Annotated in this window: 51 protein-coding genes and 1 other RNA gene; 39 read left to right on the top strand and 13 right to left on the bottom strand. The window is 38.5% G+C overall.

The window, feature by feature from the left end; genetic code table 11:
• The first annotated feature begins 299 nt into the window (after positions 1-299).
• Complete coding sequence (locus BLR27_RS12230; protein ID WP_090705278.1) at positions 300-758, top strand: JAB domain-containing protein; 459 nt, start codon at positions 300-302, stop codon at positions 756-758.
• Positions 759-1,421: 663 nt separating this feature from the next.
• On the opposite strand, the gene BLR27_RS18740 is transcribed toward BLR27_RS12230, so the two are convergent.
• The 4 genes from BLR27_RS18740 to BLR27_RS12215 all read right to left on the bottom strand — a co-directional run bounded on the left by BLR27_RS18740 (position 1,422) and on the right by BLR27_RS12215 (position 3,375).
• Entirely contained in the window at positions 1,422-1,694 is a 273-nt protein-coding gene (locus BLR27_RS18740; protein ID WP_245704505.1) for a hypothetical protein, read from the bottom strand.
• Entirely contained in the window at positions 1,691-1,978 is a 288-nt protein-coding gene (locus tag BLR27_RS18735) for a hypothetical protein (protein ID WP_245704504.1), read from the bottom strand. Before BLR27_RS18735 ends, BLR27_RS18740 begins: the two co-directional genes overlap by 4 nt.
• A 205-nt stretch (positions 1,979-2,183) precedes the next feature.
• Positions 2,184-2,393, bottom strand: a complete 210-nt coding sequence (locus BLR27_RS18535; protein WP_176767688.1) for a hypothetical protein — start codon at positions 2,391-2,393, stop codon at positions 2,184-2,186.
• Positions 2,394-2,988: 595 nt separating this feature from the next.
• A complete protein-coding gene (locus tag BLR27_RS12215) occupies positions 2,989-3,375 on the bottom strand; it encodes a winged helix-turn-helix transcriptional regulator (protein WP_090705277.1) in 387 nt (128 codons plus the stop codon).
• Between the two features lie 458 nt (positions 3,376-3,833).
• Here BLR27_RS12215 and BLR27_RS12210 point away from each other — a divergent pair, with 458 nt between their 5' ends.
• Positions 3,834-4,082: a hypothetical protein gene (locus BLR27_RS12210; protein ID WP_143007741.1), complete on the top strand. Its 249-nt coding sequence runs from the start codon at positions 3,834-3,836 to the stop codon at positions 4,080-4,082.
• Between the two features lie 1,563 nt (positions 4,083-5,645).
• Here BLR27_RS12210 and BLR27_RS12200 read toward each other — a convergent pair.
• Complete coding sequence (locus BLR27_RS12200; protein WP_176767689.1) at positions 5,646-6,503, bottom strand: AraC family transcriptional regulator; 858 nt, start codon at positions 6,501-6,503, stop codon at positions 5,646-5,648.
• 417 nt (positions 6,504-6,920) lie between these two features.
• Here BLR27_RS12200 and spt point away from each other — a divergent pair, with 417 nt between their 5' ends.
• From spt to BLR27_RS12130, 14 genes are all read left to right on the top strand, one after another.
• Positions 6,921-8,126 (top strand): serine palmitoyltransferase, encoded by a 1,206-nt coding sequence (gene spt / locus BLR27_RS12195; protein ID WP_090705270.1) that lies wholly within the window; start codon positions 6,921-6,923, stop codon positions 8,124-8,126.
• The gene (locus BLR27_RS12190) at positions 8,123-9,247 is read left to right on the top strand and encodes a hypothetical protein (RefSeq protein WP_090705269.1); all 1,125 of its coding nucleotides are present in this window, start codon (positions 8,123-8,125) and stop codon (positions 9,245-9,247) included. Before spt ends, BLR27_RS12190 begins: the two co-directional genes overlap by 4 nt.
• Before the next feature lie 5 nt (positions 9,248-9,252).
• Positions 9,253-10,242 (top strand): NAD-dependent epimerase/dehydratase family protein, encoded by a 990-nt coding sequence (locus tag BLR27_RS12185; protein ID WP_090705267.1) that lies wholly within the window; start codon positions 9,253-9,255, stop codon positions 10,240-10,242.
• A 28-nt stretch (positions 10,243-10,270) separates the two neighbouring features.
• Entirely contained in the window at positions 10,271-11,593 is a 1,323-nt protein-coding gene (locus tag BLR27_RS12180; protein ID WP_090705266.1) for an inositol-3-phosphate synthase, read from the top strand.
• 5 nt (positions 11,594-11,598) lie between these two features.
• Positions 11,599-12,048, top strand: a complete 450-nt coding sequence (locus BLR27_RS12175) for a phosphatidylglycerophosphatase A family protein (protein ID WP_090705264.1) — start codon at positions 11,599-11,601, stop codon at positions 12,046-12,048.
• 6 nt (positions 12,049-12,054) lie between these two features.
• Positions 12,055-12,432: a GtrA family protein gene (locus BLR27_RS12170; protein WP_090705263.1), complete on the top strand. Its 378-nt coding sequence runs from the start codon at positions 12,055-12,057 to the stop codon at positions 12,430-12,432.
• Complete coding sequence (locus tag BLR27_RS12165; RefSeq protein WP_090705261.1) at positions 12,429-14,993, top strand: DUF5686 and carboxypeptidase-like regulatory domain-containing protein; 2,565 nt, start codon at positions 12,429-12,431, stop codon at positions 14,991-14,993. The genes BLR27_RS12170 and BLR27_RS12165 overlap by 4 nt, the downstream gene beginning before the upstream one ends.
• Positions 14,994-15,081: 88 nt before the next feature.
• Positions 15,082-16,296, top strand: coding sequence for a DUF4833 domain-containing protein (locus BLR27_RS12160; protein WP_245704503.1), 1,215 nt, complete (start codon positions 15,082-15,084; stop codon positions 16,294-16,296).
• A gap of 62 nt (positions 16,297-16,358) precedes the next feature.
• Positions 16,359-16,919: a sterol desaturase family protein gene (locus BLR27_RS12155; RefSeq protein ID WP_245704502.1), complete on the top strand. Its 561-nt coding sequence runs from the start codon at positions 16,359-16,361 to the stop codon at positions 16,917-16,919.
• 229 nt (positions 16,920-17,148) lie between these two features.
• Positions 17,149-17,856: a phosphatase PAP2 family protein gene (locus tag BLR27_RS12150; protein WP_245704501.1), complete on the top strand. Its 708-nt coding sequence runs from the start codon at positions 17,149-17,151 to the stop codon at positions 17,854-17,856.
• A gap of 603 nt (positions 17,857-18,459) precedes the next feature.
• Entirely contained in the window at positions 18,460-18,912 is a 453-nt protein-coding gene (locus BLR27_RS12145; RefSeq protein ID WP_090705253.1) for a MarR family winged helix-turn-helix transcriptional regulator, read from the top strand.
• Between the two features lie 63 nt (positions 18,913-18,975).
• Positions 18,976-20,292, top strand: coding sequence for a TolC family protein (locus tag BLR27_RS12140; RefSeq protein ID WP_090705252.1), 1,317 nt, complete (start codon positions 18,976-18,978; stop codon positions 20,290-20,292).
• 35 nt (positions 20,293-20,327) lie between these two features.
• Positions 20,328-21,473, top strand: coding sequence for an HlyD family secretion protein (locus BLR27_RS12135; protein WP_090705250.1), 1,146 nt, complete (start codon positions 20,328-20,330; stop codon positions 21,471-21,473).
• Between the two features lie 7 nt (positions 21,474-21,480).
• Positions 21,481-23,034: an MFS transporter gene (locus BLR27_RS12130; RefSeq protein WP_090705248.1), complete on the top strand. Its 1,554-nt coding sequence runs from the start codon at positions 21,481-21,483 to the stop codon at positions 23,032-23,034.
• 80 nt (positions 23,035-23,114) lie between these two features.
• Here the strand turns inward: BLR27_RS12130 and BLR27_RS12125 are convergent, their stop codons facing one another.
• Both BLR27_RS12125 and BLR27_RS12120 read right to left on the bottom strand, forming a co-directional pair.
• Positions 23,115-23,621, bottom strand: coding sequence for a hypothetical protein (locus tag BLR27_RS12125; RefSeq protein WP_143007740.1), 507 nt, complete (start codon positions 23,619-23,621; stop codon positions 23,115-23,117).
• Between the two features lie 370 nt (positions 23,622-23,991).
• Positions 23,992-25,770 (bottom strand): sensor histidine kinase, encoded by a 1,779-nt coding sequence (locus tag BLR27_RS12120; protein ID WP_090705245.1) that lies wholly within the window; start codon positions 25,768-25,770, stop codon positions 23,992-23,994.
• A 70-nt stretch (positions 25,771-25,840) separates the two neighbouring features.
• Here BLR27_RS12120 and BLR27_RS12115 point away from each other — a divergent pair, with 70 nt between their 5' ends.
• On the top strand, positions 25,841-26,479 hold the full coding sequence (locus tag BLR27_RS12115; protein WP_090705243.1) for an HAD family hydrolase: 639 nt from the start codon (positions 25,841-25,843) through the stop codon (positions 26,477-26,479).
• A 23-nt stretch (positions 26,480-26,502) separates the two neighbouring features.
• Positions 26,503-26,811 carry a DUF962 domain-containing protein gene (locus tag BLR27_RS12110; protein ID WP_090705241.1) on the top strand — a complete coding sequence of 103 codons (309 nt, stop codon included), beginning with the start codon at positions 26,503-26,505 and terminating at the stop codon, positions 26,809-26,811.
• 12 nt (positions 26,812-26,823) lie between these two features.
• Here the strand turns inward: BLR27_RS12110 and BLR27_RS12105 are convergent, their stop codons facing one another.
• Positions 26,824-28,017 (bottom strand): proline dehydrogenase family protein, encoded by a 1,194-nt coding sequence (locus tag BLR27_RS12105; RefSeq protein WP_090705240.1) that lies wholly within the window; start codon positions 28,015-28,017, stop codon positions 26,824-26,826.
• Between the two features lie 61 nt (positions 28,018-28,078).
• On the opposite strand from BLR27_RS12105, the gene BLR27_RS12100 reads away from it, so the two are divergent.
• From BLR27_RS12100 to aroC, 6 genes are all read left to right on the top strand, one after another.
• Positions 28,079-28,285 (top strand): RNA-binding S4 domain-containing protein, encoded by a 207-nt coding sequence (locus BLR27_RS12100; protein WP_090705238.1) that lies wholly within the window; start codon positions 28,079-28,081, stop codon positions 28,283-28,285.
• Positions 28,282-29,361 (top strand): 3-dehydroquinate synthase, encoded by a 1,080-nt coding sequence (gene aroB, locus BLR27_RS12095; RefSeq protein WP_090705237.1) that lies wholly within the window; start codon positions 28,282-28,284, stop codon positions 29,359-29,361. Before BLR27_RS12100 ends, aroB begins: the two co-directional genes overlap by 4 nt.
• Positions 29,362-29,705: 344 nt before the next feature.
• On the top strand, positions 29,706-30,533 hold the full coding sequence (locus BLR27_RS12090) for a prephenate dehydratase (RefSeq protein ID WP_090705235.1): 828 nt from the start codon (positions 29,706-29,708) through the stop codon (positions 30,531-30,533).
• A gap of 75 nt (positions 30,534-30,608) precedes the next feature.
• Positions 30,609-31,709 (top strand): chorismate mutase, encoded by a 1,101-nt coding sequence (locus tag BLR27_RS12085; protein ID WP_090705233.1) that lies wholly within the window; start codon positions 30,609-30,611, stop codon positions 31,707-31,709.
• Between the two features lie 5 nt (positions 31,710-31,714).
• A complete protein-coding gene (aroA, locus tag BLR27_RS12080; protein WP_090705231.1) occupies positions 31,715-32,971 on the top strand; it encodes a 3-phosphoshikimate 1-carboxyvinyltransferase in 1,257 nt (418 codons plus the stop codon).
• A 130-nt stretch (positions 32,972-33,101) separates the two neighbouring features.
• A complete protein-coding gene (aroC, locus tag BLR27_RS12075) occupies positions 33,102-34,205 on the top strand; it encodes a chorismate synthase (RefSeq protein WP_090705229.1) in 1,104 nt (367 codons plus the stop codon).
• A 354-nt stretch (positions 34,206-34,559) separates the two neighbouring features.
• On the opposite strand, the gene BLR27_RS12070 is transcribed toward aroC, so the two are convergent.
• On the bottom strand, positions 34,560-36,977 hold the full coding sequence (locus BLR27_RS12070; RefSeq protein ID WP_090705227.1) for an alpha-ketoacid dehydrogenase subunit alpha/beta: 2,418 nt from the start codon (positions 36,975-36,977) through the stop codon (positions 34,560-34,562).
• Positions 36,978-37,162: 185 nt separating this feature from the next.
• Here BLR27_RS12070 and BLR27_RS12065 point away from each other — a divergent pair, with 185 nt between their 5' ends.
• The 7 genes from BLR27_RS12065 (at position 37,163) to BLR27_RS12035 (ending at position 43,826) form a co-directional block, all read left to right on the top strand.
• On the top strand, positions 37,163-37,555 hold the full coding sequence (locus BLR27_RS12065; protein ID WP_090705313.1) for a DUF1573 domain-containing protein: 393 nt from the start codon (positions 37,163-37,165) through the stop codon (positions 37,553-37,555).
• Positions 37,556-37,620: 65 nt separating this feature from the next.
• On the top strand, positions 37,621-38,820 hold the full coding sequence (locus BLR27_RS12060; RefSeq protein WP_090705225.1) for a pyridoxal phosphate-dependent aminotransferase: 1,200 nt from the start codon (positions 37,621-37,623) through the stop codon (positions 38,818-38,820).
• Between the two features lie 65 nt (positions 38,821-38,885).
• Positions 38,886-39,254: a transfer-messenger RNA gene (gene ssrA, locus BLR27_RS12055) on the top strand.
• A gap of 171 nt (positions 39,255-39,425) precedes the next feature.
• Positions 39,426-40,352, top strand: coding sequence for a metallophosphoesterase family protein (locus BLR27_RS12050; RefSeq protein ID WP_090705223.1), 927 nt, complete (start codon positions 39,426-39,428; stop codon positions 40,350-40,352).
• Positions 40,353-40,384: 32 nt separating this feature from the next.
• Complete coding sequence (locus BLR27_RS12045) at positions 40,385-40,876, top strand: cupin domain-containing protein (RefSeq protein ID WP_090705221.1); 492 nt, start codon at positions 40,385-40,387, stop codon at positions 40,874-40,876.
• Positions 40,877-40,940: 64 nt separating this feature from the next.
• Entirely contained in the window at positions 40,941-42,386 is a 1,446-nt protein-coding gene (locus BLR27_RS12040) for a sulfatase-like hydrolase/transferase (RefSeq protein ID WP_090705219.1), read from the top strand.
• Between the two features lie 21 nt (positions 42,387-42,407).
• Complete coding sequence (locus tag BLR27_RS12035) at positions 42,408-43,826, top strand: alpha-L-fucosidase (RefSeq protein ID WP_090705217.1); 1,419 nt, start codon at positions 42,408-42,410, stop codon at positions 43,824-43,826.
• A 22-nt stretch (positions 43,827-43,848) separates the two neighbouring features.
• On the opposite strand, the gene BLR27_RS12030 is transcribed toward BLR27_RS12035, so the two are convergent.
• Complete coding sequence (locus BLR27_RS12030) at positions 43,849-46,593, bottom strand: sulfatase-like hydrolase/transferase (RefSeq protein WP_090705215.1); 2,745 nt, start codon at positions 46,591-46,593, stop codon at positions 43,849-43,851.
• A gap of 153 nt (positions 46,594-46,746) precedes the next feature.
• Between BLR27_RS12030 and BLR27_RS12025 the strand changes: the two genes are divergently transcribed.
• Positions 46,747-48,267, top strand: coding sequence for an arylsulfatase (locus tag BLR27_RS12025; RefSeq protein ID WP_090705213.1), 1,521 nt, complete (start codon positions 46,747-46,749; stop codon positions 48,265-48,267).
• 83 nt (positions 48,268-48,350) lie between these two features.
• Positions 48,351-49,097, top strand: a complete 747-nt coding sequence (locus BLR27_RS12020; protein ID WP_090705211.1) for a hypothetical protein — start codon at positions 48,351-48,353, stop codon at positions 49,095-49,097.
• Between the two features lie 37 nt (positions 49,098-49,134).
• Here BLR27_RS12020 and BLR27_RS12015 read toward each other — a convergent pair whose 3' ends face one another.
• Positions 49,135-50,553 (bottom strand): ATP-dependent DNA helicase, encoded by a 1,419-nt coding sequence (locus BLR27_RS12015; protein WP_090705209.1) that lies wholly within the window; start codon positions 50,551-50,553, stop codon positions 49,135-49,137.
• A 122-nt stretch (positions 50,554-50,675) separates the two neighbouring features.
• Between BLR27_RS12015 and BLR27_RS12010 the strand changes: the two genes are divergently transcribed.
• The 3 genes from BLR27_RS12010 (at position 50,676) to coaD (ending at position 52,660) form a co-directional block, all read left to right on the top strand.
• The gene (locus BLR27_RS12010; protein ID WP_090705207.1) at positions 50,676-51,527 is read left to right on the top strand and encodes a DUF3822 family protein; all 852 of its coding nucleotides are present in this window, start codon (positions 50,676-50,678) and stop codon (positions 51,525-51,527) included.
• Complete coding sequence (locus BLR27_RS12005) at positions 51,518-52,060, top strand: RsmD family RNA methyltransferase (protein ID WP_090705205.1); 543 nt, start codon at positions 51,518-51,520, stop codon at positions 52,058-52,060. Before BLR27_RS12010 ends, BLR27_RS12005 begins: the two co-directional genes overlap by 10 nt.
• Positions 52,061-52,198: 138 nt before the next feature.
• Positions 52,199-52,660 carry a pantetheine-phosphate adenylyltransferase gene (coaD, locus tag BLR27_RS12000; protein WP_090705203.1) on the top strand — a complete coding sequence of 154 codons (462 nt, stop codon included), beginning with the start codon at positions 52,199-52,201 and terminating at the stop codon, positions 52,658-52,660.
• Between the two features lie 4 nt (positions 52,661-52,664).
• On the opposite strand, the gene BLR27_RS11995 is transcribed toward coaD, so the two are convergent.
• On the bottom strand, positions 52,665-53,273 hold the full coding sequence (locus BLR27_RS11995) for an NUDIX hydrolase (protein ID WP_245704500.1): 609 nt from the start codon (positions 53,271-53,273) through the stop codon (positions 52,665-52,667).
• Here BLR27_RS11995 and pyrE point away from each other — a divergent pair.
• From pyrE to clpB, 3 genes are all read left to right on the top strand, one after another.
• Positions 53,272-53,925: an orotate phosphoribosyltransferase gene (pyrE, locus tag BLR27_RS11990; protein WP_090705201.1), complete on the top strand. Its 654-nt coding sequence runs from the start codon at positions 53,272-53,274 to the stop codon at positions 53,923-53,925. The genes BLR27_RS11995 and pyrE overlap by 2 nt on opposite strands.
• A gap of 9 nt (positions 53,926-53,934) precedes the next feature.
• Entirely contained in the window at positions 53,935-54,339 is a 405-nt protein-coding gene (locus tag BLR27_RS11985; RefSeq protein WP_090705199.1) for an SRPBCC family protein, read from the top strand.
• Between the two features lie 256 nt (positions 54,340-54,595).
• Positions 54,596-57,202: an ATP-dependent chaperone ClpB gene (gene clpB, locus BLR27_RS11980; protein WP_090705197.1), complete on the top strand. Its 2,607-nt coding sequence runs from the start codon at positions 54,596-54,598 to the stop codon at positions 57,200-57,202.
• Positions 57,203-57,306: 104 nt separating this feature from the next.
• On the opposite strand, the gene BLR27_RS11975 is transcribed toward clpB, so the two are convergent.
• On the bottom strand, positions 57,307-57,495 hold the full coding sequence (locus BLR27_RS11975) for a cold-shock protein (RefSeq protein ID WP_079703939.1): 189 nt from the start codon (positions 57,493-57,495) through the stop codon (positions 57,307-57,309).
• Positions 57,496-57,671 lie beyond the last annotated feature (176 nt).

Here is a 57,671-nt window from a genome sequence, read left to right as displayed (position 1 = left end):
CCATTTAAGTCATTTTTTAACTTAATTCCTTTTACTCACTCACTTAGAGGAGATTTTCTTAAAGTATGATAATAAGTAACGTTTTAAAAAGAAATCTCCCCCTCCGCTCATTACAAAAGTTAGGATGATACTACATATTTTATTATTAATGATTGAGCAAAGTTAGGCTTTGATCTTAACACAGCTTAAGGAATTTCCGACATAAACCCACAGACCACTTCACAATCTATTTATTTCGTTCCTCCTTGCTTTAGTTAATCTCAAAGCCCATGAGAGCTCCATAATTAATTCAAAATATTATGGAAACTAAACAAAATGTAAAAGTAGCAGAGGTTAAATTAACCTACAAAACAACAGTAAAAGCATCTGACAGACCTCAGATCTCCTCATCGACTGACGTTTATAAGGTGCTTCAGAGCAACTGGAACTTCGAAATCATCGAGTTTATTGAAGAGTTTAAGATCATTCTTCTCAATAGAGCTAACAGGGTTTTAGGAATTGTACCAATCTCAGTAGGTGGAACTGCTGGTACGGTAGCAGATCCGAAAGTGATCTTTGTTTCAGCACTTAAATGCAATGCAGCCTCGGTGATTTTGATTCACAACCATCCTTCTGGCAACCTCAGACCAAGTCAGGCTGATATGGAGCTTACGAGGAAATTAAAGAGTGCTGGACAATTCTTAGACTTACCTATAATTGAACATATAATTCTTACGAAAGATGGTTATTTAAGCTTTGCTGATGAGGGAATGATGTGAAGGAATTGTAAATTAGAATATAAACAGAAAGGAGGTATCAACAGAGACAAACGCGAGACAAAAAGTCTAAATTCTTGATTAAATCATAGAATTTGAATCAGAGATTATCAATTAATTTATTAACAGGTCTCTATTGAAAATATAAGGAAAACAGGCATTTAAGCCAGAATAACGGCAAATTGATGATAGAAATGATTTAGCTAAAAAAAGGGAAGGATTTAGAAAATTGCATTATGAGTCTTTTAGCCTAACCGCCCTATTATGAGGCAAAATGTGCTTTTCTGACTTACAGAAGCAATTTACTGACTATTTTTGAAACTGCAAAATTTTGCTCCGTTACGTATTTGTTACGGTTTATTATATTTTTTCATCAATGGTGAAGACATAAGCATTCTAAGAAAATCACTTCAAATCGCACTGTGAAAAAATTTGTAAAGTAGTCAAGAATGAACCGCTTAGTAAAATGCGATAGTAACCTTCACATAGGACAATAAACAGAATTGACGAGCATCTGATTAACAGACAGACGCCGCTCATTTCTAACAATATGTTTATCAATTAGTTACACCCCTTCAAAGAAATCCCGTAATGTATTTGTAACGGTTTTTATTTTGTTAATTAAAGATATAGCTTTTTATTGAGAATAGAACAACAATCCATAGCCTATGTATCTATCGATGCATTAATCTTTAGTTTTGCCCTGAGGTCATGGAAATAACTTTGCGACCATATTTCAAGTACTCTCGGGTCCTTTATAAATCTAGATATATCAACTTTGACAAAGTCGATTTTTACACCTTCGATCTTTTCACTCTGTAGTGTCCTGAACTCCCCGTCGCTGATTGTCTCTTTTTTCCAGTCACCGCTATCAATTGCCCTTAACAGGAAATTTTCGAGATTGAGAGGATATTCTTTTGATGTACCATTCCATATCATACCAGTCCCGCCCCTTTACACTTTTGCCCCAGTTGCGAAAAAGCAGTGCCTGTATCTTTCCGACCTTTTTGCCGGAAAGATACAGGCACTTTACGTAAAACAAAAGGCTTGAGAAATAACTTTTCTTCGGTAGAAGGCCCCAATGGCGGCTCTTTATCGACTTCTATCATGATCTTGATGCTAGTTACTTCCTTAAGTCCGTTCTGTGGGATAACACCCTCCGACACAAGTTCCCTCCAAATGGTTTCCGATTTAATAAAGGCTGAATTGAAGCTGCTCTTCACTGCCTTCTGTTTTTCCGAAATAGATACCTGCATACCAAGGGCTACTTATTCCTTAATGATGGCCTCCTGGTATTTTTCCAGCGAAAAATCCCGATCAACGGCAAGCAACGAAAAATCCAAATCCTACGAAAATCAATCTAGCCAGTAGAATATCCTGAGGGCAGTTCCGCCATAGAATGCCGCCTTCTCAAAAAAACTTGCACGGTTAAGTCCCGCAAGAGCAAGCTACTGCATGATTTCCCTCAATGCATCTTTGGCTTCCTCCCTGTTTGCGGGATGACAACCTTCTAGCCACTCCTTTATCATATTTTTCTATCATTTTGATTGACATTTCAAGGCTCTCCCTTTTGGGTGCATTTTCAAGCCAGCTTGACATCTCATTCGGATCAAACATAGCTAGATCGCCCTCCTCCATTCTCAGGTTTCCAAAAACATAATCCCGTGCAGAACACTGGCTTCTTAAGATTGTGCCTGCGGTTGTAGCGATTTTATCCCATAGTGCTTTTCCGGGATTGCCATTATGGCTTGCTGATCTTTAGACAGGTTTACGGTAGCAAGACCGAATGCATAAAAAGGCGGTGGCAGGTGGTATAGTTATATAGTCTTATGCTGGTCTGAAATTTTCTGGATGCTTTTGTGGTCATTGAAGTTAACGCAATACCTTCTCTGGAATTAACCCGTAATGTGCAAGCGTACTTTCTATTGAAAGGTGCTTGGTCCGAGAATATGGTTGGCGAGCAGTGCGCTTTCAGGTCGTTCGGTGCCGAGAGCCTATCTGATATATAAAGTCCTTTTTTGAACCGTTCGATCGGACCATCTGATTTAAAAGAGAATATCTTGTCATTTGGTCGTTTATAGTCTTTTAAAAGATTTCCCAAGAGCTGGTGAGTCAGTGGTTGGATAGACAGTTCTCTTAGTTGTGCTCTGATATCCATTGTAAAAATTTGATAAGATAAACGATTAATTTTCGTTTATCTTATTTGGTAATTTAATGCTACATTGCGCCGATGCTACCTTGCGCCTTGTTTCAATCGTTCCCGGTGCGCTTTACCCCATTTGATCATTTGCAGGATGATGTCTCCAAACGAATAACAGTATTCCGTTGCCGTGTAGGTGATCAGTACCGGTGTATCGGTTGTAACGGTCCGTTTAACGAGCTGATTGGCTTCCATCTCCTTTAGTTCAAAGGACAACATACGTTTTGTAATTCCCGGAATACTTCTTTCAATATCGCTGAACCGCTGATTGCCATTACATATGGAATTGCTGATCGGGAGTCTCCATTTGCCGCCAAGTACATACAAGGTGTCCTTTAAAGCACGGACTTCTTCCTTTTGATTGCGCGGCTCGGAAACAACCTCCTTTGCAAGTCGTCTTGTTTTATCTGCTGCTTTCATACCTGGTATACTCCATTATACTGGCAGAGTTTTGGCAGTATTTAAATTACTTCAAAAGATAAGAAAAAATGCCCTATTCACTATTTAACTTAGTTTATTAAAAATATTCATTTTATAAAATACAAATTTTAAGCACTTCATCAAAAAAAAAGCTTTTTATAGATAGATTTTGTATTCACAAATAAGCTCTTCCCATACTTATTTAGGTAATCTTTTGGTATTCTAGAATTAATTACGGACCACTGATTTCACTCTTCCCTGGGGTAAAAAAAAGGTTGTATTTCGCTGGTCATCGGGCCAGCCTCCATTATTAGTTTTATATAAAACGGAAGTAATAGCGCCAAAAGCATAATTCCGGACATCCAAAAACGGAGGTCAACGGGCCACTTTCTATGATTTATTATGGTCTGTATCTGAAACACAAAAGCAGATACAGGGCAGGACAACGAATTGATATCATGGAACTTCGCACTTTGATTGCATTAAAGCTAAAGAAATTCAGCAACCGGAAGGTAGTGCACCTATTAAATATTAACCGTAAGACTGTTGATGGGTACATCAAGCGGTTTAAAGAGCTTGAGATTACCTATGGGGAGCTTTCTGAACTTTGTGAATCCGATTTAAATGATCTTTTTACTGAGGAGAGCCAGGCCGAGAAACAGAGTTACGAGAAAAGAATATTTTTGCCAATAACAATTCCCTATTGACGAAAGCGATATATCTGATGACGAACAAATCTAACAACTTAAAAAAGATAATGTACCGCTATTTGATAGCTGGTTATTTTAGTCAAAGCTAACCTCAATAGATATTTAATACCTACCTCAAAACACCCTTAAATGTTATGCTCATATTCAGCTTACCATCTGCAAACTCCTGAATCCCAACTCCACTCTTACTAATTTTGAGCTTGCTAATTTGGGCATCTACTTGGCTTCGATGCAGAGTATCCAACAGCTTTAAAAAAAAGTAATTACCGGTAAAACTGAAATGTTGCTCAACAATTTCTTTTGAATAGTATTGTCACCCGCCATTGCCAATTGTGGCTCAAGTGTAATATCAACCTGCTGAGCGATAGCCATTACTGAAATGGCTTGCTACAAGCGCTACTCACGATCTTCATTTTTTAAAATGATACGCGCTTTTAAGGCTTCTTTGTGAAAGTTATTCTTTCGCTACAGATTGTATAGCCACTCAACATTACTGCTCATCCTGCTTTTCGCTTTGCAATTCCGAATGCAATTCGACGCCATCCGAGTTACGCTTAAAAGCCAGCACATAACACAGGTGAAAAACCAATACCGAAAATAGATAGCTTAAGATTTTTTTATGCCTAGAACTCAACTTTTCCAACATTTCACTAACTAAAGGTTAAACTAATATTCACCTAAAGTCTCGGTTTGTTTATACTTTAGCGGCCGCACCGCTTTAACCCAATTCTTTTCCTTCAACTCAAAAATCCGGTTTTTTATTGTATCAAGGTTGCTCATAGCACCAACGATGTTGATATCCCGCATTTTGTCAACTTGCTGCTATTCTTTAGGATCATCACCGAGGGCCATTGAATTCAACCTGGCAGAATATAACAACAATCCATAGCCTATATCTATCTAAGTATTGTTTTTTAGTTTTAAACTCAGGCCATGGAAATAACTTGGTGATCATATTTCAAGTACCCTCGGGTCCTTTATAAATCTAGATATATCAGCTTTGACATAGTCCATTTTTACACTTTCAATCCTTTCGCTCAACAATTTCCCGAACTCCTCTTCATTGATGGTATCTTTTTTCCAGTCACCAATATCTGTGGCCTTAGCAGAAAATGATTAAGATTACGGGGGTATCTTTTTTATGTACCATTCCATATCATACCAATCCCTTCACTGATGCCTGGGCTATGCCGGGCACCAATATACTTTTTGACCATGTTGCGAGCAAACCCTAGCATCCCATGGGTCCGTTTAGCGCCTGTACCTTGGCAGTACCAATGGACCATCTGTCTTAGATTATTCACTCTGCTGGGCGTATTAGGCATGGTAATCTCAGTTTTAGGTCAGCTAAAAGCTAAGCCAAAACACCGTGCTCAAAAACAGCTCGGCAGAACATCTTCGGCTATTTTCAGAATCATTTTGTAGTGGTTTATCTAACCTAAAATATCTACTTTATTTAACGCAGAAAAAGTACTAGTCGCATTTGTTAATAATTTTTATTGAGCGCAAAGAACAAAGCGCTTTAGAAATAGCCCACGGATTATTTGTATGAAATATTGATTAAAAAGGGGGATGTTTTGCAATGAAGTTCCTTCCTTGGTAGTCAGATGGGGATGTACCTGCATACTTCTTGAAATATTTCCCAAAAAAGGACTGGTCACTAAACTTTAGTTCAGCAGCTATTTGACCAACATTTAGAACATGCGCTGATAGCAACGCCTTTGCCTCATTAATGATCATTTCATGTATAAATGCTCCGGGTGTTTTTCCTGTCACCTTCTTAACTACGTGAGACAGATGCTTAGGGGTAATACACAATAGGTTTGCATAAAAATGTATTCTTTTTTCTTTTCGGAAATGTTCTGCAATCAGCATGAGGAAATCAACAGTCAGCTGTTCTTTGCGGGTGATCTTTACCTCAAAATCAGACCAATATTTGTTATATATTAGAAAAGCCTCAAAAAGCACCGATATGAAACTATGTCTAATAACATCATTTATGTGTGCTGTATACGATGGCAAAAGCATCCTTTTGTTTAGAGAAGACAGGTAGAATATCATACTATGATACTCTTCTTCCGACAGTGGAGATAACTTCTTAGCATGCGCAGAAAACAAATGCATAATTTCTCCACTGTTAAAAAGAACACCTTGCTTTTTTAGATAGTCATATTGAAAAGAGAGTATTAAAAACTCTGTTCCTTCACTAATTGTAGAGATTTCGCACATTGCACCAGGGACAATAAAAAACATATCCTGCTCACCCAATGAGTAAAGAACGAAATTTAAATGAAAATCTAACCTCCCTTTCCTTAGCACGATAATAGAAAAAGACTTAGAACGAAAAGGTTCTTTTAAAGTGCAATATGAAAGTAAATCCAGATGAGAACTAACCATCATACCGCCTTTCTCATTCAAAAGTTGTTGCATTTTGCTAAGCCATAACATGAATTACCATCGTAAACTACCATATTCAAAATTTTTGTTAAGTAATATACAATAATAAAGAATAATTAGTATAGAAATAAACGGAAAACATAACTAATATACAGTTTAAGATAAAATTACTTTCCCCACACATTATATAACTTACTTATAAACAAGTGATGTTATAAAAGACCTTACTTTCAATCTGCTTATCATCTACAAATTGTCAGAATATATTTCAAATATGATAAATTGACCAAATATTAAGACAAATTAACCTTTTTTAATGAATAAGTATATGTTAAAATTGCATCAATAATTTGTACTCTAAATATTAAGGTAATCATAATAATCATAACACTCTGAGCAAATGACATCAAGTTTAACCAACTCCAAACAGCATTAATCATGCGTAAAAAATTACAGGAAAGGATATCATCATTTAAAGATGCCAACATTATCAAAGAAAAAGGTTTGTACCCTTATTTCCGTTCTATAAACTCTGCCCAAGATACAGAAGTGATGATTGGCAACAAAAAAGTCTTGATGTTCGGATCTAATTCATACCTCGGACTCACCAATCACCCTAAGATCAAAGAAGCCGCAAAAAGCGCTATTGATAAATACGGTACCGGATGCGCCGGATCCAGGTTTCTTAACGGCACATTGGACATTCATTTGCAACTGGAAGATAAACTTGCAAAATATGTAAATAAAGAAGCTGCTGTATTGTTTAGCACGGGTTTTCAGGTTAACCTAGGTGTAATATCATGCCTGTTAGACCGAAATGATTACCTGATATTGGATGAATATGACCACGCCTCTATTATTGATGGCAGTAGGCTATCTTTTGCACGTGTGATCAAATATGCCCACAACGATATGGGCGATCTGCGAAACAAACTGAGCAGACTGCCACAAGATGCTGCAAAACTAATTGTTGCCGATGGCATATTTAGCATGGAAGGCGACTTGGTAAAGCTACCAGAGATTGTTGAGCTTGCCGATGAATTTGGTGCAAATATCATGATGGACGATGCACATAGTCTAGGTATAATTGGCTTTAACGGTTCTGGAACGGCATCGCATTTTGATTTAACAGATAGTGTTGATTTAATCATGGGTACTTTTAGCAAATCATTGGCATCACTGGGCGGTTTTATTGCAGGCAATGCAGCAACAATAGAGTTCATTAAACACAGGGCAAGATCGCTCATGTTTAGCGCAAGCATGACCCCATCGGCAGTTGCCAGCGTAATTGCGGCACTAGATATAATAGAAGCTGAACCAGAACGCATAGACAAATTATGGCAAAACACCAATTATGCCAAAAGCCTATTATCGGTTTCTGGTTTTGATATTGGTATCAGTAATAGTCCTATTATTCCGGTATATATTAGAGATAACGACAAAACATTTCTCATTACCAACATTCTCCAAGAAAATGGAATTTTTGTAAATCCAGTTGTCTCTCCTGCTGTACCTTCTGATGCATCATTGATCAGGTTTTCTTTAATGGCCACGCACACCTTTGAACAGATAGAAACTGCGGTAAAAAAACTAAGTGAGGCATTTGCTCAAGCAGGTAAAATGCTCCAAAAAGTAAATCAATGAAAAGAATTATTCCAGTAGCCAGCAAAAAAGACCTGTCGTTTTTTATAGATTTCCCACATGAACTATATCAAAACGATCCGTTTTATGTGCCAGAACTTTTTACCGCACAGCGTGACATGTTAACCAAGTCTCATCATCCGTTTTACGAACATTCTAAAATTCAGTTGTTTTTAGCTTATAACAATGGTGATGTTGTTGGCAGAATTGCAGCTATCCAGAACAACAATCATAACAAAATCTATAAGGTAACTGAAGGCTTTTTTGGGTTTTTTGATGTTATTAATGATAATGAGACTGCAAAAATGCTTCTTGACACGGCAACAGCATGGCTAAAGGAAAAAAATCTTGATAAAATTATTGGCCCAGTAAATTTCTCTACAAACGATACTTGCGGGCTTTTAATAGAAGGATTTAACGGGCCGCCGGTTGCCATGATGCCTTATAATGCACCCTATTACCTTCCCTTATTGGAGAAAGCTGGATTTAGTAAAAAAGTAGATCTAAGGGCATACCGCTATACCGCTGGCGATTACAATGACAGGGCTGCGGGACTTGTAGAAAAGATTGAAGAAAGGCTACAAAGAAACAACATCGTTATCAGAAAAATTAACCTCAAAAACTTTAAACAAGAAGCTGAAGCCATCAGGAAAGTTTATAATAAGGCATGGGATAAAAATTTAGGCTTTGTGCCGATGACCGATAAGGAATTTGATTATACCGCAAAGGACCTCAAACTTATTCTCGACCCTGATTTTTGTTTGCTTGCAGAGAAAGATGGAGAAATTGTAGGCTTCTCATTAGCCATACCAGACATCAACCAGGTTTTGATCAAGATCAAGAGAGGAAGGCTTTTCCCGACAGGCTTAGTTAAGCTCTTGCTAAACAAAAGAAAAATTAATGGCATTAGAATTTTATTGCTGGGCGTGGTAGATGGCTACCGCAAAATGGGTATCGAAGCCTGTTTATACGGACGGATCATTAAAGCTTTTCAGGCAAAAAAGATGAAATACGCAGAGGCTAGTTGGACCTTAGAACATAACGATATGGTGAATAAACCAATAGAAAACATAGGTGGAAAATTATATCGCAAGTATAGACTTTTAGAGAAATCGATAGCATAGCGAAGATGAAAAAAGTGTTGATAACTGGAGCCAGTGGATTTATAGGCAATCATCTTGTACAAACAGCCCTAGATGAAGGTTTATTGGTTTATGCAGGTGTGCGCCAAGGCAGTGATGTTTCCCTGTTGAATAAACTCAAAGTTAACTTGGTATATATAGATTATACTGATGTAAACCTTATGGTTAATTTCTTGGAAAAAGAACATTGCCATTATATTGTGCATGCCGCAGGAGTTACCAAAACCAAAGACGTAGCCCAGTATGATACCATTAACGCAACCTACACCAAAAACCTTGCCCTCGCAGCATCTATGGTTAACTATGTGTTTGAAAAATTTGTTTTCATAAGTAGCTTGGCATCCCTTGGCCCCTTGAGCAATTTTACCGAACTACTCCAAGACCATAGCCCACCGTTTCCGGTAACAAAATATGGCAATAGCAAGTTACTGGCCGAAATACTACTCAAACAGATAACAAACCTTCCCTTGATTATCCTTAGGCCAACAGCAGTTTATGGACCGGGAGAAAAAGACATTTTTATACTGATTAAAACGATGAATAAAGGGTTGGAACCACATATTGGCCGCACTGCACAGCAACTGAGTTTTGTTTATGTTAAAGATCTTGCCAAAATCACTATCAGCGCTCTAAAAAGTAACGTGAGTGGTAAAAGTTATAACATATCGGATGGAAAAGTCAATTCCAGGTATGATTTTACCAACTCGATCAAAAGGGCACTACAGAAAAACACAATCCGCTTCCATATCCCTGTAGCGCTCGTAAATTCTGCTGCGATGATGTTAGAATGGCTATATCGCAACAGCAAAAAAACACCTGTACTTAACAGTGAAAAAATGAAGGAACTTACAGCCTTAAACTGGGGCTGTAGCATTCAGCATATACAAGCAGACCTGGGGTTTAAGCCAAACTACCAATTAGACCAAGGCCTTAAAGAAACCATAAACTGGTACAAACAGCATAATTGGATAAAATAATTACTCGCATTAAATAAATAAAAATAACATGAAAGAACAAATAAAAGCAGCAAATGGTAAGTTGGGCATACTAATGCCCGGTTTGGGAGCTGTAGCTACCACCATGATTGCAGGTGTAGCCGCAGTTAAAAAAGGCCTATCAAAACCTATTGGATCTTTAACACAAATGGGAAGCCTCCGCATAGGTAAAAGAACAGATAACAATGAACCTAAGATCAAGGATTTTGTGCCTTTGGCAAATCTTGAAGACCTTGTTTTTGGCGGTTGGGATGTTTATCCAGATAATGTTTATGAAGCGGCAATGAATGCAAGGGTACTTGATGCCAATTTATTGAGAGACGTTAGAGATGAATTACAGGCAATCAAGCCAATGAGAGCGGCTTTCGATAAAAATTATGTAAAAAACCTTACCGGAACTTATGTTAAGGAAGGTACTAAACATGAATTGGCACTTCAGCTAATGGACGACATTAAGAACTTTAAAGCCACCAACAACTGCGATCGTGTTGTTTTGGTATGGTGTGGTTCTACAGAAATATACATGGAGCCAAGCGAGATACATGAAACATTGGCCGCATTTGAGCAGGCACTGATAGACGATGATGCCCGTATTGCACCAAGCATGATTTATGCTTACGCATCCTTAAAACTAGGAATTCCATTTGCAAATGGCGCTCCAAATCTTACTGTGGACATTCCTGCTTTATTGGAACTGGCCAAAGAAACCAACACCCCAATTGCCGGAAAAGATTTTAAAACAGGACAAACCTTGATGAAAACCATTTTAGCCCCAGGCTTAAGTGCCCGTTCTTTAGGCGTAAATGGTTGGTTTTCTGACAACATTTTGGGCAACAGAGATGGTTTGGTATTGGATGATCCTGATAACTTCAAAACCAAAGAAGTATCCAAATTAGGCGTGCTGGAAGATATTTTCAAACCAGAGTTAAATCCTGATTTGTACGGAGATATGTACCATAAAATCCGTATCAATTATTATCCGCCACATGGTGATAACAAAGAAAGCTGGGACAACATTGATATTTTCGGCTGGTTAGGTTATAAGATGCAAATCAAGATCAATTTCTTGTGCAGAGATTCTATACTTGCAGCCCCAATCGTTTTAGACTTGGCTCTTTTTATAGATCTAGCGAAACGTGCCAACATGAGCGGCATACAAGAGTGGTTATCTTTCTACCTAAAATCACCTCAAACCTTACCTGGCCTACCTGCAGAGAATGATATATTTAAACAACTAATCAAATTGCAGAATACCTTGCGCCACATGATGGGAGAAGACTTGATTACACACTTAGGATTGGATTACTACCAGGAACCAATAGAAACCACCTAGCGTTTTTGCACAAACTCATATCATCCTGTTTTGGAATAGGCTACATAGGCAAGGGGGCAGGTACCGTGGCGGCAACTGCAACCTGCCTTGTTTGGTACTTTGTATTGCTTTTTGAGCCCGAACATATACTTGCAACCATATTGGTTACAGCACTTCTAACGCTACAAGGCATTAGAAGTGCCAATGTAGTAGAAGCAGACTGGGGCAAAGACCATCAGCGTGTTGTAATAGACGAAGTTGCCGGTATGTGCGTTACCCTCCTATTTGTTCCTGTAGATTTTAGGTACATTTTTGTTGGGCTGGTATTGTTCAGGTTTTTCGACATTGTAAAACCTTTCTACATTAAAAAATTAGAGCATTTACCAGGCGGACTTGGCGTAATGGCAGACGATTTATTGGCAGGAATTTATGCAAATAGCTGTCTGCAATTATTAATCTATTTTGGTTTGTTTTAAAACTCAATGTTAAGTTTTGTTAAGGCGCAACTAAGTTCGCTTATCGCATCTGCAGCAGATTTTGCCACTACTTTAGTTTTGGTAGAATTTATAGCCGCAGGCTACGTTACGGCAAGTGTTGCTGGAACAATATTAGGTGGTTGTGTAAACTTTTACATGGGCCGAAACTGGGTGTTCAATGCAACAAAAAAAAGCATAAAGCTACAAATAGTTAAATACATTCTCGTTTGGACAGGCAATTTGTTGTTGGTAACAGCAAGCGTGTACATGTTAACCCATTTTGGGAAACTCAACTATATGGCATCAAAAATTATTGCTTCTATCTTAATAGGTACTACCTACAATTACCTGATGCAAAAGCAATTTATCTTCATCAATAAATGATAAAAAATTATAAACCCGTAAAATCTATAGGGCTGGCAATTATCCTTTGCCTTGGTTTTGTGCTGCAAACATTTGCACAACAGACCATTATAAAAGGTGTTGTTAAAGATGCGGTTACCAAAGAAACCCTTCCTTACGTTACCATATTTTTTAACGATACCAAAATTGGCACACAAACAGATTTGGATGGCGCATACAACATCGTTACTTCAGCAAACTATAATTCGCTTAAATTTAGTTCTGTTGGTTATCAAGCTATCATCAAACCATTTACCAAAGGCACTAGCCAAACCATAAACGTAGTGCTACAACCAGATGCTCAATCGCTAAGCGAGGTTAGCATTATTGGTGGCAAAAGGGTAAAGTATCGCAACAAAGATAATCCTGCGGTAGAATTAATTAGACAAGTAATTGCCAATAGGGACAAAAACCGTTTAACAAATTACAATACCGTTTCTTACAAAGAATATGAGAAAATGGTTTTCTCCATGAGCAACCTTTCAGAAAAATTCAAGAATAGAAAAATATTCAGAAATTATCAGTTTTTGTTCCAAGAGCAAGATTCTACACTAATTGGCGGTAAAAATCTGTTGCCACTTTATATACAGGAAAAACTTTCTGAACATTACTTCAGTAAATCTCCAGAAAAGAACAAAACTGTTATTTTGGGAGAAAAACAGGTTGATTTCGACAATCGGTACATAGATAATCAAGGCATGAAGGCTTATTTCGGCAGGATGTATCAGAACATCGAGATTTACGACAATAACATCTCTGTAATGAGCAACGAATTTTTAAGCCCTATTGCCAACTCTGCCCCTACTTTTTATAAATACTTTATTACCGACACCATTAAAGACCAAATTCCAAATGTAATTGAGCTTTCTTTTACGCCCCGCAACAAAGCCGATATGCTTTTTGAAGGTCAGATATACATTACAATGGATGGCAATTATGCAGTAAGAAAGGCTTCCTTTGGAGTAAATAAAAATATCAACCTTAATTTTGTGAGGGCACTAAAAATAGACCTAGATTTTGAAGAGAACACAGATAAAAGGTATTATTTGAGTAAAAGCAATTTATTGGCAGATTTTGGGATCAGCAAAAACAAGGGTCTCGGGTTTACTGGCGAAAGAAGTGTAAGCTACAAAGACTTTAACACCAATATAACTTTACCAGATACCATTTTTAAAGGAAAACCAGTAGAACAAGCTGTGGGCGCAACTACAAGAACAGACGATTTTTGGAAGAACAACAGGCTCGATAGCATTTCTCCCAATCAGTTAAAAATATATGGCAATATAGATACGCTTCAGAATTTACCCTCGTTTAAAAAAACGATGCAAATTGTAACGCTACTTTTTGCCGGCTACCAAAACTTTGGCCCTTATGAGGTTGGCCCCGTAAACACTTTTTACAGCTTTAACAATGTAGAAGGTTTTAGGTTACGCATAGGCGGAAGAACCACACCCGAGCTAAGTAAACGTTTCTATTTTGAAAACTATGCGGCTTATGGGTTTAAAGACGAGAAATGGAAGTTCTTTTTATCGGCAACTTACTCTATCAATAACAAATCTATTTACCAGTTTCCCCAGAACTACATTAGGGCTAGTTTTCAGCGAGACACTAAAATACCAGGGCAAGAGCTTCAGTTTGTACAAGAAGACAACTTTCTATTATCATTTAAAAGAGGCGTAAATGACATGTTGCTGTACAATGATTTTTACCGATTAGACTATGTTAAAGAATTTGAAAATCATTTCTCTTATGCCCTAGGCTTAAAAAAATGGAGCCAAAGTCCGGCCGGAGGTCTATCCTACCAAACCTTTAATCAGCAAGTGCTTAGTAATGTTAACCAGTTAACCACATCAGAACTTTCGCTGCACCTAAGGTACGCACCCAATGAAAAATTTTATCAGGGAAAAATATACAGAACACCAATTGTAGATCGATATCCTGTATTTAATTTACGATATACCGCAGGCATAAAAGGCCTTTTGGGAGGAGAATACAACTACCATAACATCATGGGCAGTATAGATAAACGTTTTTACCTATCGCAATTGGGCTATAGCGATGTTACTGTTGAGGGAGGCTATATTGCAGGCACGGTGCCTTTCCCCTTGCTGGGCATACACCGTGCAAACCAAACCTATGCCTACCAACTCAATTCTTATAACCTGATGAATTTTTTGGAGTTTGTGAGCGATCATTATGCAAGTCTAAACATAGATCATAATTTTAATGGCTTCTTTTTTAACAAGATGCCTTTGATAAGCAAATTAAAACTAAGGGAAATGGTTTCTTTCAAGGCACTTTTTGGAGGCTTGAGAGATGAAAACAACCCTGCCTTGAACCAAAATCTATATCAACTTCCCAAATATGAAACTGGTGCACAACGTACTTACGCCTTAAGCAACACACCCTATTTGGAAGGAAGCATTGGTATTGGCAATATCTTCAAGCTGCTTAGGGTTGATGTGGTAAAAAGGTTCAATTACCTCAATCATCCAGAGGTATCTGAATGGGGCATCAGAGCAAGGGTAAAATTAGATTTTTAAATCAGAAAACATGAAACCAACAACATTAACTGTCCGAGATGGCCTACAGCAGCTCATCTATAAAGTCATTAATCCCTTTGTAAGGGGGATGATAAAAATTGGACTTACCCCAAATGCGGTAACCACCATTGGTCTTATCTTAAACATTGGAGTTGCCAGCATTTTTGTCATGGGCGCAGAAAAATCAAATCGGGGCGACTTATCTTATATAGGCTGGGGAGGTGCCATGGTTCTTTTTGCAGGCCTTTTTGACATGCTCGATGGGCAGGTGGCTCGCCTAGGCAACATGAGCTCAAGATTCGGGATGCTTTATGATTCCGTGCTGGACAGGTATAGCGAACTGATCATGTTTTTGGGGATCTGCTATTATTTGGTTGCTCACCATTTTTTCTTAAGTTCCCTATTTGCATTTATCGCATTAATTGGCTCTATGATGGTAAGCTATACCCGGGCACGAGCAGAGGGATTGGGCGTTGAGTGTAAAGGTGGACTGATGCAAAGGCCAGAACGTGTGGTTACCATTGGGGTTTTTGCAATTGCCTGTGGCATAACAGGCCAATTCATTGGCGGCGATTATAAATTTTACATCTCTGGAATTTCCTTCCATGTGTTTGAAACCATGACCATCTTCACCTTGCCCATTACCATAATGGCATTTCTAACAAATTTAACGGCAATTAGACGGTTGCAGGATGCTAAAAAAGTCTTGGATGCGCAAGATGCGGCAGAAAGGAAGGATACCAATAAACCGATCTTATTTATCTGTTTCCTACTTGCTTTTAGCTTTAGCGCAACTATTCCGGCAAACGCACAACAGGATAATCCATCTCCCCTAACCTTTCCGGTTCCAAAAGACATCAAAAACCAACTTTTTTACATACAACGAGATCCCAATACCAATACGATAATTTGTCAGTTAAATGTGGACTCAAATGGAAAACTGAATACGAAAAGCCCAATAAACGTATTTTGGATGCGCTACGCAGACCAGGGAGAAAAAAAAGGACTTTCGTATATACAAAGAAAATTTGCCTACGGCATTGAAACAAAAGACCTTGGCAACGGACAGTATGAACTAAAATTTGCGGCCCGTAAAAACCCCCCTATGTATCTTACTAAGTCTGCAGTAGACAAACGGTATCACGTCTATGTAACTGCAAATGACAAGAAAATACAGGTGGAACGAATATTTATACGTATCGAAGGTGGTACTTTTTGGTTTCCAAATGTAAAATATATAGAATTTAAGGGTCGCGAAGCCAATGAACCGACTAAAATAATTACAGAAAGGACCAAGGTTTAGCAATGAAAAGAAATTTTGTTTCCAATTCAACAGATCCAATCAGAATGTTTAAAAGCGACTTCATGGAAAGCTTATCTAAAGTGCGCTATTATGTACCATTGATTGTTTATGTTCCAGTTATTGTTTTTTTAATTTGGAAGTCCTTATTCGATGTCAAGATGCCCGTATTGGAGTTTTTTGGTTGGTTGGCATTTGGTCTTTTAATCTGGACAATAACGGAGTATGTACTGCATCGGTACATCTTCCACTTTCACCCTTCTGGCAAATGGGGAAAACGTTTGCATTTTATTTTTCATGGCGTACATCACGATTACCCCAATGATGCCAATAGATTGGTAATGCCCCCATCTGCAAGTATTCCATTAGCACTTGGCTTCTACTTTCTGTTCGATTGGCTTTTGCCCGACACCATGGTTTATGCTTTTTTTATTGGTTTTATTGGTGGCTATCTATTTTACGACATGGTTCATTATGCCATTCACCATGCTAATTTTAAAAGCGTGTTTTGGAAAAAAATAAAACAGCACCACATGTTACACCATTATTCAGACCCAACCAAGGGCTATGGCGTAAGCTCGATAATATGGGATAAAATCTTCAGGTCTGACTTCGAAAAAAAATGACATGCACAATGATAGTCCAAAAAATACAAGGCTCTTTACCAAAAAAGATATAGTACTAACACTACTACTCTCGGTTTTTTATTTACTCTTATCAAACCTATTTGTTGGCTTTAAAACTGACCAATTGGTATTGATATTCATTTTCAACACACTGTACATTTCACAAGCCACCCGTAAATTCATCATTGGCTTTTCCATCTTCATCATATACTGGATTGTATTCGATTACATGAAGGCATTTCCAAACTATTGGTTTAACGAGGTGCATATAGAAAGTTTATATCAAATAGAAAAAAGTTGGTTCGGTATCAATTTTCAGGGAATGGTAATTACCCCAAATGAATATTGGCTACTCCACACCAATTCCTTTTTAGATGTTTGTAGTGGTTTGTTCTACATCATGTGGATCCCTGTTCCATTGGCATTGGCTACCTTTCTCTTTTTCAGAAATAGACAGCAATTCCAATATTTTTCCCTCACCTTTGTACTGGTTAACTTTATTGGTTTTGCCATCTACTACGCCTATCCCGCCGCTCCACCATGGTACGTAAAAGAATATGGGTTTAATTTTTTTGCCAACACCAAAGGAAATAGCGCAGGCCTAAGTAGATTTGACTTGTTTTTTGATTTTTCCTTATTCCAATCTATTTATAGCAAGGGTTCCAATGTATTTGCTGCCATGCCATCCTTACATTCGTCATATCCTGTTACAGTACTTTATTACGGTTTGAAGAACCACTTGGGAAAAATCAATATCTTTTTTGCAATAGTAATGGTTGGTATCTGGTTTGCGGCAATTTATACTAGCCATCATTATATGCTGGATGTGTTAGCAGGCATCATAACTGCAATCGTTGGAATTTCGGTCTTCAACTTACTGGCAAGAACTCCGCAGATTAAAAAATATCTAGACCTATTCCAGTCTAAGATTAGCTGACCTTTACATCGTTAACAAATAAGTCATTTCTGGAACGAGGCCGGGCTTTAGCCTTTGAAGCATAGTTGATGTAGATACTTTGGAATGAGATATGGTGGCTACTTCAAGTTTCTTCCCTATTCTTAGTGAAAGTATACTAGAGTGTAAAATAAAGTGTATATAAAGTTAGTGATTTTAACTTTTGACACAGTTTATTTTACACTTTTCAAGAACGAGATCTTAAAAACCTTAAATTAAATAAATAAATCTATAATGATAATTACCAATACCAAAGGAAAGAAAAAATCGTTCACCTTTCCAAAAGATTGGTAAAAACCTATTGTACAATATAGGCAACATGGTCTTTATATTTGATTGTCCTAGCCGGATGAAAATAAGCTTCCATTCTGAATACAGGCTAACAGCCTTTAATTTTGGTTTAACTCTTTATATTTCAGTAATTTAAACTCAATTTTATATAATCTTCTAACTCAATACAATTTAAAACAGCTTCTACATCAAATAAAATAATTATGCTAAAATTCCTTTTAAAAATGGTTTGAATTAACATTTTTTATTTAAAAAATCGGTTTGAATTCAAACCGATTTTTATATCTTTGCCTTGTGAAAATTAAAGAAACAGGAGAATTAGCGAAAATGGTTCAATTTATGGATACTTTGCGTGATATACGTAAAGTAATGATTAATCACTTCACACGAAAAGTGAAAGAACACAATCTTGAAGTAACCATAGAAATGCTTGAGGTTTTGTATGTTCTATGGCAACAAGACAATATCAATCAAAAAGAAATCGCGGAAAAGACAAGCCGAAATAAGGCAAGTATTACTTCATTGATTGATAATCTGGCAGCCCGTGATTTAGTAACAAGAACTCAAGACCCTACGGACAGACGAAATAATCTGATAGCATTGACAGCGGAAGGCGAAGCCTATCAAGAAAAGTTGATACCCCCACTTGAAGAAATGTATGAATCTATTAAAATTGATATTTCTGTTAAAGAACTTGAAAACACAACCAATATTCTCCAGAAGGTTTACCAAAAAATAAAAGGATAAAATTAACCCTTTATTTAAAATAATAGTTTGAACTCAAACAGTACGATAGCGAATTAATAACAAATGAAACTAAGAACAACAATTATGCTGATGGCTTCTATTTTTCTAACGACAGGCACTACTGATGCACAACAAATTACAGAAAGAAAAATCTCGGTTGAAGAGCTTTTCCATTTGGCAATAGAAAATCACCCGAATTTAGCTGTATCAAAAGCAGATATTGACATTGCCCGACAAGGCGTTGAGGTTGCCAAAAATGCACGATTACCAAGTTTGAATGCCGGACTGCAAGGTTATTATTTAGGTGATGTTTACGTTATAGAAAAGGACTTTTCTAAAGCTAGCCGTATTGATTTACCCCATTTTGGTAATACTTTTTCCATAGATGCAAGCCAACTTATCTGGAAAGGAGGAATGGTTAAAAACAGTGTTAAGGCTACAATACTTCGAGAGGAGCTTATGGAACTGAATTACCAAACAAACGAACAAAGCATCAAACTGTTGGTATTGGGCTATTATCTGGATTTGTACAAATTGGTAAATCAAAAAGCAGTTTATCAACAGAATATCCAATTGGCAAAACAACGGTTAGATAATATCAATAAATTCTTCAAAGAAGGAATGGTTACACGAAACGATGTTATCCGTGGCGAGTTGCAACTGTCCAATCTGAACCTTGTTTTGCAGGTTGTGGAAAACAATCGCCAGATTTTGAACAAACAACTTACCGTAGCATTAGGCCTGCCTGACAATGAACAGATTATACCCGATGAGAATGTATTGAAAAATATGCCGCAGGCATTATTCCTTGACGATTATATAGCTTTGGCTCAAAAACACCCGACTGTCTTGATGACGCAAAAAGCAGTGGATATTTATGAAACATCCGAAAAGATTACTAAATCGGAAATGATGCCCTCCTTATCTGCATTCGCAGGGAATAAATTGGCTCGTCCGATTACGACCTCCTCACCAGCGTTGGATATGTACACCAATGGCTGGAGTACAGGGCTTTCGCTGAATTTCAATATAGATGCGTTTTACAAAACACCGAGGAAAATTAAGCAGGTACGGTTTGAAAGAGATAAAGCGATTGCACAAGCAAACGAAGCTGAACAGATGATAGAAGTAGCGGTGAATGCGGGATACATTAAATACAACGAATCAGTTACTCAAAATAAAACATTTGAGAAAAACAAAGATTTAGCGAATGAAAATTATAGGATTATGGAAAGCAAATACAACAATCAATTAGCTATTTTACTTGATTTTATTGATGCCAGTAACACCAAATTAGATGCAGAGTTGCAATACACCAATTCAGAAATCAATATCATTTTTGCTTATTACAAGTTGTTAAAAGAAACCGGAAAACTATAACTAGTCATTTACTAAAAATATAAAAGATAAAATACATGTCACAAAATCAAGATAAAGCTAAAGAAACATTTTCTACAGAAACTACCACTCCAAAAAAAAAACCTCCTGTAAAGAAAAAAAATACAGGGAAAATCGTCAGCATGATTATATTGGTTATTGTTTTGCTAGGGTTGTATTGGGTCATAACCTCTTACTTAAATATTGGAAATGACCGATACACCAATGCTGCACAAGTAGAATCATTTATCAATCCTATAAATACCCGTGTTTCGGCTTATATCAAAGAAATACGGTTTGTGGAACACCAGCATGTAAAAAAAGGGGATACGCTCATAATTTTGGACGACAGAGAGATAAAAACACAGTTGGGACAGGCAGAAGCGGCTTATATCGCTGCATTGGCATCCAAAAATGTAACCTCAAATTCTGTCAAAGCCGCTTCCAACAATATCAATACAGCACAAGCTAACATTGATGTAGCACAAGCTAACATCAATTCTGCCAAAGCAAGATTGTGGAATGCTGAGCAAAATTACAACCGCTACAAAAATTTGTTGAAAGACGAAGCCGTTACACGCCAGCAGTTTGACCAAATAAAAACCGAATATGATGCCAGCAAAGCCCAGCTGGAAGCGATAGTTTCACAATATCAAGCAATTACCAATACTAAAGGAACAAGTGTTTTAACAGCAAACGAAGTACAATCTCGTATAGGAATGAATGATGCGGAGATAAAACGTGCCGAAAATGCACTTCAAATGGCAAAACTCAATCTTTCTTATACAGCGATTACCGCCCCACACGATGGAATTATGGGAAGAAGAACCGTCAATACTGGTCAGCTATTAAACGTAAGCCAGCAAGTGGCTACTATTGTAGATATTAACAACATTTGGATTTCTGCCAACTATCGTGAAAAACAAATGGAAAAAGTTGCCATCGGGGGTTTTGCAAAAATTACAGTTGATGCTTTGGGAGGTAAAGCATTTGAAGGAAAAATAACGGCTGTTTCTGGAGCTACCGGAGCGAGATATGCAGCAATTCCTATGGACAATTCAACAGGCAATTTTGTAAAAGTTCAACAGCGTATCCCAGTTCGGATAGAATTTACCGAAAACAACAAACCAAAAGAACTGAAATTGCTGCGTGCAGGTATGAACGTAGAAGTTACCTTAAAATAAAAGAGTTATGTACAATAAAGGACCGTTTGCTACTTGGGTTCCCAAACCGCTCATGTTGTTACTGATTATTATTTTTCTTTTACCGCTCCTAGCGTTGAATGGAGTTTATACCAGCAATATATCTGATATTTCTGGAGCATTGGCAACTTATACGGAATACATTTCTATGGCAAATAATGCTACAACTATCGGAACGGCAGTAGCTGGTACTATTGTGATGCGTGTCAAAATGCGTTTTCGTTCAAAAGAAATAATTGTGTTTTGCACTATTGCTCTTGCCGGTATTTCTTATTTGATAGGAATAACAGACAATATAATGATAGTTATTGGAGGGAGCTTTTTAATCGGCTTCCTTAAAATGTTTGCCATGATAGAAATGATGTTGCCAGTTATGTTCATCCTATCTCCAACAGGAGAAAGGGGGAGATTCTACTCTATATTTTATCCTTTAACGATTGGCATCGGGCAATTTTCTTCTTACTTTATTGCTGATTTAATCTTTAACAGTAGTTGGCAGGCACCCTATTTCTATATGTCGATAATGATGCTCATTATTGCTGCTCTGTCGTTGATTTTCCAGCACAACCAACGCTTTTGTTTTAAGAAGCCTTTGTATCAGATTGACTGGTTGTCTTTGGTTTTATTTGCCGTTTCAGCAATGTGCCTTAACGCGGGACTTACCTTTATGCAACAGCAAGGGTGGTTCAGTTCACCACTTATTATAGGCTCCCTTTTGTTAAGCTTACTACTTTTGGCTGCCCTTGTTTACAGACAAAAATTTCTAAAACGCAAACTCATAAAATTTGAATTGATAATACAAAAAGAGAATGTAAGGCATGGTTTGCTATTACTATTGTTAATGGGGGCATATTTGGCAAGTACCAGTATTTTTGTTCAATACACAGTGGGTGTTTTAGGATATAACAATCTTATTAATGCAAAACTAAACCTATGGATGATTCCCGGAATTGTTATAGCAGGGTTGCTTGCATTTCATGGCTTCAAAAACAAATGGAATGTAAAATTCTATATTATTTTAGGATTCATGGCGTTTTTTCTTCACACACTGATGCTATACGTGATGATTCAGCCACAAATGAATATAGAGTATCTCTATTTGCCAGTGTTTCTAAAAGGTTTAGGATTAGGAATTCTTTTTATTGGTATCTGGTATTATGCTACCTTAAATTTAGAAATAGACGATATGCTGAGTCTTATAGGCATCATGTTGTTGGTGCGGACTTTTGTAGCAACAGCTTTTGCTGGATCAATTATTAGTTGGGCGACTTACCAGGGACAATGGCAAAGCCTGAATGATATTTCTATGTATTTAGATACAGGAGATTTTAGCGATGGAATGAGTATGTATCAAACAACACAAGTCAATGCCATAATGGCTTCTTCAAAGATTGTGTTGGGATATTTGTGCTGGCTCATTGTGCCTATTTTAATTTTTGTATTAATACACCATTACGGGCAATTTAATAATCGAAGGATCGTGTTTTTAAGAAAGATAGTAAGAGGGAATACATTACGGGGTTATAGGTTTCAAAATAAATAAAAAAATATGTTTAGTAAAATAAATATGATGAGTATTGGAAAAGTATTAGGCTGTTTACTGATTTCAGTAATAAGTGCGAATCATTGTCCGCTCAATGAGCTTATGCCACTGTTACCCGGCAAAAGTTCCAACCATATAAGAAACCAAAATGAAATACAGATAAGGGTATTTAGCCAGGCAGGCCAAAACAATTTAGTACTGGGAAAAATGAGCAAACTAAAAATGCAGGCAGCCAGCAGGTAAAGCATCCCCGGTCCATTTACATCCAAATAATAGATTATAGCAATACTAAAAATATAGATACAGGCAATAAAAATAATTTTCCTGACAGCCAGATTAATACCTCGCAGAAATGCAAGTAAAAACATGCTGATTACAGCGAGTATATCTATTATACCAATAGAATATATCCCGGTTTTATAGGTCCAGTAAAGTCCGGGAAGCAATGCGATCAAACAAAATGGCAATAGGTAAATTAAGGTCGTTGCGAAAAGCTTGTTACGCCAAAATATCAAATCCCTCTTACTGTCTTCCGAATGGGTACAGTTCCTCTTAATCTCTGCTCTATATCTTGAACCTAACCCCATTATTAATATTTTTCTGTTTAACTCATAATTAGCACTAAAAAATTCCACCCAATAAAATAACCAAAGCATCCAGGATAATAAAAACTGAACACAATAAAATAAGAATTGGTTCAATTAATTGACCAAATCTGATGGATGGAGCAAAAATTAAATCCTTTAAAAGGGAAGCAGATTTCTATTTGAGGAAGAATTAATTTGATGAAATAGAATTGGTTATCCTATTTATCAATCCAATCTGCCAATGAAGGCACAAATGAGTACCATACATCTTTTATTAAATGAAAAATAGCCTATGAAATAACAAACACCAGAAAGGTATTTTTGTTTGTTTTCTCAAGAGAATAATCATAACCGGAAGGCCTCCCTGATTTTAATTCGCTTGAACCGCCTTATTTACAGGCGAATTAGGGATCTGTACACAAAATTTACTTCCCTCGCCAATTTCACTCTCTACCCAGATCCTCCCACCATTTTTCTCTATAAAATCCTTACAGAGTAGCAGACCGAGGCCTGTTCCTTCTTCATTATCAGTGCCTCTGGTGGTGAAAGTTTCAAGTTCAAAAAGTTTTTTTTGATTTTCCTGAGAGATTCCAACACCTGAATCACAGAAACAAATAACAGAATCATTCCCATCTAAATAGGAAGTGATCTTGATGCTGCCGCCATGTTTGGAGAATTTAACCGCATTCGATACCAGGTTTCTCACAATAAGCTGGATCATATCCATATCGGCATAAACAAGAGCGTTTGGATCCAACTGGTTTTCTGTAATGATATCTTTCTCTTTGATCACATTTTCAAACAGTGCGATAATATTATCAGCGATCCCCTTTACATTAAAATAAACAGGTTTAATAATTTCGCCCTGAAGCTGACTCCTCGACCAGAACAGCAAATTTTCCAATAAACCTGTAGTATAACCGATATTCTTGGATAAATTTGGTATAAATGATTTGAATTCATCCTCCGTGATCATCCCTGCATTCAGCATTTTAATCACTTCATTCAAATTATTTAGTGGCCCCCTGAGGTCATGTGCTATGATAGAAAAAAGGCGATCCTTCAATTTATTCATAGCGATAAGCTGTTCAGATTGTAAGCGCACCTGATTTTCAATTTCAACCTGTGATGTAATATCTCTTGTCAGGATGATCAGTCCATTAAAACTATTCTCATCTTCAAACAATGCCGTGATACTCACCTCCAGAAAAATAGGGTATCCATTTCGCTGAATCTCAATTTTTATCCTGCCATCTTTTCTTCCCCCGATATATCCAAATAGTTCCGGCTGGTTAGGAAGAACGGAATCGATATTCTTCCCGATCAGATTTTCGCCTGAAATAGAAAGAATCTTCTTAATCTCACGATTAAGGTCAATGATCCTGTCCAGGTTATCGGTCACGATCAAGCCTTCTTTCATAGCCTCCAGAACTTTCTCTCTGGCAATAGGTATGATATCCAGCAACCTGAAACGTACTAGTCCGATACTGAGCATCAATACCGTTAAAACAAATGCAAATGGAGTACTGTCGATATGCCCCATCGGCCTAAAGCCAAACAGGTAAGCCAGGTTAGCGAACCATGGAATAAATGCAGCCAACAAAATGATCAGGTTCTGACGCTTAAAGACAGGATCTGACTTCCTGTATTTGTACAACAGAAGCAATACTCCCCAGGCAAGTAGAATATAAAAATAAAGTGTATGAACGATATACCACGGACCTGTCTCAATACTTAGTAAAGGGAATGGACCTGAGTTATCAACAGAAACACTTTTATAATGCAGGTGATGAAAATGATTCGTCCAGACCATCAAAAGAGTGATCATGGGAATGATGATGATCCAGATGAAATTTCTGGTATTTAACCACTTATCTCTGCCGGTAAATTTCACAATGAACAACAACCAGAAAGCAGGCATAAATGAAATACCGAGGTATTCTATATTTATCCAAAACAACATCTGCTCCAGGCTGGTACTTGAAAGTTCAAATCCATAACTTAGCGCCCAGATTCCAATGCCTAATACCATAAATCCAAACCAGCGGACAACCACTTCATACCTGCGGAATATGCGAATACACATATAAAGCGTTACAAGACCGCATAAAATGAGGATTATAGAAAAAGTATTCAGACTAAAAGTCATTAATAAAATTTGAAAACCTTACGGTACGAAGGCAATTGTATTTGGAAGGTGAATATAATGCAATAATTTTATGAATAAGATAAAAAATATCATTTTTGATTACGGAAACGTCATTTTCACAATAGACTTTAACCAGGCTCAACGTAATTTTTCTGAATTGGGAATTAAAAACGTCGAACAGTTTTTTGCACATAAAGCGCATAACCCAATCTTTGACCAGTTTGAACAGGGGTTCATTTCACCTTCAGAGTTCAGAGAGGGAATTAGGGAGGTATCAGGAATTCCGGGTCTGACCGATACGGAAATAGACCATGCCTGGAACTCCTTATTGATCGGAGTTCCGGAACCCAACCATGACCTGCTTCTGAAGGTCAAAGAAAAATACAGAACCTTCCTCCTGAGCAATAATAATGAGATCCATTATAATTGGATCATGGATTATTTAAAAAGAGAACATCAGTTAGAATCAAATGCCATCTTTTTTGAAAAGGATTATTACTCTCATCTGATGAAAATGCGTAAACCCAATCCGGAAATTTTCGAATATGTTTTGAAGGAACATCATCTGGATCCTGCAGAAACTCTTTTTATTGATGATAGCCCGCAGCACCTGAAAACCGCAGCCTCCCTCGGTATGCATACTCACCTGCTTACTTCTGAAGAAAGCCTGGAGAGCTATCTATTTTCATCAGGTCTGCTGGAAAATTAACTGGAAATTCATTAAATTAGATCATGCAAAACGAACGGATCAGCTCATTAAAGGATTTTTATCCCTTTTATCTGAAAGAACACAGCAATTCAATCAGCAGGATTTTACACTTTATCGGCACCTCCATGGTACTACTGCTAATTCCTGCAGCGCTGATCTTTAATGATGCAAGGTTATTGATTCTCATCCCATTTGTGGGATATGGTTTTGCATGGGTCGGGCATTTCTTTTTCGAAAAGAATAAACCGGCTACCTTTCAATACCCGGGCTACAGTCTGGCCTCCGACTTTATCTTGTTTTGGGATCTGCTTCGTGGCAAAGAAAAATTCTGAACATAAATCCTTCTAATTCAACTTCCTGCGTTTCTTTTCCGCTGCGATTAAACGAAGTTCTCTTCCCATTTGTCCGGCAACTGAGGTATTTTCCTCTGCCCTTCTGAACAGGTAAGGCATCACAGCTTTAACGGGACCATAAGGAACATACTTAGCAACATTATAACCAACAGATGAAAGATTGAAGCTTAAATTATCACTCATTCCCAAAAGCTGAGAAAAATAAACATGCTTATGGTTATGTGGAATACCCTTTTCATCAAGCAGCTCTGCCAAAACACGACAGCTTTGCTCATTATGTGTACCTGCAACAAAAGAAACCATCTCTATTTTACTGATACAGTATTTCAAGGCAAGATCATAATCCTGATCAGTAGATTCCTTGTCCTTATGTATCGGAGATGGATAATTTAATTCTGATGCACGTTTACGTTCCTTTTCCATATAGGCTCCGCGGACTAACTTAGCTCCCAGAAAGAAATGTTCATTGGAAGCGGCCGTACCATCGGCCTTCAGGGAAGCAAGCTTATCGTTTCGATAGAGCTGATACGTATTGAAGACAATGGCTTTTTCCTGATTGTATCTGCGCATCATTTCCAGAACTAATGAATCGATCGTATCCTGAATCCAGGTTTCTTCCGCATCCACCATCACCTTCACATCCAGTTCATGTGCTAAGCTACAGATCTGATCGATTCTATTTTTAAAGCGGGCAAATTCTGCTGTTTCCTCCGAATTCAAAGGCTGCTTTGCATCCATTTTTTCAAGCAATCCTAATCTGCCAAGTCCTGTAACTTTAAATACCGTTAAGGGAATACGTTCATCACCATCGGCATGCTTGATGGTCTTCATGATCTCTGCACAGGTAGCATCGAACACCGGCTCATCATCCTCTCCCTCCACAGAATAATCAAGAATGGAACCTACTTTTCCGGCATGAAGCTGACTGACAGTTTGTTCACATTCCTCAATACTCTCTCCTCCGCAGAAATGGCGGAAGATTGTAGATTTGATCAAAGACTTGATGGGTAAGCCTATGTTGAGGGCTAAATTGGTGATCGGCGGACCGATCTTCGTTAAAAAATTTATACTGATAAGCTTAAATAGCCAGTAGGCTCGCTTAAGGTCGGCATCCGTTTTTCCACGGAAAGCGATCTCTGTATTATCAAAAGACAGAATTTTGCTCTTCAACTTGGTTTGTTGCATGCGCAAAGGTAGAAATATTGAGACATTTACATACGAATGCTAAAATTTGTAAGTTTGCTGCATGCTTGATTTTACATTAGAAGGAGAATTTATCCACCTGATCCAGTTGCTGAAGGCTGCAAACATTGTCCAGAGTGGCGGTGAGGCCCAAATGGTCGTATCAGAAGGAGCAGTAAAATATAACGGTGAAGTAGATTACCGCAAACGTCTTAAAGTAAGACGCGGTGATATCATAGAGTGCAGAGGCAAAATAATTAAAGTTAAATGAAACCCATAAAGAGTATCAGTTATTCTGTTTTTTTCGAGAACAGTCTTCAGGAATTAAGCAAATTTCTTAGTGAAAGCAAGTACAGCAAAGTTTTTGTATTAGTTGACAGCAATACTGAAATCCATTGTCTGCCTCTTTTGCAGGAAGCATTGGGCGATCTTGAATTCGACCTTATTGAAGTGACTCCCGGCGAAGAGAATAAAAATATTGATTTCTGCATCGGGATCTGGAGAATGCTGCTTGATTTTGGCGCCGACAGAAACAGCATCCTGATCAACCTTGGCGGAGGTGTCATTACAGACATGGGTGGTTTTGCCGCCTCAACCTTCAAGCGCGGGATTGATTTTGTGCAGGTTCCTACTACCCTGCTTTCCCAGGTTGATGCTTCGATTGGCGGAAAAACCGGGATCGACATGGAAAATGTTAAAAATATCATCGGAACATTTACTCAGCCAAAAGCTGTTTTCATAAATACCGGCTTTTTAAGTACACTTGACCAAAGAGAACTACGCTCAGGATATGCTGAAGTGATCAAGCACGGACTTATCTATGATATTGCATTGTTTGAAAAACTGAAGACTATTAAACCAGCTGAACTCAGTCCAGAGATCATTTATCGGTCTGTAGAGATCAAAAATAAAGTGGTTATTTCCGATCCTTTTGAAAAAGGACTCAGAAAGATCCTGAACTTCGGGCATACCATTGGTCATGCTGTTGAAAGCTATTCCTTACAGCATGATAAAAAGCCGCTTTTACATGGAGAGGCCATTGCGATCGGATTTATTTGTGAGGCTTACCTTTCAGCAAAGAAAAACGGATTACAGAAAACGGAGCTACGTGAAATCGTTGACACACTCAGAAATGTATACCCTGCCTATAAAGTAAAGAAAAACAGCTATAGCGACCTTTTGGAGATCATGAAAAATGATAAGAAAAACACCTCCGGCAAGATCAGTTTTTCACTTCTGAGCACAATTGGCAAATGTGATTTCGATATTTTCTGTACTGAAGAAGAGATCTTTGAAAGTCTGGAGTTTTACACGACTTACGAAATCACCCCACAAAGCGGAAAGTAGATTTCGTCACCCGATAGCTATCGGGTCACAAACCAGCAAACTTCTAATTCCAGTTCTGCCGTATTTATTATTTGTCATTCCATATTAAATACGGAACCGCATTTAATACGGGACAGGTTCAATACATCCACAATAAGTGCGAAAAAATAATTTTATTTAAATTTTGACAAAATTAAATTTTGTATTATGTTTGTAAAACAAAGGATGAAAAAATTAACTACATATTACTTCGCTTATTTTTACTATCACGGTAAGGGCGGGGAAAATATGCAATAGATCTTAATATAGAAAAATTAGCAAAAAGTCCCTGCCCACCAGCAGGGACTTTTTTATTTAACAGCAAAATGCAAAAAAAGCGAGTAGCAATTCAGGGTATACGTGCTTCATTCCATGAAGAAGCGGCATTCAAATTCTTCGGAACTGATATCGAAACAATTGAATGTGATTCTTTCAAACAAACCTGCGAGGTTTTGAAGAATAAAAAGGCCGATTTCGTAGTCATGGCGATCGAAAATTCCATTGCCGGAAGTTTATTGCCAAACTACACCCTTCTAAGAGAATATAACTTTTCAATCGTTGGCGAAGTTTACCTGGCTATTCAATTGCACTTACTGGCATTGCCGGGTGTAAAATTCAAGGATGTCAAATATGTACAGTCACATCCCATTGCAATCCGCCAATGCAGCGACTTCTTCGATGAGTTTCCGCATTTACAGGTTATTGAAAGCAGTGACACTGCTGCCTGTGCAAAAAAGATCAGAGAAGAGAACCTGACCGATACCGTGGCAATTGCTAACCTCCTGGCGGCAAAGCTTTATGATCTGCAGGTAATGGAAAGAAGGATAGAATCAAACAAGAAAAACTTTACCCGTTTTCTGATCCTCGCTGACAAGCCGATTGGTAATGCTGAAGCCAATAAGGCGTCCCTGAGTTTCCAGGTTGGAAATTCTGTAGGTTCTCTTGCTGAAGTGCTGAATATTTTCTCTGACCACAAGATCAATCTGAGCAAGATCCAGTCGATGCCTGTTCTTGGAAAACGTAATGAATACAATTTTTATGTAGATATCGAATGGAAAAACCAATCTGATTATGATTCTGCCATCCGTAAAGTATTGAAGCATACCATCAATTTTACGATCATGGGAGAATATCAAAAGAATGATAAGGTCTGACCTGAACCCCCAATAAATTAAAAACAAAAACCTTAAAAACCCGGGATTAAAGCCGGAAAAAATCAAATTATCAAAATGAAATTAAATCTAAAATTACAGCCATTAAATACCTGGTTGGAGATTAAAAATGAGCCTCTTTTAATTGCAGGACCATGCAGTGCAGAAACTGAAGATCAATTATTGGCAACTGCCCATTTATTGGCAAAAACAGGCAAAGTTTCTGTCTTAAGAGCAGGAATCTGGAAACCACGTACCCGTCCGGGAGAATTTGAAGGTGTCGGAAGCATCGGATTAACCTGGTTAAAAAGAGCTAAAGAAGAAACCGGATTACCTACAGCTGTAGAAGTTGCTACTGCAAAGCATGTAGAAGAGGCTTTAGCTGCTGGAGTAGATATTCTTTGGGTTGGTGCCCGTTCTACAGTAAATCCATTCACTGTTCAGGAAATTGCTGATGCTTTGAAAGGTGTAGACATCCCTGTTTTGGTAAAAAATCCGGTTAATCCTGATATTCAGTTATGGATCGGAGCATTGGAACGTATCAACAATGCAGGAATTACTAAACTTGGTGCAATACACAGAGGTTTTTCATCCTACGAAAAAACAGCCTTCAGAAATGAACCTATGTGGGAATTAGCTATTCAGCTTAAAACCTTAGCTCCCGATCTTCCTATTATCAATGACCCGAGTCATATCTGCGGAAATCGTGAATTGATTCAATATGTAGCTCAAAAAGCACTGGATCTGGATATGCAGGGATTAATGATCGAGTCGCACCTTGACCCATCTGTTGCATGGACTGATGCAAAACAACAGGTAACACCAGCAGCTTTATCAGAATTAATGGATCTTCTTACTCTGCGCAAGCCTGAGATCAAGGATAAAGATTTTACTGATAAACTTGCCGACCTCCGTACAAATATTGACAAGATCGATGATCAGATCATTCAGAAAATTGCTGAAAGAATGCAGATCGTTCAGAAGATCGGAGAATACAAACGTGATAATGGCGTAACTATTCTTCAGGTTAACCGTTGGGATCAGATCATGAATAAACGCAGTGCATTTGCAAGTGCTTTAAAACTTGACCTGAACTTTACAGGTAAATTATTGGAACTAATTCACAGCGAATCGATCCGTAAGCAGACCGAGATCATGAATGATAAAAAAGATGCTTAATAAAAATGAGTTCTAAAAGCATAAAAATTTCATCTGCGCAGAAACATCTGAATTGCACCATCAACCTTACGGGATCAAAAAGCGAAAGTAACCGCGCTTTGATCATGGAGGCATTGAGTGAAGGTGCAGTTCAGGTGTTGAATGTTTCTGAGGCTGCAGACACTGTTACTTTAAAAAATATTCTGCAGACCGCTAACACGCAATCTTTAACTGTTCAGCCTAAGGAGATAAATATCGGTCCTGCAGGTACTGCTATGCGTTTTTTAAGTGCATTTTATACCCTTCAGAACGGGGAAATAATTCTAACTGGTTCTGAGCGTATGAAACAACGCCCGATTGGAATTTTGGTAGACGCTTTAAAAAGCCTGGGTGCCGACATAGAATATACTGAGAAAGAAGGCTTTCCTCCTTTAAAGATCAGAGGACCACTGAAGCAAAAAACTGATCAGGTAAAAATCAAAGGCAATATCAGCAGTCAGTATATTTCTGCCTTATTACTCATAGCTCCAAAACTGGATCAGGGCTTAAAACTGATCATTGATGGGGAGCTGACCTCGAAGCCTTATGTTGAAATGACTCTGGCGATGATGGAACAGGCAGGTATCAGACATAGCTGGACTGATAACGAGATCAGCATTTCTAATCAGCCGTTCAACAAAGCAGAAATTAGTGTTGAACCAGACTGGAGCGCTGCATCATACTGGTACGCCATCGCTGCATTATCTGAAGAAGCTAGTCTATTCCTTCCGGGATTGAATGGATATAGCCTGCAGGGAGACAGTAAGATTACTGAGATCATGGCTAATTTTGGTATTACATCGCAGTTCAAAGATGGCGGAGTTTACCTCATAAAGGAAGCGAAGAAACTTGAGCGCAAGATCTTTGATTTTAAAGAATGTCCGGATCTGGCACAAACTGTCATTGTTTGCTGTGCAGCCCTTGGTCATGATGCACTATTTACCGGATTGGAGACCCTCAAGATCAAGGAAACAGACCGTGTAAATGCCTTGCAAACAGAGCTTGCAAAGATCGGTGTTAAACTCATTGAAAAGAATCAAACGTATAAACTGGATTGTTCCGGACTAGATCTGAGCAGGAAAATAAGCATCAGTACCTACGATGACCATCGTATGGCCATGGCCTTTGCTCCACTGGCTTTGGTTATGCCTGAACTTGAAATTGAAGATCATTTAGTTGTTGAAAAATCATATCCCGACTTCTGGAAACATCTTGAAATAGCTGGATTTAAAATAGAGTATTGAGTAGTTAGTAATTAGTACTTAGATACATCTATTTCACTTTAGATTAGTAGATATTTTTGTACGTAAAACTTAAAACCTACAACTTAAAACTTACAACCTATAACTTAAAACCTATAACTCAAAACTCAACATGGCAGGCAATTCATTCGGTCAATTATTCCGTATCACTACTTTTGGAGAATCACATGGTGAAGCAATAGGTGTGATCATTGATGGTTGTCCCTCAAATTTGGATATTGATATGGATTTCATACAGGCCGAGCTGGATAAGCGTAAACCGGGACAGTCCAAGATCACAACCCAGAGAAAAGAAAGCGATACCGTTCAGATACTTTCGGGGGTGTTTGAAGGAAAAACAACCGGAACTCCGATTGCAATGATCATTCCTAATGAAGATCAGCGGTCAAAGGATTATTCGCATATTAAAGATGCATACCGTCCATCACATGCTGATTATACCTACGATGCAAAATACGGTCACCGTGACCACCGTGGCGGAGGAAGATCTTCTGCCCGGGAAACTGCCGCTAGAGTAGCAGCAGGAGCAATCGCAAAGCTCTTATTAGCTCATAATGGCATTGAAATTTTCGGACATGTTTCTGCTGTTGGTAAAATTGATGCGCCCCATTTAACGCTTAATTCAGTTTCTGAACTGCTCGAGATCAGGGAAAGCAATATCGTTCGATGTGCTGATCCTGCCACAGCAAATGAAATGATCGAGCTTATTGACGGCATCCGAAAAGAAGGTGACACCGTTGGCGGTAAAATATCATGCATTGTTAAAAATTGCCCTGTCGGATTGGGAGAGCCGGTTTTCGATAAACTTCACGCTGATCTGGGTAAAGCCATGTTAAGTATTAATGCAGTTCATGGTTTCGATTACGGATCCGGTTTTGAAGGATCTGAGATGAGAGGTTCTGAACATAATGATCTTTTCATTCCACCTGCAGATGGTAAAGTGTCGGAAAATTTCAAAACTGTCACTAATTATTCGGGCGGAATACAGGGTGGAATTTCAAACGGAATGGATATTACTTTTCGGGTTGCATTCAAACCGGTAGCAACGATCATGCAAAATCAACAAAGCCTGGATTCTTCGGGAAATGCTTCAAATGTACAAGGAAAAGGCAGACATGATCCTTGTGTTGTTCCCCGTGCCGTTGCCATTGTGGAGGCTATGGCTGCGCTTGTGCTTGCAGATCATTTGCTAAGAAACAGGGTGATCAGGCTTTAAGTACCTGTTTCGAAGGAGGAACAATTGAGTAATCTGATGCAACTAAACACATCGTCATTTCGATGAGGTACGAAGAGAAATCTGTTGCAATGAAATCTACCTTTGACTCTAAACAAAGCCCTTAGGCATGAGATTTCTCAGCCTCTCCGAAACACCTTACAAGTTAAAATTAGCATAGGTTTTCGAAATGACGTTAATAGGGTCGTCATTTCGCAGGAGGCACGACGGAGAAATCTGTTGCAATGAATTCACCTTTGACTTTAATAATCAACTGCCCTTAGGCATGAGATTTTCCACCTGTCAAAAGCACCTTACATTAAAGTTTGCACAGGTATAAGTATTCTGGGTTTTAGCTTAAAACAATTTCGGAAACTTATCCGGAGCACTTTCGTTCATCATTTCATAAACCATCTCAATCACATCATCTACTGAAGGCTTACTGAAATAATCCCCATCCGAACCATAGGGAGTACGGTGTGGTTTACCGGTTAACGTTCTTGGTTTTCCATCCAGATATTGGTAGCCATTCTGACCTTCCAGAACCTGCTGCAAAATAAATGCCGATGAACCACCCGGAACATCTTCACCAACAACGAGCAGCTTGCTGGTTTTTCGCAATGATTGCGAACAAAGGTTATCCAGATCAAATGGAAGGAAGGTCTGCGGGTCAACAATTTCGACGTTTATACCCATTTTTTCGAGCTCTTCTGCCGCCTGTTCAACGATCCTTAATGTTGATCCATAAGAAACTATGGTCATATCAGAACCTTCACGAATGATCTCGGCCTTGCCTAATTCAACAGTAAATTCGCCAATATTTGACGGCAATTTTTCCTTGAGTCTGTAACCGTTAAGACATTCAATGACCAGGGCAGGTTCATCACCTCTAAGCAGTGTATTGTACATTCCTGCTGCCTGTGTCATATTTCTAGGAACACAAACATGAACTCCTCTCAATGAATTAATGATCACACCCATCGGAGATCCTGAATGCCAGATCCCTTCCAAACGATGACCACGTGTTCGAACGATCAAGGGAGCTTTTTGCCTTCCCTTTGTACGGTAACTCAAAGTAGCGAGATCATCGCTCAAAATATTCAATGCAAAAAGTAAATAATCCAGATACTGGATCTCTGCAATTGGCCGTAAACCACGCATTGCAAGTCCGATACCCTGACCAACAATCGTCATTTCACGGATCCCTGTATCGGTGATCCTCCTTTTTCCATATTTAGCCTGAAGTCCGGCGAAGCCCTGATTCACATCCCCGATAGCGCCCACATCTTCACCAAAAGCAAGTATGCGTGCATCCCGGGAGAAATTGGAATCAAAACATGCATTCAGGATTTCTCTGCCATCAACCACTTTTGAATCATCATTATATTCAGGCAATATTGCCTTAACATTTAACGGTGATTCAAGTGAACCGGTAAAAAGTTTAGAGTTATATCGTTCAAAATTGGAATCATGCTGTTGCTGATACCAATTTTGCAATTCTTGTTTTGCCTCTGAATGGTCATTCCTAAGCATCCTTATAGCATGCCTCACCATTCCTGTAACATCCTTACGGGATGGATCAACACTTGCCTTTAATGCATTTGCAGCATTTATAAGCTCCTGATCATTGGTGCCCTGTATTATTTCAACAACGGCTTCAAGCTCAGACTTCATCAACGAATTAAAATCGGCCCATGCTTTTTTCTGACAGTCGCGTATGTATGCTTTTGCAGTAATTTCAATCTCAGTTAATTCTTCTTCAGTAGATATCGCCGACTCGATCATCCATTTCCTCATCTGAAGCATGCAGTCGTATTCTACTTCCCAGGCAATCCTTGCCTTGTCTTTATAGCGTTCATGTGAACCAGAAGTTGAATGCCCCTGTGGCTGAGTCATTTCTGTAACATGGATCATGACAGGTATATGCTGATCACGACAAATCTTTATTGCTTTTTCATAGGTCTCACATAAACCCGGATAATCCCAGCCTCTCACTTTGAAGATCTCATATCCCTCTCCCTTTTCATCACGCTGAAAGCCTTTAAGAATTTCTGATATGTCCTGTTTTGTGGTCTGATATTCTGCCGGAACAGAAATTCCGTAAGCATCATCCCAGATTGAAATAGCCATAGGGATCTGAAGTACTCCTGCAGCATTAACCGACTCGAAAAATATCCCCTCAGAGGTTGATGCATTGCCTATGGTTCCAAAGGCAACCTCATTTCCGTTTACAGAGAAATTCTTTAAATATTCCAGTTCAGAATTATTCCTGAACAATTTCGAAGCAAGTGCCAAACCAACCAGACGGCCCATTTGCCCGCCTGTGGGTGATATATCAGCCGAAGAATTTTTTGTTTTTGTATTATCCATCCAGTTACCATGCTCATCAAGAAGACGGGTAGCAAAATGGCAATTCATTTGCCTTCCCCCAGATCCGGGATCAGCATCAGTATCTGTGTTTGCGTATAGCTGAGCAAAGAATTCAGGCATTGTAAGCATGCCTGCTGCAAGCATAAAGGTTTGATCGCGGTAATAGCCTGAACGCCAGTCGCCAGCTTTAAAAGCCTTAGCCAAAGCTAGCTGAGCTACTTCTTTTCCATCCCCAAAGATCCCGAATTTAGCTTTCCCGGTAAGAACTTCCTTACGACCTAAAAGACTAGCTTGTCTGCTTTCATAAGCGATCTTATAATCACTAATGATAATGCTTTTGAAATCATCAAAGCTTAATTCTTCCTGTTCCGGCAAAATATTATCTGTCACTTGGGTTCCTCTCATAAATTTGCTTTATGGCCAAAAATAAGAAAAGCCCTGAGGAATTGATAATCCGGAGACAAAATAATAATCTGTTTTAATATGATTTTACCAAATTATTGCATTTGACTATTCCAAAAAAAGATTTAATTACCTGATTTGGAATGATATTTGGAATAATGTATTCAGTTTACAATAATTTAAAAAAAATGAAAAAAATATTTAGCTTAATTGCGGTGATAACAGGCTTCATCGTTTTTACCGCAATGCAGACTGAAAATAAACCGGAATTCAAATTTGAGAAAGAAACTCATGACTTCGGAAAAGTTCCTGCAGGCAAACCTGTAAGCGTTGATTTTATCTTTACCAACACTGGAGATGCTCCTTTGATCATTTCTAATATTGAATCCACATGTGGATGTACTGTCCCTAAATTTACCACAAAACCAGTTTTAAAAGGTGAAAAAGGAATAATCACTGTTACATTTAATGCAGCAGCGGTACAAGCAGGTTTCACAAAGGCAGTAACCATCAAATCAAATGCACGCACACCAAGCAAAATGCTTTATATTAAAGGCGAAGTAGTGCCAGCTGGCAATTAAAATAAAATCGTAAATATTTATGATAAAGCCTCTCCCAAACGGAGAGGTTTTTTTATTTTTGCTGCATGCCAGAAATTTCAAGCAAAGGCCGGCAAATGCCCGCCTCCCCTATCCGTAAACTAACCCCATTTGCAGACAAAGCAAAAAGTCAGGGTAAGAAGGTTTATCATTTAAATATCGGCCAGCCAGACATTGAGACACCCGAAGGGATGCTGAATGCCATAAAAAATATAGATTTTACCGTTTGGGCCTATACTCCATCTGAAGGAACCCTCGCTTATCGTACAAAACTGACTGAATATTACAATAAACTAAACTATAATATTGACCCTTCACAAATACTGGTCACAGTTGGAGGATCCGAAGCCATTACAATTGCGATGCAGGCATGCGTAAATGAAGGCGATGAAATCATTATTCCGGAACCTTTCTATGCTAATTACAATGGTTTTGCCTGCATGAGCAATGTCGTGGTTAAACCTATTCTATCCCATATTGAAAATGGCTTTGCCTTGCCGGAAATCAGCGAGTTTGAGAAACTGATCACTCCAAAAACAAAGGCTATTATCATCTGTAATCCGAATAATCCAACCGGATACCTGTACTCAAAACAAGAACTTGAAGCCCTCAGAGAACTCTGCCTGAAATATAACCTCTTCCTGTTTTCTGATGAAGCCTATCGTGAGTTCTGTTATGATGGCAAGGAGTTTATTTCGCCGATGCATCTTGAAGGACTGGATCAGCATGTGATCATTCTCGATACAGTTTCCAAACGTTACAGTGCATGCGGCGCCCGTTTGGGATGTCTGATCACCAAAAACAAGGAAGTTATTGCTGCAGGATTAAAATTTGCACAAGCGAGACTTAGTCCGGGTATGGTTGAACAGATCGCAGCAACTGCGGCAGTTGATACCCCGGACAGCTATTTCGAAAAAGTTAATAAGGAATACACCATGCGCCGCGATACATTGGTGAGCAGATTAAACAGCATAGATGGAGTTTTCTGTCCGAACCCCGGTGGTGCTTTTTATGTGGTAGCCAGGTTCCCGATCGATAATTCAGATAAGTTCTGCCAATGGATGCTGGAAGAGTTTGAATATGACAATCAGACAGTAATGATGGCACCAGCAACCGGTTTTTACAGTACAACTGGCGCTGGAATGAACGAAGTTCGTTTGGCATACGTTTTGAATAAAGAAGATTTGGAAGCAGCAATGACCTGCCTGGAAAAAGCCTTAGAAGTTTATCCCGGCAGAGTAAACTGATTAATATCAAGGATATCAGCACTATTTCGTATCTTTGTATTAGTATTTATTCCAGAAATAATACCGGGCCCGACCGGAATTGACAGGGTGGAGATAGGTATGTAAGCATGCAGCGCATTGTAAGTATTAGCGCTTAAATCTGAACTTTCAAACCACAGTTGGCGAAAATAACTACGCCTTAGCTGCTTAATTTAGAATTAAGTAAGCTTTTGTTCCGTCAGATTCTGTTCTGTAGTCTGACATCAGGGGCATCGAAAAACAGGACTGGCCAGGGTTTAATGGTGTGATAATCCGGCAAGACAAGACATCTACGGAAGAAGGTACAGGTGAGCGGTTGACCTTCCCCTTCCCGACAATTAAACAACAGCTAAGCACGTAGAAAGCATAATTTGTCCCATGTTTGGACGAGAGTTCGAATCTCTCCGGGTCCACAAACATAAAAAACCTCCAATCTAATCCATTGGAGGTTTTTTTATTTCAGTTTGTCTTAAACAAATAAAAAACGTTAAAATTCATTTAACTGATTCCAGACCTCATTCCACCTATAATTGAATTCAAAAAATTATCATAATATTACGGTGTATTATTCTACATCTTAATTCCTTATGAAAAGAAAAGATTTTTTAAAACTGGGATCTGCCGCCGCAGGGCTATCAATTTTCCCTGATATACTTTCTGCTAAAGAACCCGCAAGTAAACGCTCTCTGCGTTTTGCATTTCTGACTGATATACATGTAAAACCTGGTTCCATACCGGAGGAAGGTATGGCAAAAGCACTGCAGCATGTCCGGAAATTAAAGAAAAAGGTCGATTTTATCATTAATGGCGGTGATTCTATCATGGATGCACTTGCGGCAACAAAGGAGTCGACTCAAACTCAATGGAATCTTTTTCACAAGATCATGGATCAGGAAAATAGCCTTCCGGTATATCCCTGCATTGGAAACCATGATGTATATGGCTGGTTTCAGAAATCTCCTGATACCACAGATCCCCTCTATGGCAAAACATGGGCTGTAAAGGAGCTTAAAATGACTGAACGATATTACCATTTCACAAAAGGTATTTGGGATTTTATAGTTCTTGATAGTACACAGTTGAATCCTGCAGGTGGCTATATCGGTAAAATTGATGAGGAGCAATTAACCTGGCTGAAAAGCAAACTGGCAGAAATACCTTCCGATCACCACATCAGCATCATTTCTCATATTCCAATCTTATCGATCTGCTCTGGACTATTCTTTAATAAGACCGAACCTAATGGCGACCTTAAAATTCAGCGTAACCTGATGCATACTGATTTTCTGGAGCTGAAAAAGATATTCATGCAGTATCCTAACTTAAGATCTTGTCTGAGCGGGCATATCCATTTGCAGGATGAAGTACGTTATCTTGATGTCAGTTATTACTGTAATGGCGCAGTTAGCGGTGGATGGTGGAAAGGTGCCTATCAGGAATTTAAACCTGCCTATGCAGTATTTGAATTTTTTAATGATGGAACATGTACGAGAGAAATGGTTAACTACGAATGAATAAATTAGGGAATCAATAATATTCCAGCCAAATGATCAAAGATCTAATCAAACATTACCAATTGTTGCCGCATCCCGAAGGAGGGTACTATAAGGAAACTTATAGATCTGCAGAAAATATCCCCGTTTCAGCATTGCCAAATCGCTTTTCTGGCGATCGATCTTATGGGACAGCTATCTACTTTTTATTGCTGAAAGATCTGTTTTCTGCTTTTCACCGTATCCAGAGCGATGAATGCTGGCATTTTTATGAAGGTGACAGCCTGCATGTTCATGTCCTACATTCAAATGGAAATTATGAACTGATTCGCCTGGGCAGAAACACTTCCAAGGGAGAAGTTTATCAGGCTATTGTTCCGGCAGGGGCATGGTTTGCCTCAGAAAGTATTGGCGAATACTCTTTCGTAGGTTGTACCGTAGCTCCGGGCTTTGACTTTGCCGATTTTGAACTGGCAAATGCAGGTAGATTGAAAGCAGACCATCCTGAACGTACAGCGCTGATCGAAAGACTTTGCCGGCAGTAAAATACTTTACATAAAAACATAATTCATATCTTAACAATTAAAAATATTAATTCTGATTTTATCCATGAGAATTCTGTCATTTATCCTGGCTGCACTAATAATTCCAAATATTGTGATTGCGCAAAAGCAAGAACACAGGGCAAAAAACATCCTGATCATCTATTCAGATGATCACAGTTATCATGCCTTAGGTGCTGCCGGGAATAAGGAGATTTCAACGCCAAACCTTGATAAACTAGCCAAATCCGGATTGATGTTTACCCAGGCCCACGTTATGGGTGGCCATCAGGGTGCAGTTTGTATTCCAAGCAGAGCCATGCTGCTAACCGGCCGTTATGTGAACAGATTGCCCGGTGATGGAAGTACTATACCCGATAGTATTGTTAGTCTGCCCGAAGTATTACGAAAACAGGGTTACAACACCTACCATACTGGAAAATGGCATAGCGATAAAGCATCGCACAGCCGCATGTTCAGTACAGGAGGGGATATATTTTTTGGAGGAATGCATTTTCCAAAGTTCGGCGGACAGGAACATCCGACAGTATCTCTTTTTGACAGCACAGGAGTTTATGATGAGAAACGCAAGCGGATCAGTGATACTTACAGCACAACGCTTTATGCGGATAATGCCATCCGATTTTTGAGTAGTTCAACAGCGAAAACAAATCCATTTTTCTGTTATGTGGCCTTCACTTCCCCGCATGATCCAAGAACTCCTCCTGAGAAATTTTCAAAATTGTATGACCCGGCAAAAATTACATTACCTGCAAATTTTCTAATAAAACATCCATTTGATAATGGCGATCTGAACGTGAGAGATGAACAATTGCTGCCTGTTCCGCGCGATCCGGATGCCATCAAAAAAGACATTGCACTTTATTACGGCATGGTCAGTGAAATGGATGCGCAGGTTGGAAGGATTTTAGAAGCACTGGAGAAAAACGGACTCAAAGAAAGTACACTAATTGTTTTTGCCGGTGATAACGGACTGGCAGTTGGTCAGCATGGACTGCTCGGCAAACAGAATCTATATGAACATAGCATCAGAGTGCCTATGATCATGTCAGGTCCCAATGTGCCCGTCAACAAGAAAACTGAAGGATTTACCTACCTCAGTGACATTACACCAACAATAATGGATTATTTACAGGTAGAACGACCATTAAGTGTTGAAGGAAGATCTTTATTACCTGTCCTTCTGGATCCTTCAAAGAATGTCAGATCGTCAATATATAACGTCTACGGACACTGGAGCAGAAGTATTAAATCTGAGGACGGATTCAAAATGATCGTTTATAATGTTGACGGAATTGCAACGACTCAGCTTTTCAACCTCAAAAAAGATCCATTGGAAATTAATGATCTTTCTAAAGAGCCGGCCTACAGTGAAAAGATCCTTCAAATGAGAAATCTATTAAAACAACAAATGGCCTCTGCATTTGACAATCTTAATATTGACCTGCCGAATTGGGGAAGAAATAAAAACCAGAAGCCACGCGGAAGCTGATCTAAACCAAATACTATCAAAATGAAATCTAAGCAATCAAACAATTACATTATTATAATTATTGCCTGTTTGGTACTTGTCCTGTCAAACAATGCCATTGGTCAAAAAAACATTCCACTTCCTAAAGCAAATCAGCTCACCTGGCAAGATGCTGAACTTACAGCATTGATTTCATATGATCTGCATGTTTTTGACGGAAAACCATACAACCAGGCATTCAACAGGATCAATCCAATTGCCGATTATAATATTTTCAATCCTGCAAAATTGGATACTGACCAATGGATCAGGGCAGTAAAAGATATGGGTGGAAAGATCGCCATTCTAACGGCAACTCATGAAACCGGATTTGCACTTTACCAATCAGATGTGAACCCTTATTCCATGAAAGCTCTTAAATTTCAGGATGGAAAGGGAGATATAGTTCGTGATTTTGTTGCCTCATGCCGAAAATATGGAATCTTACCTGGGATCTATATTGGTATCCGATGGAATTCTAATTATGGAATTTATGATTTTAAGGTACTTGATGACAATTCTCCTTTTGCAAAAAACAGGCAGCAGTTTTATAACAAGCTCTGTGAAAAAATGACCGAGGAACTGATGTCAAGATATGGTGAACTGGCCATGGTCTGGTTTGATGGTGGCGCACATGGCCCAGAATTAGGTGGTCCGAACATTCTGCCCATAGTAGAAAAATATCAGCCAAATATTATTTTTTATCATAATACACAGCGTGCCGATATCCGTTGGGGAGGTAGTGAAACAGGAAAGGTCAATTATCCTTCCTGGGGAACTTTTCCATTCCCTTACTCCCACTCCACGAACCAAAAAGTGATCTTCAAAAATGATTTCCAGTTACTTAAGGAGGGCGATCCTGATGGGAAATATTATATGCCGGCGATGAGCGATGCCCCATTACGCGGATACAAGGGGCGCCACGAATGGTTTTGGGAGCCTGGCGATGAAGAACACATTCAACCTCTTGAAAGCCTGATGGATATGTATTATGGTTCCGTGGGTAGAAATTCAACACTTATTCTGGGTATTACTCCAGATGCTGAAGGCCTCATTCCTCAACCTGACGTAAATCGATTGAGAGAATTTGGGATGGAGATCAACAAACGCTTTTCAAAGGCTCTTGCAAGAGTTGCCGGAAAGGGTTCCAGTCATGCATTAAATTTAAAAACTTACAGAAAGATAGATCATCTGGTACTTATGGAAGATATTGCCCATGGTGAGCGGATCAGAGAATTTAAGATCGAGGGCAAAACAAGAAATGGCTGGCAATTGATCAGTGAAGGATCAAGTGTTGGCCATAAATTCATATCCAGATTTAAGGAATTAGAAGTTTCAGCTTTGAGGTTAAATATCAGCAAAAGCCTTGCAGAGCCAATCATAAAGGATTTTTCAGCATATAAGTCACCAGGTATTCTTTAATTAAGAATTAACAGATCTGAATTTAACCAACCTGATTGTTCACTGGATTGACCAGAAAATGCAGTATCCTGCAGGCATTTCCTTTACTATTGCTATTCTTTTCTGAAATGGTCCGGATAATAACTGTATGTTTTTTATCCTGTAATTCATCATTTAGCATCAAATACCATGGAAGGTGTAGACCGCCGCTCCATTGTGTATAAAGATCTATCTTTTTAAATTCCGATCCATCAATACTGTATTCGATCATACCTGCATCAGGACCAGATACTATGCATATGCCGATGGCTGTACCTGAAAAATCAAGCCTCATTTCTGCACCGGGTTTTTCGCTGATTAATGCAGGCAGGTTAACATACTGCTTTCTGGTTGAAACACCATCTGCAGGCGCCCAATTCAGAACCTGAGTCCAGCCTTTAAGTTCAGATGCATTTTTAATCGGCAAATACTCCCCTGAGACATAACTCAATTTATCGAGAGCTGCAGGTAGTGGATATGCTGATGCCTGGCCTCCGGAGGCTACTAAACCAAATGAATTATCCAGAAAAGTACTGATAGAACGGGCATAGATCTCATGCCCGAAGAGCGATGGATGAAGGTCTTTGAAATCATCTTTCCAGTTAAATTCTGAAGCTTCAATACGATCGCTGACTTCCTTTGCTAAATTGATACTTCCAATCCCATAATTCTCTGCAACTTTTTCATGATTAATTATTACCTGAGGAATTTGTCCCTTTTTATAGACTTCTAATTTGGCTGGATCTACAAAATGGAGCATGACAATATCCATGAATCTGTTAGCCTCCAAAGCATGCCTTACAATACCTTCCATTCCTCTTATTTGCGCTTTATCTTTGAAATTATTGGTTTCATCATTTACGGCCGCTTCTTCGAAGAAAAGATCTATCTGGCCCTTTGCAAGTACATCCTGAACCAATCTGAATGCTCCCGGCGTACTTCCGGTTGAACTGATACCAGCATTGATGAATTCAAAATCTGTATCTGGAAATCTGTTTTTCAGATAATTGCTTATTTGATCACGCCATGCTCCGTGCTCAGTGATCGAACCTCCCATAAAGGCGACTCTACCTTTTTTCTCCTTTGTGAATTTCAAATAACTGTTCTTTAAGCCCTGTCGGTAAACATGGAATTTTGCAGGGTCAATAAAACCAATAGATGCCTCATTCCCCTTACCTGGTGGCTGAATATTAAACTGCGATTTGAAGGATTTTTCCATTGCCTTAAATTGTTCATCAGGCCAGGGGATCTGTTTCCCGTCCTTTTTAAAAGTTGGCATCAATGCACCCCTGTTTTTCAGTTCTTTGGTCATTAATTCAGCCAGTTCTTTTACCTTTTCGGGGTATCTTGCTGCAAGATCATTCTGTTCTCCTATGTCTGCACCAAGGTCAAACAGTTCAAGCGTACTGTATTTATGGAAATAAATTAACTTCCAGTCGCCCTTACGCAATGCCGTTCCCCACGAAATCCCTTTGAGGTTAATATTGGTCCAGTTATTTGGATAATGCCATAAAAGTACTTTTTCATTATCCATTTTGCTTTGATCATGTAAAAATGGGATGATACTCTTTCCATCTATTTTTTGAATGGTCTTATAATTTTTCTGACTAGCCATTTGCATAACAGTTGGGAAAATATCATCGACATTTACATACTGGCTACTCGTACTGGCCGTTGCAATCCCCGGACCTGAAACGATCATTGGAATACGGATACCACCTTCATAGAGGGATCCTTTTCCTTGTCTTAGCGGAAGGTTTTGTGTATGAGCGTCTCCTCCTCTGTTTGGTACGGTGCTTAGTCCGCCATTATCCGAAAGGAACAGAATATAAGTATTTTCTGCAATTCCCTCTTTGTCCAGATAATCCATCAGATCACCCAAACTTTTATCCATACCCTCGATAAGTGCTGCGTATCGGGCTTCTGTATCTGAAATGCCCATATCAATATAGCGCTGATAAAAACGTTCATCCTTACTTAAAGGAATATGAACTCCATAATGAGCCATATTCAGGAAGAATGGTTTACCATTATTTTTGTTTGCTTCCAGTGTTGCAATGGCTTCCCTGGTTAACGCTTCAGTGAGATTCAGACCCTGATCTATGTATTTATCCAAATCTCTCACAGCCCACAGTGTATCATTAGGATTACTGCGATACCGATCTTTTGCCAGATAGCTACCTGGATGGCCGGCAGCAGTACCTGCAATATTTACATCAAAACCAATATTGATAGGGTTAGATGCCGGAGTGCCGTAAGGTGAGAAATGAGCCTTACCACAATGAATATTAAAATAACCGGCTTGCTTCAAAAGCATTGGTAAAGGGGTGGCAACAACAGAATTGCTAATGCCTGGAGAAGTACTTAAGCCATTGAAATTCCAATTTGGCGGACTCAAAAGGCTATCAGGATAATCTGTTGGCGTATCTTTTTTTACATTGGTCCAGTTCGTGATCCTGTGTCTGGCTTCATTCATCCCGGTGGCAAGACTAACCCTTGAAGGTGTACAAACCGGGTTGGCATAGGCATTACTGAATTTCATCCCTCGTTTTGCCAGACGCTCCATATTGGGTGTGCGGTAGATCGAATTAAATTTTGTTGCCTTATGCCAGAAGGGAACAGATGTGTCCTGCCATCCCATATCATCCACTAGAAAAATAATGATATTTTTCTTGCCTTGCTGAGAAAATGCCGGCATTAAACCAATCAAAAACAAACTAAGTAATAGAAGTGATCCGCTTTTTAACATAACTTTAAATTTAGAAAATATATTAACATTGAAAAGTATCAGGAGCATTGACTTACAAGCGATTTAACTGTACTGGTAATAAACAACAAATGCAGATTTAAAATAGTGTTTTTTTATATATTGTAGCATTAAATACTGTCGTATAAATTTCTAATGGGAAAAGCAAAGAGCTACAATCTTAATAAATGGGTCAGAGTTAGTGGAAATATCCTTTTATTTTCAATTATTCCATTTATTTCAATCGCACAGCAAGTAAAGTCAAAACCCAATATAATTTACATCTATGCAGATGATCTCGGTTATGGCGAACTGGGAAGCTATGGTCAAACAAAAATAAAGACACCTCACCTCGATCAAATGGCTAAAGAAGGCATGCGGTTTACCCAGCACTATAGCGGGGCACCGGTTTGCGCTCCTTCAAGAAGCATACTAATGACTGGCAAACATTCGGGCCACTCCTATATCAGAGGCAATTATGAATTAGGTGGCTTTGCCGACAGTTTAGAGGGAGGCCAGATGCCACTTCATGAAGGAGCATATACTGTTGCAAGAATGCTAAAGGAAAGAGGCTACAGCACTGCTCTGGTTGGAAAATGGGGCATGGGAGTTACCGGAACAACCGGAAGTCCGCTGAACCATGGTTTCGATTATTACTATGGATACCTTGATCAGAAACAGGCTCATAATTTTTACCCGACCCATCTCTGGGAAAATGATAATTGGGATGCTTTGAATAACCATGTGTTTAGTGTTCATGGGAAAATAGACCCTAAAACAGCCACAGATTCAGATTTTGAAAAATTCAGGGGTAAAGATTATGCTCCTGCTAAAATGACACAAAAAGCACTAGGCTTTCTTGAAAAGAATAAAGAGAAACCATTCTTTTTATACCTGGCTTTTCCACTTCCGCACCTGGCTTTACAGGCACCTGAAGAATATGTCAAAAAATATGTTGGACAGTTTGATGAGAAACCTTATTTCGGAGAGAATGGCTATGCCCCAAACAAATACCCTCTTTCAACCTACGCAGCAATGATCACCTTTCTGGATGATCAGGTTGGAATCATCATGGAAAGGATCAAAAAACTCGGGCTGGATGAAAACACGATCATTATGTTTTCGAGTGATAATGGTGCGACCTTCTCTGCAGGAGTAGATACTAAATTCTTCAATAGCGTTTCCGGATTGCGCGGGCTCAAAATGGACCTTTATGAAGGAGGTATAAGGGTCCCTTTTATTGCCAGATGGCCAAATAAAATAAAAGCGAATACTGTAAATGATCATGTTTCAGGTCAATTTGACATTATGGCTACCCTGGCCGAAATCAGCGGAAAAAAGATAAGCAATACCGATGGAATATCTTTACTTCCAGAACTTACCGGAAGGAAACAGGAACAGCAAAAGCATGGCTTTCTTTATTTTGAATATCCTGAAAATGGCGGCCAGCTTGCAGTTAGGATCGGCAACTGGAAAGGGGTAAAAACAAATGTAAGAAAGGAACCAAATGCTAACTGGGAATTATTTGACCTGTCGAAAGACAGGAATGAAAAAACTGATATCGCTTCTGACAATCCGGAGATCATCGCTCAAATGAAAGCCATTGTAAAGAGGGAACATATTCATCCGCATATACTGGACTGGGAGTTTATTGATTCAAAGATCATGAAAAAATAAAAAAGATGTTTGACGGCCAGGATGTTTAATTCGATATTTTTTAATATTTTCAGTACCAATGAATAAACTTAAAAAAGTATTTCATGCCATCTCAGGAAAATTTCATCAGCGAACAGGATACTGAAGGTCGACAGAAGAGCCACCAGATATACTTAAAAGCATCTAATTTCAACAAGATTATCTATTATTCATTTCTTGTCCAACTCCTGTTCAACCTGATTTATATCATTTCCAAAGAACTTGGACATGAACGACTTTACGGAATTGGCAAATTCTACTTTGATTTTGAGGAGAGTGTTCCCACTTATTTTTCATCAATTATTTTACTGCTTGCAGCTATTTTATTGGCAATAATCCGCAATGTAAAATCTAAACTATCGGATCCGTTTTCAACCCACTGGATGATCATTTCAATTTTGTTCGCAATCTTGTCGGTTGATGAAATTGCCGGGTTTCATGAAATTATTATTGATCCGATAAATAATTCATTTCACTTCAGCGGATATTGGAGATTCTCTTGGGTAATCCCAGCTCTTATTTTTTTACTTATTTTCATTATTTCCTATCTGAAATTTCTCAACTCCTTACCCTCTAAATACAGAAAAGGATTTATCTTTTCAGGGTTTATCTATGTTTTAGGAGCTGTAGGAATAGAAATGATCAGTGCCAAACTCTTCATAAATGATAAATCTTCAGCAAATGACCTCATTTATAATCTTGTGATCACATTGGAAGAAACTTTTGAAATGTTAGGAGTGATGATATTTATAACAGTTTTACTTTCTTACATAAAGTCGATGAAATATGAGATCAGTATCTCACTGAAGTAATAATCAAAAGAATTTCAAAGTTTTCTGACATTTTAAATTATTCAGAAACTTCTATAAAAAACTGATCACTGAAGTTGACTAGAAATAATTCAGAGGAAGAGCGGGTAACCCCTGTATAAAGCCACCTTAAAAACTCAGTATTGAGCATCTCATCTGTAAGATATCCCTGATCAATAAATACTGCCGGCCATTGCCCCCCCTGTGCTTTATGACAGGTTACTGCAAAAGCAAATTTTATTTGCAGTGCATTATAGTATGGATCCTTCTTTAATTCATCCATTCTGAATTTTTTATTCTCAATATGCATATAATCCTGCAAAACTGCCTCATAAAGGCGCTTACTATCTACACTGGAGAGGCTCGGAGTCTCACAATATAAAGTATCCAGCATCACCTTGCAGGTCAGCGGCTCCTGGTCCGGATAATCAAGCAGTTCGATCACAACTTCAGCAAAACGAAAACCATACTGCTCCTCTACCCTTCTAATTTTTCTGATCCGGGCAATATCTCCATTTGCAATAAAATCGCCACTGTTATCTTCTGGCTTGAGCCAGAAATAATTATTACGTACGATCATAATATGATCACCACCGGTAATTTCCTCCTCCCGGTAGAGTATCCGGTTACGGATATTCTGATTATAGGCGTTTGCATTTTTATTCGAACGGCAGATCACAATGGTATTCTCCATCCCATACTTATCATAGGCATAATTCAAACCTTCTACCAACCGCTCCCCGGTCATTCTGAATATATCCTTATAACCTTTGATCTTAAATTTAGGGAAGATTTCCTTTTCCTTACGAATCAGTTCACGCAGCTGCGTAGCATTATACAAAATACCTGATTGCTTCTCCTGCCTAACTACATCAGTCAATTCGTAACTGAACACTTCGAGTCCGAATTGGGAATTAAGTACCTCCTTTTCCAAAGCCGGACTTGTAGCAGAGCCAACAGGGGGAAGTTGTGCCGTATCTCCTACCAGCATAAGCTTGCAGTTTTTACCATTATAAACATAACTGACCAGATCCTGCAATAGACTGTGCCTGCTATAATCATGAACCTGGTCTGAAATCATTGAGGCCTCATCGACAATGAACAGGGTATCCTCCATGAGATTATCTCCCAAAACAAAGTTCATATCAGGACTTGCCGCTACTTTTTTACGATAAATCTTTTTATGGATGGTAAATGCCTTACGGCCTGAATAATTACTGATAACCTTAGCAGCACGACCCGTAGGCGCCAACAAAACCGATTTTAGCCTGACCTGTGGCAGGACTTTAACCAATGCACTGATCAAAGTAGTTTTCCCGGTACCAGCATAACCCTTAAGTACAAAGCAGGAGTCTGTATTACCTGAAAGCACAAACTTCTGCAACAGTGAAAAAACTTCACTTTGCTGAGAGGTAGGAATATTTCCGAAATTTTGTTCGATCAGACCATGGAAATTCATCTCCGCAAATTGCAAATTCTTCGCCTTATATTTCCTGATAGAATTGATTGGATTTTAAATAATTGACCAGCAAATTGAAAGAATTAAAAAATATTAGGAGAGAAACTATACTTTTGCTATCGATGATTAAAATACTTCACTTAGTTGACGATGAGTTTCAATCTCAAAATGCCGCAAAATGTGATCTCCTGATCCATATTGGCATTGAAACATTTCAATATGCAATTATTGACAAGGTTAGAGACGAGCTCAAGGCTTTGGTTGAATATGAGCTACCCGAAATTTCAAATCAAGGTGATTTAATTGAAGCTATTCGCAGTCTTTCTGAATGCAGCAAAGAATTTAAATATCCTTTTAATACGATCAAAATATCCTTCGATAGCTATCAGTACACGTTCATACCTGACGAGTTATATCAATCCGGAAATGATCAGGAATATGCAAAATTCCTAAAAACTTCTCAAAACACAAATATTCTTTGCAACCCAATACCCGCTGCAAAGCTTAAAAATATCGTTGGAATCAATTCAGATTTACACCTGGCCCTTAACAGTATCTTCCATCATCCTAAAATATATGGCCAGGCAAGTACATACATTCAGGGTATTAAAAAGAATTACAAACAGAATACCGAGCCTTCACTTTTTATTGACATTCACAAAAAACATATACAGATCGCCTATTTCAAGCAATCCGAATTGTCGTTTTATAACATGTTTGATTGCATTAATGCAGACGAACTTAACTATTTCGTCCTTAACATCATTGAATCACTGCAACTGGATATTGAACAAACCTCTGTTATCCTTTCCGGAAATGTAATCAAGGATGATGAATACTATCAGCGGATTGAAAAATATTTCAAGGATATCAAATTTGCTGATTGCAGCACGATTGTCAATCATCCTGAAATGTTTATCGGAGTGTTTTCTCACACATTTTTCTCCCTTCTTACCCTGGACCAATGCGAATAATAGGTGGACGTTTAAAAGGTCTGCGCTTAAATCCTCCTGCTAATCTCCCTGTCAGACCAACCACAGACCAGGCGAAAGAAGCACTGTTTAACATTCTTTATAACCAGTTTGATTTTGAGAATTTAAAAGTACTCGACCTCTTTAGCGGCACCGGAAATATTTCAGTGGAGTTTGCATCGCGTGGTGTACCGGAAATATGTTCAGTGGACAGAGATTTTGGCTGCATAAATTACCTGAGGTCATTGATTAAACAATATGAGCTAACTGCGATCAAACCAGTTAAATCAGATGTTTTTAAATTCCTGGAATTAGAAACTGACAAATTCGATCTGATCTTTGCCGACCCTCCATACGACCTTCCTCAAATTAACATGATCGCTGCAAAAGTTTTAGACCGCGATCTGCTAAATCCTGAAGGCTATTTAATTATCGAGCATCCAAGTATGAAAAAATTGGATAACCACCCCCTATTCCTTGAACAAAGAAAATATGGATCTTCCTCATTCAGCTTTTTTGGGAAAAATGCACTATAATTTGAAAGCAGGTGTCATCATTTATAATTAACTTTATTTCTAAACAATTTAGATTAAATGCAGAATCACTTTTTGATTTCTTGTAAGTCCAGACGAATGTTTTTTATTCTGCCTGTATCTTAACCAAAAAATAAACAAATGAAAATCGCTCTTTTCCCTGGATCATTTGATCCGGTTACCAAAGCTCATGTTGATATATTAAAACGATCCCTGCCCTTATTTGATAAGGTTGTTATTGGAATTGGCTTGAACAGCACCAAGGCCGCCTATCTCACTATTGAAAAACGAAAAGAAATGCTGAGGGCCGTATTCGCGAATGAACCCAAAGTTGAGGTTCAGACTTACGAGGGACTTACAGTTGAGTTTTGTAAAAAGATCAATGCAAATTACATGATCAGAGGTATACGGACAGTTTCAGATTTTGAATATGAAAAAGCGATCGCACAAATGAATCATGCTCTGGTTCCTGAGATTGAAAGCATATTTATCGTCAGTAAGCCGGGATATTCATCTATAAGCTCTACAATTGTCCGTGATATAATGAGAAATAACGGGGACGTGAAGCAGTTTATCCCAAAAGAAGCATTTGATCTGCTTTAAAATTCTATTCTAATACCTTCAACAAATCCCTGATTAATGGATAGGTATTCTGCCGAACCAGCATCAGATCTCCAGGAGCGAGCCAGCGTGCATCGGTAATTCCTTCCTCAAGCTGTGGAACAAGCTTTTCCTGTTTATCAGCTCTCATCCAGTACCATGCTGTTTTTTTTATAACCAAGGCTTCATTGATCTCATAAATATGATAGGTATTACAGATCTTATCACCGCTGCTATCAATGCTTATCCCACATTCTTCCTGTACTTCACGGATGGCAGCTACCCTTGAATTCTCTCCTTTTTCAATTTTTCCTTTTGGGAGATCCCATTTGCCATTCCTGAAAATGAACAGAAACTTATTAGCTTCATTACTAACTATTCCGCCGGCAGCTTTGATCAAAATCATAGATCGCTTAATATCTTTAAAAAGAGATTTAAAATCTGGCGTTAAAAGAAGAAAGATTTTCGGGCTTTCGAGGGGCCGGGCAAGTTCATAAAATTTGAAAAAATTAAATTTTGCAACATTAAGTTCCTGATAATCTTCAATATCCGGGGGAAGTGATTCTGTCATGATTAAAACTACTTCGTTGATATAAATTTTATAAATTTGAGCCATGATTAACAAGAGTGAGATTGAACAGAAAGTAGCTGAATTTTTGCTACAAATTAAAGCAATTAAATTGCAACCCAATAATCCATTTACCTGGGCTTCGGGTTGGAAATCACCAATATACTGCGATAACCGTATTACACTTTCGCACCCGGCAATTCGCACCTATATTCGCCAAAACCTTTCCACATTAATCCAGGAAGAGTTTGGATCTGTTTCAGTTATTGCCGGAGTAGCCACTGCAGGTATTCCTCAGGGTGTTTTAGTTGCACAGGAATTGGGACTCCCGTTTATTTATGTTCGCGCCAAAGCCAAAGAACATGGTACAGGTAATCTGATCGAAGGAGAATTCTCTCCGGGCCAGCGTGTTGTTGTTGTTGAAGACCTTATTTCGACAGGTAAAAGCAGTTTACAAGCTGTTCAGGCATTAAGAGATGCAGGTTGTGAAGTCGCCGGACTTGTTGGAATTTTTAACTATGGATTTGATGCAGCTGATGAAAATTTCAAAAATGCTAAATGCCGGTTTTTAACTCTCTCCAATTACAATGCATTGATCGAATATGCTGCTGAACATAGTTTTGTTTCAGCCGATGATATAAAATTATTAAGAAAATGGCGTGAAGACCCTCAAGCCTGGGGAAATACCATCGAATCCTAAATTAATTATATGACAATTATAGAAAGCAAGGTATCAATTAACAAACCGGTCAATGAGGTTTTTGACTTTCTGTCTGACCTGAACAATCATCAGCAGCTGATGCCCGAAAATATTTACAATTGGTCATCAACCAAAGATGAAGCTAAGTTTACTATTCAAAATATGGCTAAACTTGCTTTAAAGGTTTCATCCATCACAAAAAACAAGGAAATTATTGTTAAACCTTCTGAAGAAGCTCCCTTTGAACTGGAATTAAAATGGACCGTGACTGAGGATGGTGAAGGTAAGACAGAAGCAACCTATACCATTTCAGCAGATTTGAATATGATGATGAAAATGATCGTATCCGGTCCACTTCAAAAACTTGTTGACCACGAAGCAAACGCTCTAAAAACAATATTGTCAACGAAATAATAAATATCTTCCAGCTTTAATATTTAGAAAATATATTCAAAAACAGACTCCCGGAACATTTTTTGAGGAGTTTCTTGTCAGGGATTTTTAATTCCCGGTAAAACCAAAGATTTGTTAAATCACAGGCAGACAAAATATCAGGTTAAATTCTTGCCTATCAGACAATTAGTCATGAACAAATTAAATTAACAGACAAAATTACAGGCCGCTTACAGGTCTTTTTCTATGGCAGTTAATTTGTGTATAATTCAATACTATGAATCTAAACAACTTCACTATCAAAGCACAGGAAGCCGTTCAGAAGGCTTCTGAAATAGCAGGCGGCAATCAGCAGCAAGCTATAGAAACTGCCCACCTCCTAAAAGGGTTATTAAGTGTTGATGAGAATGTAATCAGCTACCTACTGAAAAAGCTCAATGTCAACATCAATCGAATCACAGAAGTTATTGATGCTCAGATACAAAGCTTCCCAAAGGTTAGCGGAAGTGAAATTTATCTTTCATCAGGAGCAAATTCTGCTTTGCAGAAAGGAATGTCATATTTAAAAGAATTTAAAGATGAATTTGTTTCTGTTGAACACATACTTCTTGGCCTTTTAAGCACCGGTGATAAGGTAAGTTCCATTTTAAAGGATGCCGGCATGAACGAGTCAGACCTGAAAAAGGCCATACTGGAGTTACGTGGCAACACAAGGGTGACAGATCAGAATGCGGAGGCAACATATAATGCACTGAATAAATATGCCCGTAACCTGAACGAATATGCAGAATCAGGTAAGCTGGATCCGGTTATTGGCCGTGATGAAGAAATAAGAAGAGTAATTCAGATCCTGTCGCGCAGGACAAAAAACAATCCGATATTAATCGGAGAGCCAGGAGTTGGTAAAACTGCAATTGCTGAGGGCATTGCATTCCGTGTTATACAAGGTGATGTTCCTGAAAATCTGAAAACTAAAACAGTTTATTCGCTGGATATGGGTGCACTGATTGCAGGCGCTAAATATAAAGGCGAATTTGAAGAACGATTAAAAGCGGTTATCAAAGAAGTTACCCAAAGTGACGGAGAAATAATTCTTTTCATTGATGAGATCCATACTCTTGTAGGTGCAGGCGGTGGCGAGGGAGCCATGGATGCTGCAAATATTCTTAAACCCGCTCTTGCACGAGGAGAGCTTCGTGCAATTGGTGCTACCACATTAAATGAATACCAAAAATACTTCGAAAAAGACAAAGCTCTTGAGCGTCGTTTTCAAAAGATAATGGTGGATGAGCCCAATACACAGGATGCAATTTCTATCCTTAGGGGACTAAAAGAACGTTATGAAACCCACCACAAAGTTAGAATCAAAGATGAGGCTATCATTGCAGCGGTAGAATTATCACAACGGTACATTTCTGACCGTTTCCTTCCCGATAAAGCGATAGACTTAATGGATGAGGCCGCCTCAAAGCTTCGTTTAGAGATGGATTCTGTTCCTGAAGTTGTTGATGAACTTAATCGTAAGATCATGCAGCTGGAGATTGAACGGGAAGCCATTAAAAGGGAGAATGACGAGAAGAAAGTAAAGGAACTTTCTGAAGAGATAGCCAACTTATCGAACGAACGAGATTCCTTAAAAGCCCGCTGGAAGGCAGAAAAAGACCTTGTTGATGCTATAAACAACCAGGGAGAGCAAATTGAAAGCTATAAACTGGAGGCTGATCAGGCTGAACGTGCAGGTGATTATGGTAAGGTGGCCGAATTAAGATACGGGAAGATCAAAGAGGCACAGGACCAGGTTGAACAATTAAAAAAACAACTTGCCGAAACACAGCTAGATAACCGGATGCTTAAGGAAGAGGTAACATCTGAAGATATTGCAGGTGTGGTTTCCCGCTGGACCGGGGTACCGGTGACTAAAATGATTCAGAGTGAACGCGAGAAACTCCTTCATATGGAGGCTGAACTACACAAACGTGTTGCAGGCCAGGAAGAGGCTATTGAAGCTATTTCTGACGCGATACGCCGTTCCCGTGCAGGCTTGCAGGATAAACGCAAACCTATCGGATCATTTATATTCCTTGGGACAACCGGAGTAGGTAAAACCGAACTTGCTAAGGCATTAGCCGAATATCTGTTTAATGATGAACATGCCATGATCCGGATTGATATGAGTGAATATCAGGAGCGCCATGCAGTATCAAGACTTATTGGTGCGCCTCCGGGATATGTTGGTTATGATGAAGGAGGACAACTTACAGAAGCAGTGCGCAGGAAGCCCTATTCAGTTATTCTTCTCGATGAAATAGAAAAAGCACATCCAGACGTATTCAATATTTTATTACAGGTTCTGGATGACGGAAGATTAACTGATAACAAAGGTCGCTTAGTAGATTTCAAGAATACGATCATTATCATGACTTCCAATATTGGTTCACACCTTATACAGGAAAATTTTAAGGACCTGACAGATTTGAACAGAGATGATGTAATAGCCAAAACAAAAGGCGAATTATTTGAACTGCTGAAGCAAACTATACGTCCTGAATTTTTAAACAGGATCGATGAACTGATCATGTTCACTCCATTGAACCGCGATGAGCTCCGGGATATTGTGTCACTTCAATTCAAAGGTGTTCAAAATACCCTTTCTGAAATGGGTATTGAGATTGAAGCGAGTGAAGAAGCATTGGATTGGTTGGCTCAGTTAGGATATGATCCGCAATTTGGTGCTCGTCCTTTAAAACGTGTCATACAAAAGCGAATACTGAATGAATTGTCTAAAGAAATTCTTTCAGGGAAAATTGATAAGGAAAGCAAAATCAAACTGGATGTATTCGACAACCAATTTGTATTTTTAAACAATGGAAAAACAGAAGAATAAGCCCTGATTTTGTCCGGTAACAATAAATAAAAAAAGAAGCCCTGCTGATTAAAATCAGCAGGGCTTCTTAAATTTAGGATGTAATTTTTATTACAATTAATAAATTAAGCAAGTCTTACATTTACTGCGCTCAGGCCTTTTTTGCCTTCTTCAACTTCGAACTCAACTTTATCATTTTGTCTTATATCCTGTTTCAATCCACTTACATGAACGAAAATTTCTTTGCCATCCTCTTGGGTAATAAATCCGAATCCTTTGGACTCGTTGAAGAATTTTACTGTACCGGTTTCCATTAAATTAATAGTTTAGTTGTTAATTAGTTATGTGTTACTGCAATTTAGTGAAATAATTTGGAATTAATAAACATATAAATTCATTAGTGTCCATTAAAAAATAAAAATTGTTCTTTGAAATCATTGATAGTCTATTAGTTACGGAGTGATTAAGTGCGTGACGATTTGAATTGATT

It is taken from the genome of Daejeonella rubra (assembly GCF_900103545.1).
GTDB classification, from domain to species: Bacteria; Bacteroidota; Bacteroidia; order Sphingobacteriales; family Sphingobacteriaceae; genus Daejeonella; species Daejeonella rubra.
This window is presented reverse-complemented; position numbering and strand designations above follow the sequence as displayed.

Bases quoted from the DNA above. Each gene is read 5' to 3' on its own strand.
- BLR27_RS12130 (WP_090705248.1), top strand. From the start codon at position 21,481: ATGTACAATAAAGGACCGTTTGCTACTTGGGTTCCCAAACCGCTCATG.
- BLR27_RS12160 (WP_245704503.1), top strand. From the start codon at position 15,082: ATGATAAAAATTGGACTTACCCCAAATGCGGTAACCACCATTGGTCTT.
- BLR27_RS12005 (WP_090705205.1), top strand. From the start codon at position 51,518: ATGCGAATAATAGGTGGACGTTTAAAAGGTCTGCGCTTAAATCCTCCT.
- pyrE (WP_090705201.1), top strand. From the start codon at position 53,272: ATGATTAACAAGAGTGAGATTGAACAGAAAGTAGCTGAATTTTTGCTA.
- BLR27_RS12115 (WP_090705243.1), top strand. From the start codon at position 25,841: ATGAATAAGATAAAAAATATCATTTTTGATTACGGAAACGTCATTTTC.
- BLR27_RS11995 (WP_245704500.1), bottom strand. From the start codon at position 53,273: ATGGCTCAAATTTATAAAATTTATATCAACGAAGTAGTTTTAATCATG.
- BLR27_RS12090 (WP_090705235.1), top strand. From the start codon at position 29,706: ATGCAAAAAAAGCGAGTAGCAATTCAGGGTATACGTGCTTCATTCCAT.
- BLR27_RS11985 (WP_090705199.1), top strand. From the start codon at position 53,935: ATGACAATTATAGAAAGCAAGGTATCAATTAACAAACCGGTCAATGAG.
- BLR27_RS12060 (WP_090705225.1), top strand. From the start codon at position 37,621: ATGCCAGAAATTTCAAGCAAAGGCCGGCAAATGCCCGCCTCCCCTATC.
- BLR27_RS12230 (WP_090705278.1), top strand. From the start codon at position 300: ATGGAAACTAAACAAAATGTAAAAGTAGCAGAGGTTAAATTAACCTAC.
- coaD (WP_090705203.1), top strand. From the start codon at position 52,199: ATGAAAATCGCTCTTTTCCCTGGATCATTTGATCCGGTTACCAAAGCT.
- BLR27_RS12165 (WP_090705261.1), top strand. From the start codon at position 12,429: ATGATAAAAAATTATAAACCCGTAAAATCTATAGGGCTGGCAATTATC.
- aroC (WP_090705229.1), top strand. From the start codon at position 33,102: ATGGCAGGCAATTCATTCGGTCAATTATTCCGTATCACTACTTTTGGA.
- BLR27_RS12155 (WP_245704502.1), top strand. From the start codon at position 16,359: ATGGAAAGCTTATCTAAAGTGCGCTATTATGTACCATTGATTGTTTAT.
- BLR27_RS12150 (WP_245704501.1), top strand. From the start codon at position 17,149: ATGAAGGCATTTCCAAACTATTGGTTTAACGAGGTGCATATAGAAAGT.
- BLR27_RS12085 (WP_090705233.1), top strand. From the start codon at position 30,609: ATGAAATTAAATCTAAAATTACAGCCATTAAATACCTGGTTGGAGATT.
- BLR27_RS12100 (WP_090705238.1), top strand. From the start codon at position 28,079: ATGCTTGATTTTACATTAGAAGGAGAATTTATCCACCTGATCCAGTTG.
- BLR27_RS12125 (WP_143007740.1), bottom strand. From the start codon at position 23,621: ATGGGGTTAGGTTCAAGATATAGAGCAGAGATTAAGAGGAACTGTACC.
- BLR27_RS12190 (WP_090705269.1), top strand. From the start codon at position 8,123: ATGAAAAGAATTATTCCAGTAGCCAGCAAAAAAGACCTGTCGTTTTTT.
- BLR27_RS18740 (WP_245704505.1), bottom strand. From the start codon at position 1,694: ATGATATGGAATGGTACATCAAAAGAATATCCTCTCAATCTCGAAAAT.
- BLR27_RS12105 (WP_090705240.1), bottom strand. From the start codon at position 28,017: ATGCAACAAACCAAGTTGAAGAGCAAAATTCTGTCTTTTGATAATACA.
- BLR27_RS12045 (WP_090705221.1), top strand. From the start codon at position 40,385: ATGATCAAAGATCTAATCAAACATTACCAATTGTTGCCGCATCCCGAA.
- BLR27_RS12035 (WP_090705217.1), top strand. From the start codon at position 42,408: ATGAAATCTAAGCAATCAAACAATTACATTATTATAATTATTGCCTGT.
- BLR27_RS12120 (WP_090705245.1), bottom strand. From the start codon at position 25,770: ATGACTTTTAGTCTGAATACTTTTTCTATAATCCTCATTTTATGCGGT.
- BLR27_RS12030 (WP_090705215.1), bottom strand. From the start codon at position 46,593: ATGTTAAAAAGCGGATCACTTCTATTACTTAGTTTGTTTTTGATTGGT.
- BLR27_RS12110 (WP_090705241.1), top strand. From the start codon at position 26,503: ATGCAAAACGAACGGATCAGCTCATTAAAGGATTTTTATCCCTTTTAT.
- aroB (WP_090705237.1), top strand. From the start codon at position 28,282: ATGAAACCCATAAAGAGTATCAGTTATTCTGTTTTTTTCGAGAACAGT.
- BLR27_RS12185 (WP_090705267.1), top strand. From the start codon at position 9,253: ATGAAAAAAGTGTTGATAACTGGAGCCAGTGGATTTATAGGCAATCAT.
- BLR27_RS12135 (WP_090705250.1), top strand. From the start codon at position 20,328: ATGTCACAAAATCAAGATAAAGCTAAAGAAACATTTTCTACAGAAACT.
- BLR27_RS12040 (WP_090705219.1), top strand. From the start codon at position 40,941: ATGAGAATTCTGTCATTTATCCTGGCTGCACTAATAATTCCAAATATT.
- BLR27_RS12050 (WP_090705223.1), top strand. From the start codon at position 39,426: ATGAAAAGAAAAGATTTTTTAAAACTGGGATCTGCCGCCGCAGGGCTA.
- clpB (WP_090705197.1), top strand. From the start codon at position 54,596: ATGAATCTAAACAACTTCACTATCAAAGCACAGGAAGCCGTTCAGAAG.
- BLR27_RS12140 (WP_090705252.1), top strand. From the start codon at position 18,976: ATGAAACTAAGAACAACAATTATGCTGATGGCTTCTATTTTTCTAACG.
- aroA (WP_090705231.1), top strand. From the start codon at position 31,715: ATGAGTTCTAAAAGCATAAAAATTTCATCTGCGCAGAAACATCTGAAT.
- BLR27_RS12015 (WP_090705209.1), bottom strand. From the start codon at position 50,553: ATGAATTTCCATGGTCTGATCGAACAAAATTTCGGAAATATTCCTACC.
- BLR27_RS18535 (WP_176767688.1), bottom strand. From the start codon at position 2,393: ATGGAGGAGGGCGATCTAGCTATGTTTGATCCGAATGAGATGTCAAGC.
- BLR27_RS12065 (WP_090705313.1), top strand. From the start codon at position 37,163: ATGAAAAAAATATTTAGCTTAATTGCGGTGATAACAGGCTTCATCGTT.
- BLR27_RS12025 (WP_090705213.1), top strand. From the start codon at position 46,747: ATGGGAAAAGCAAAGAGCTACAATCTTAATAAATGGGTCAGAGTTAGT.
- BLR27_RS12170 (WP_090705263.1), top strand. From the start codon at position 12,055: ATGTTAAGTTTTGTTAAGGCGCAACTAAGTTCGCTTATCGCATCTGCA.
- BLR27_RS12070 (WP_090705227.1), bottom strand. From the start codon at position 36,977: ATGAGAGGAACCCAAGTGACAGATAATATTTTGCCGGAACAGGAAGAA.
- BLR27_RS12020 (WP_090705211.1), top strand. From the start codon at position 48,351: ATGCCATCTCAGGAAAATTTCATCAGCGAACAGGATACTGAAGGTCGA.
- BLR27_RS12210 (WP_143007741.1), top strand. From the start codon at position 3,834: ATGGAACTTCGCACTTTGATTGCATTAAAGCTAAAGAAATTCAGCAAC.
- BLR27_RS12180 (WP_090705266.1), top strand. From the start codon at position 10,271: ATGAAAGAACAAATAAAAGCAGCAAATGGTAAGTTGGGCATACTAATG.
- BLR27_RS12010 (WP_090705207.1), top strand. From the start codon at position 50,676: ATGATTAAAATACTTCACTTAGTTGACGATGAGTTTCAATCTCAAAAT.
- BLR27_RS12215 (WP_090705277.1), bottom strand. From the start codon at position 3,375: ATGAAAGCAGCAGATAAAACAAGACGACTTGCAAAGGAGGTTGTTTCC.
- BLR27_RS11975 (WP_079703939.1), bottom strand. From the start codon at position 57,495: ATGGAAACCGGTACAGTAAAATTCTTCAACGAGTCCAAAGGATTCGGA.
- spt (WP_090705270.1), top strand. From the start codon at position 6,921: ATGCGTAAAAAATTACAGGAAAGGATATCATCATTTAAAGATGCCAAC.